Annotated in this window: 54 protein-coding genes, 1 tRNA gene and 1 pseudogene (2 of these 56 running past the window's edge); 27 read left to right on the forward strand and 29 right to left on the reverse strand. The window is 72.0% G+C overall.

The genetic code is table 11. From position 1 onward, the window contains the following. Positions 1-477: the start of a glycosyltransferase family 4 protein gene (locus ACZ6I1_RS05785; protein WP_469283500.1), read on the reverse strand. Its footprint begins 723 nt before the window's first position; 477 of the gene's 1200 nt are visible here — the first part of the coding sequence; it begins with the start codon at positions 475-477; its stop codon lies beyond the left edge, outside the window. Between the two features lie 19 nt (positions 478-496). Continuing rightward, positions 497-1678: a DUF3344 domain-containing protein gene (locus tag ACZ6I1_RS05790; RefSeq protein WP_469283502.1), complete on the reverse strand. Its 1182-nt coding sequence runs from the start codon at positions 1676-1678 to the stop codon at positions 497-499. A gap of 231 nt (positions 1679-1909) precedes the next feature. Between ACZ6I1_RS05790 and ACZ6I1_RS05795 the strand changes: the two genes are divergently transcribed. The 4 genes from ACZ6I1_RS05795 to ACZ6I1_RS05810 all read left to right on the forward strand — a co-directional run bounded on the left by ACZ6I1_RS05795 (position 1910) and on the right by ACZ6I1_RS05810 (position 4611). Further along, entirely contained in the window at positions 1910-2320 is a 411-nt protein-coding gene (locus ACZ6I1_RS05795; RefSeq protein ID WP_361752292.1) for a rodlin, read from the forward strand. A gap of 218 nt (positions 2321-2538) precedes the next feature. After that, complete coding sequence (locus tag ACZ6I1_RS05800; protein ID WP_469283505.1) at positions 2539-2772, forward strand: chaplin; 234 nt, start codon at positions 2539-2541, stop codon at positions 2770-2772. A gap of 120 nt (positions 2773-2892) precedes the next feature. Then, positions 2893-4083 carry a chaplin gene (locus ACZ6I1_RS05805; RefSeq protein WP_469283507.1) on the forward strand — a complete coding sequence of 397 codons (1191 nt, stop codon included), beginning with the start codon at positions 2893-2895 and terminating at the stop codon, positions 4081-4083. Between the two features lie 180 nt (positions 4084-4263). Continuing rightward, the gene (locus tag ACZ6I1_RS05810; RefSeq protein WP_469283509.1) at positions 4264-4611 is read left to right on the forward strand and encodes a hypothetical protein; all 348 of its coding nucleotides are present in this window, start codon (positions 4264-4266) and stop codon (positions 4609-4611) included. A gap of 70 nt (positions 4612-4681) precedes the next feature. On the opposite strand, the gene ACZ6I1_RS05815 is transcribed toward ACZ6I1_RS05810, so the two are convergent. Next, positions 4682-4921: a chaplin gene (locus ACZ6I1_RS05815; protein WP_469283510.1), complete on the reverse strand. Its 240-nt coding sequence runs from the start codon at positions 4919-4921 to the stop codon at positions 4682-4684. 142 nt (positions 4922-5063) lie between these two features. Beyond that, a complete protein-coding gene (locus ACZ6I1_RS05820) occupies positions 5064-5522 on the reverse strand; it encodes a hypothetical protein (RefSeq protein WP_469283512.1) in 459 nt (152 codons plus the stop codon). A 269-nt stretch (positions 5523-5791) separates the two neighbouring features. Here ACZ6I1_RS05820 and ACZ6I1_RS05825 point away from each other — a divergent pair, with 269 nt between their 5' ends. Next, positions 5792-6205, forward strand: coding sequence for a rodlin (locus ACZ6I1_RS05825; RefSeq protein WP_469283516.1), 414 nt, complete (start codon positions 5792-5794; stop codon positions 6203-6205). A 91-nt stretch (positions 6206-6296) separates the two neighbouring features. Here ACZ6I1_RS05825 and ACZ6I1_RS05830 read toward each other — a convergent pair whose 3' ends face one another. Next, the gene (locus ACZ6I1_RS05830; protein WP_469283518.1) at positions 6297-6938 is read right to left on the reverse strand and encodes a vitamin K epoxide reductase family protein; all 642 of its coding nucleotides are present in this window, start codon (positions 6936-6938) and stop codon (positions 6297-6299) included. A 192-nt stretch (positions 6939-7130) separates the two neighbouring features. Here ACZ6I1_RS05830 and ACZ6I1_RS05835 point away from each other — a divergent pair. Next, a pseudogene (locus tag ACZ6I1_RS05835) lies at positions 7131-7862 on the forward strand (DUF6227 family protein); the annotation flags it as partial. 89 nt (positions 7863-7951) lie between these two features. Here the strand turns inward: ACZ6I1_RS05835 and ACZ6I1_RS05840 are convergent. From ACZ6I1_RS05840 to ACZ6I1_RS05855, 4 genes are all read right to left on the reverse strand, one after another. After that, complete coding sequence (locus ACZ6I1_RS05840; protein WP_469283520.1) at positions 7952-9964, reverse strand: PTS fructose transporter subunit IIABC; 2013 nt, start codon at positions 9962-9964, stop codon at positions 7952-7954. 20 nt (positions 9965-9984) lie between these two features. Next, positions 9985-10935, reverse strand: coding sequence for a 1-phosphofructokinase (pfkB, locus tag ACZ6I1_RS05845; protein WP_469283523.1), 951 nt, complete (start codon positions 10933-10935; stop codon positions 9985-9987). Next, entirely contained in the window at positions 10932-11693 is a 762-nt protein-coding gene (locus ACZ6I1_RS05850; protein ID WP_469283524.1) for a DeoR/GlpR family DNA-binding transcription regulator, read from the reverse strand. The genes pfkB and ACZ6I1_RS05850 overlap by 4 nt, the downstream gene beginning before the upstream one ends. Before the next feature lie 134 nt (positions 11694-11827). Then, positions 11828-13414 carry an MFS transporter gene (locus ACZ6I1_RS05855; protein ID WP_469283525.1) on the reverse strand — a complete coding sequence of 529 codons (1587 nt, stop codon included), beginning with the start codon at positions 13412-13414 and terminating at the stop codon, positions 11828-11830. Positions 13415-13477: 63 nt separating this feature from the next. Here ACZ6I1_RS05855 and ACZ6I1_RS05860 point away from each other — a divergent pair, with 63 nt between their 5' ends. Next, positions 13478-14458 (forward strand): helix-turn-helix transcriptional regulator, encoded by a 981-nt coding sequence (locus ACZ6I1_RS05860; RefSeq protein ID WP_469283528.1) that lies wholly within the window; start codon positions 13478-13480, stop codon positions 14456-14458. A gap of 106 nt (positions 14459-14564) precedes the next feature. Here the strand turns inward: ACZ6I1_RS05860 and ACZ6I1_RS05865 are convergent, their stop codons facing one another. Beyond that, positions 14565-15542 (reverse strand): sigma-70 family RNA polymerase sigma factor, encoded by a 978-nt coding sequence (locus ACZ6I1_RS05865; protein ID WP_469283531.1) that lies wholly within the window; start codon positions 15540-15542, stop codon positions 14565-14567. 195 nt (positions 15543-15737) lie between these two features. On the opposite strand from ACZ6I1_RS05865, the gene ACZ6I1_RS05870 reads away from it, so the two are divergent. Continuing rightward, a complete protein-coding gene (locus tag ACZ6I1_RS05870; RefSeq protein WP_469283533.1) occupies positions 15738-16268 on the forward strand; it encodes a GNAT family N-acetyltransferase in 531 nt (176 codons plus the stop codon). A gap of 103 nt (positions 16269-16371) precedes the next feature. Beyond that, a complete protein-coding gene (locus ACZ6I1_RS05875) occupies positions 16372-17016 on the forward strand; it encodes a Uma2 family endonuclease (protein ID WP_469283825.1) in 645 nt (214 codons plus the stop codon). On the opposite strand, the gene ACZ6I1_RS05880 is transcribed toward ACZ6I1_RS05875, so the two are convergent. The 3 genes from ACZ6I1_RS05880 to ACZ6I1_RS05890 all read right to left on the reverse strand — a co-directional run bounded on the left by ACZ6I1_RS05880 (position 17013) and on the right by ACZ6I1_RS05890 (position 20257). After that, positions 17013-17780, reverse strand: coding sequence for a dioxygenase family protein (locus ACZ6I1_RS05880; protein ID WP_469283827.1), 768 nt, complete (start codon positions 17778-17780; stop codon positions 17013-17015). The genes ACZ6I1_RS05875 and ACZ6I1_RS05880 overlap by 4 nt on opposite strands. 155 nt (positions 17781-17935) lie before the next feature. Continuing rightward, on the reverse strand, positions 17936-19471 hold the full coding sequence (locus ACZ6I1_RS05885) for an MFS transporter (protein ID WP_469283535.1): 1536 nt from the start codon (positions 19469-19471) through the stop codon (positions 17936-17938). A gap of 72 nt (positions 19472-19543) precedes the next feature. Further along, the gene (locus ACZ6I1_RS05890; RefSeq protein WP_469283539.1) at positions 19544-20257 is read right to left on the reverse strand and encodes a TetR/AcrR family transcriptional regulator; all 714 of its coding nucleotides are present in this window, start codon (positions 20255-20257) and stop codon (positions 19544-19546) included. A gap of 245 nt (positions 20258-20502) precedes the next feature. Here ACZ6I1_RS05890 and ACZ6I1_RS05895 point away from each other — a divergent pair, with 245 nt between their 5' ends. Together ACZ6I1_RS05895 and ACZ6I1_RS05900 are read left to right on the forward strand one after the other, a co-directional pair. Further along, entirely contained in the window at positions 20503-21780 is a 1278-nt protein-coding gene (locus ACZ6I1_RS05895; RefSeq protein WP_469283540.1) for a M6 family metalloprotease domain-containing protein, read from the forward strand. A gap of 10 nt (positions 21781-21790) precedes the next feature. Beyond that, positions 21791-22195 (forward strand): TOBE domain-containing protein, encoded by a 405-nt coding sequence (locus tag ACZ6I1_RS05900; RefSeq protein WP_469283543.1) that lies wholly within the window; start codon positions 21791-21793, stop codon positions 22193-22195. Between the two features lie 7 nt (positions 22196-22202). Here ACZ6I1_RS05900 and ACZ6I1_RS05905 read toward each other — a convergent pair whose 3' ends face one another. Together ACZ6I1_RS05905 and ACZ6I1_RS05910 are read right to left on the reverse strand one after the other, a co-directional pair. Beyond that, complete coding sequence (locus ACZ6I1_RS05905; protein WP_469283545.1) at positions 22203-23564, reverse strand: acyltransferase family protein; 1362 nt, start codon at positions 23562-23564, stop codon at positions 22203-22205. 60 nt (positions 23565-23624) lie between these two features. Next, positions 23625-24047 carry an arsenate reductase ArsC gene (locus ACZ6I1_RS05910; RefSeq protein WP_469283546.1) on the reverse strand — a complete coding sequence of 141 codons (423 nt, stop codon included), beginning with the start codon at positions 24045-24047 and terminating at the stop codon, positions 23625-23627. A gap of 71 nt (positions 24048-24118) precedes the next feature. Between ACZ6I1_RS05910 and ACZ6I1_RS05915 the strand changes: the two genes are divergently transcribed. The 4 genes from ACZ6I1_RS05915 (at position 24119) to ACZ6I1_RS05930 (ending at position 26923) form a co-directional block, all read left to right on the forward strand. Beyond that, positions 24119-24433 (forward strand): ArsR/SmtB family transcription factor, encoded by a 315-nt coding sequence (locus ACZ6I1_RS05915; protein WP_469283547.1) that lies wholly within the window; start codon positions 24119-24121, stop codon positions 24431-24433. 86 nt (positions 24434-24519) lie between these two features. Then, complete coding sequence (locus ACZ6I1_RS05920; protein ID WP_469283549.1) at positions 24520-25305, forward strand: aquaporin; 786 nt, start codon at positions 24520-24522, stop codon at positions 25303-25305. Beyond that, positions 25302-26342, forward strand: a complete 1041-nt coding sequence (locus tag ACZ6I1_RS05925; protein ID WP_469283550.1) for an ArsO family NAD(P)H-dependent flavin-containing monooxygenase — start codon at positions 25302-25304, stop codon at positions 26340-26342. Before ACZ6I1_RS05920 ends, ACZ6I1_RS05925 begins: the two co-directional genes overlap by 4 nt. 41 nt (positions 26343-26383) lie before the next feature. Further along, the gene (locus ACZ6I1_RS05930) at positions 26384-26923 is read left to right on the forward strand and encodes a DinB family protein (RefSeq protein WP_469283551.1); all 540 of its coding nucleotides are present in this window, start codon (positions 26384-26386) and stop codon (positions 26921-26923) included. On the opposite strand, the gene ACZ6I1_RS05935 is transcribed toward ACZ6I1_RS05930, so the two are convergent. From ACZ6I1_RS05935 to ACZ6I1_RS05950, 4 genes are all read right to left on the reverse strand, one after another. Further along, positions 26916-27416: a GNAT family N-acetyltransferase gene (locus tag ACZ6I1_RS05935; protein ID WP_469283553.1), complete on the reverse strand. Its 501-nt coding sequence runs from the start codon at positions 27414-27416 to the stop codon at positions 26916-26918. The two genes, ACZ6I1_RS05930 and ACZ6I1_RS05935, sit on opposite strands and share 8 nt — an antisense overlap. Further along, the gene (locus tag ACZ6I1_RS05940) at positions 27406-27732 is read right to left on the reverse strand and encodes an ArsR/SmtB family transcription factor (RefSeq protein WP_469283555.1); all 327 of its coding nucleotides are present in this window, start codon (positions 27730-27732) and stop codon (positions 27406-27408) included. Before ACZ6I1_RS05940 ends, ACZ6I1_RS05935 begins: the two co-directional genes overlap by 11 nt. Positions 27733-27794: 62 nt before the next feature. Then, positions 27795-28166, reverse strand: a complete 372-nt coding sequence (locus ACZ6I1_RS05945) for an ArsR/SmtB family transcription factor (protein ID WP_469283557.1) — start codon at positions 28164-28166, stop codon at positions 27795-27797. A 278-nt stretch (positions 28167-28444) separates the two neighbouring features. Continuing rightward, on the reverse strand, positions 28445-28762 hold the full coding sequence (locus ACZ6I1_RS05950) for an NAD(P)-binding domain-containing protein (protein ID WP_469283560.1): 318 nt from the start codon (positions 28760-28762) through the stop codon (positions 28445-28447). A gap of 141 nt (positions 28763-28903) precedes the next feature. Between ACZ6I1_RS05950 and ACZ6I1_RS05955 the strand changes: the two genes are divergently transcribed. The 3 genes from ACZ6I1_RS05955 to ACZ6I1_RS05965 all read left to right on the forward strand — a co-directional run bounded on the left by ACZ6I1_RS05955 (position 28904) and on the right by ACZ6I1_RS05965 (position 31726). After that, positions 28904-30259: an NAD(P)-binding domain-containing protein gene (locus ACZ6I1_RS05955; RefSeq protein ID WP_469283562.1), complete on the forward strand. Its 1356-nt coding sequence runs from the start codon at positions 28904-28906 to the stop codon at positions 30257-30259. A 5-nt stretch (positions 30260-30264) separates the two neighbouring features. Continuing rightward, positions 30265-31494 (forward strand): MFS transporter, encoded by a 1230-nt coding sequence (locus ACZ6I1_RS05960; RefSeq protein WP_469283563.1) that lies wholly within the window; start codon positions 30265-30267, stop codon positions 31492-31494. 159 nt (positions 31495-31653) lie between these two features. Continuing rightward, positions 31654-31726, forward strand: a tRNA-Arg gene (locus ACZ6I1_RS05965). 122 nt (positions 31727-31848) lie between these two features. On the opposite strand, the gene ACZ6I1_RS05970 is transcribed toward ACZ6I1_RS05965, so the two are convergent. From ACZ6I1_RS05970 to ACZ6I1_RS05990, 5 genes are all read right to left on the reverse strand, one after another. Next, on the reverse strand, positions 31849-33162 hold the full coding sequence (locus ACZ6I1_RS05970) for an ATP-binding protein (RefSeq protein ID WP_469283565.1): 1314 nt from the start codon (positions 33160-33162) through the stop codon (positions 31849-31851). A gap of 32 nt (positions 33163-33194) precedes the next feature. Beyond that, complete coding sequence (locus tag ACZ6I1_RS05975) at positions 33195-33827, reverse strand: sortase domain-containing protein (protein WP_469283567.1); 633 nt, start codon at positions 33825-33827, stop codon at positions 33195-33197. A 189-nt stretch (positions 33828-34016) separates the two neighbouring features. Next, complete coding sequence (locus tag ACZ6I1_RS05980) at positions 34017-34217, reverse strand: hypothetical protein (protein ID WP_469283569.1); 201 nt, start codon at positions 34215-34217, stop codon at positions 34017-34019. A gap of 99 nt (positions 34218-34316) precedes the next feature. After that, complete coding sequence (locus tag ACZ6I1_RS05985; RefSeq protein WP_469283571.1) at positions 34317-36203, reverse strand: MFS transporter; 1887 nt, start codon at positions 36201-36203, stop codon at positions 34317-34319. A gap of 100 nt (positions 36204-36303) precedes the next feature. After that, the gene (locus ACZ6I1_RS05990) at positions 36304-38958 is read right to left on the reverse strand and encodes a D-alanyl-D-alanine carboxypeptidase family protein (protein WP_469283829.1); all 2655 of its coding nucleotides are present in this window, start codon (positions 38956-38958) and stop codon (positions 36304-36306) included. A gap of 172 nt (positions 38959-39130) precedes the next feature. Here ACZ6I1_RS05990 and ACZ6I1_RS05995 point away from each other — a divergent pair, with 172 nt between their 5' ends. From ACZ6I1_RS05995 to ACZ6I1_RS06005, 3 genes are all read left to right on the forward strand, one after another. Then, on the forward strand, positions 39131-39865 hold the full coding sequence (locus ACZ6I1_RS05995) for a GOLPH3/VPS74 family protein (RefSeq protein WP_362594380.1): 735 nt from the start codon (positions 39131-39133) through the stop codon (positions 39863-39865). Positions 39866-40083: 218 nt separating this feature from the next. After that, a complete protein-coding gene (locus ACZ6I1_RS06000) occupies positions 40084-40977 on the forward strand; it encodes a helix-turn-helix domain-containing protein (RefSeq protein ID WP_469283573.1) in 894 nt (297 codons plus the stop codon). Positions 40978-41186: 209 nt separating this feature from the next. After that, positions 41187-41396 carry a DUF397 domain-containing protein gene (locus tag ACZ6I1_RS06005; RefSeq protein ID WP_362304148.1) on the forward strand — a complete coding sequence of 70 codons (210 nt, stop codon included), beginning with the start codon at positions 41187-41189 and terminating at the stop codon, positions 41394-41396. Between the two features lie 161 nt (positions 41397-41557). Here ACZ6I1_RS06005 and ACZ6I1_RS06010 read toward each other — a convergent pair whose 3' ends face one another. Continuing rightward, positions 41558-42403, reverse strand: coding sequence for a hypothetical protein (locus ACZ6I1_RS06010; RefSeq protein ID WP_469283577.1), 846 nt, complete (start codon positions 42401-42403; stop codon positions 41558-41560). Between the two features lie 125 nt (positions 42404-42528). On the opposite strand from ACZ6I1_RS06010, the gene ACZ6I1_RS06015 reads away from it, so the two are divergent. After that, positions 42529-43749, forward strand: coding sequence for an aminotransferase-like domain-containing protein (locus ACZ6I1_RS06015; protein WP_469283579.1), 1221 nt, complete (start codon positions 42529-42531; stop codon positions 43747-43749). On the opposite strand, the gene ACZ6I1_RS06020 is transcribed toward ACZ6I1_RS06015, so the two are convergent. Further along, the gene (locus ACZ6I1_RS06020; RefSeq protein WP_469283582.1) at positions 43746-45125 is read right to left on the reverse strand and encodes a serine hydrolase domain-containing protein; all 1380 of its coding nucleotides are present in this window, start codon (positions 45123-45125) and stop codon (positions 43746-43748) included. The genes ACZ6I1_RS06015 and ACZ6I1_RS06020 overlap by 4 nt on opposite strands. 253 nt (positions 45126-45378) lie before the next feature. On the opposite strand from ACZ6I1_RS06020, the gene ACZ6I1_RS06025 reads away from it, so the two are divergent. The 5 genes from ACZ6I1_RS06025 to ACZ6I1_RS06045 all read left to right on the forward strand — a co-directional run bounded on the left by ACZ6I1_RS06025 (position 45379) and on the right by ACZ6I1_RS06045 (position 51919). After that, positions 45379-46161: an SDR family oxidoreductase gene (locus tag ACZ6I1_RS06025; RefSeq protein WP_469283583.1), complete on the forward strand. Its 783-nt coding sequence runs from the start codon at positions 45379-45381 to the stop codon at positions 46159-46161. A 52-nt stretch (positions 46162-46213) separates the two neighbouring features. Continuing rightward, entirely contained in the window at positions 46214-48805 is a 2592-nt protein-coding gene (locus ACZ6I1_RS06030) for a bifunctional FO biosynthesis protein CofGH (RefSeq protein ID WP_469283585.1), read from the forward strand. 398 nt (positions 48806-49203) lie between these two features. Then, the gene (locus ACZ6I1_RS06035; protein ID WP_469283831.1) at positions 49204-50334 is read left to right on the forward strand and encodes an ADP-ribosylglycohydrolase family protein; all 1131 of its coding nucleotides are present in this window, start codon (positions 49204-49206) and stop codon (positions 50332-50334) included. A gap of 69 nt (positions 50335-50403) precedes the next feature. Beyond that, positions 50404-51264, forward strand: coding sequence for a TIGR03619 family F420-dependent LLM class oxidoreductase (locus ACZ6I1_RS06040; RefSeq protein WP_469283588.1), 861 nt, complete (start codon positions 50404-50406; stop codon positions 51262-51264). Positions 51265-51397: 133 nt separating this feature from the next. Beyond that, entirely contained in the window at positions 51398-51919 is a 522-nt protein-coding gene (locus tag ACZ6I1_RS06045) for a septum formation family protein (protein ID WP_469283590.1), read from the forward strand. Between the two features lie 481 nt (positions 51920-52400). Here ACZ6I1_RS06045 and ACZ6I1_RS06050 read toward each other — a convergent pair whose 3' ends face one another. The 3 genes from ACZ6I1_RS06050 to ACZ6I1_RS06060 form a co-directional block, all read right to left on the reverse strand. Further along, positions 52401-52949: a DUF1062 domain-containing protein gene (locus ACZ6I1_RS06050; protein WP_469283592.1), complete on the reverse strand. Its 549-nt coding sequence runs from the start codon at positions 52947-52949 to the stop codon at positions 52401-52403. A gap of 759 nt (positions 52950-53708) precedes the next feature. Then, positions 53709-54521, reverse strand: coding sequence for a bestrophin-like domain (locus ACZ6I1_RS06055; protein WP_469283833.1), 813 nt, complete (start codon positions 54519-54521; stop codon positions 53709-53711). 7 nt (positions 54522-54528) lie between these two features. After that, positions 54529-54821, reverse strand: partial view of a winged helix-turn-helix transcriptional regulator gene (locus ACZ6I1_RS06060; RefSeq protein WP_469283594.1) — the 3' portion only. 97 nt of this gene lie beyond the right edge of the window; only the last 293 of its 390 coding nucleotides appear in the window; its start codon lies beyond the right edge, outside the window — the gene reads right to left on this strand; it ends in the stop codon at positions 54529-54531.

Genomic DNA, 54821 nt, shown 5'->3' on the forward strand with positions numbered 1-54821 from the left:
GCGGCGCTCGGCCTCGCTGACGCAGAGCACCCGGTCGGCCCACCGGGCCCCGTACCTCTCCCAGCGCAGCGCGAGGGCGCCGGTGGCCCCGCCGACGGCGTCGAAGGACCAGGCGTGCGGCTGGAAGACGGTGGGGACGGCGCCGCGCGCGGCGAGCCGCCCGGCCAGCCCGGCCTTGGCGCTGTGGGCGTGCAGGAGATCGGGCCGGACGCGGCGCAGCAGCCGCCGGACGCCGAGCACTTCGGCGGGCAGCCCGCGTCCGGGGGCCCGCCCGGCGCGCCAGGTGAGCACTTCGGCGCCGGCGTCCCGGGCGGCTCCGGCGAGCGTTCCGCCGCTCGGGCAGCCGACGACGGCGCGCAGGCCCGCGGCGGTCTGGGCGCGCACGAGGTCGGTGACGACCCGGGCGACGCCGCCGTCTACGGGCTGAGAGAGGTGGAGGACGGTCGTGGGCAGTTCCGCCCATGGCTGTGTGGGCACGTGGAGTGGTCTCCTGCGTTCAGCGGCGCGCGTCTGTCTGAACGAAGAGCACACCGAGGAAATGACCCTGACTTTCGCCCGTGAACCTGAAGCTCAGACTGCGGGCACCACCGGACAGGGCGGGACTCAGGTCGAACACGTCCGCGTCATAGCCGAGATTGTTCACATAATCGGGCTGTCGCACGAACGCTTGTTGTCCGAATTCCGTGATCGTGGAATTCATCACATCATTAAAAGGATTTTCTGGATCGCTGAGACTCACCCGGCGGCCGCTGTCGGCCGTCACGGTGAGTGAGTCCTCCAGGGTGCCCCGGTCCCCGTCGTACGCGACCACCCCGACCCGCCCGGAGGCCCCGGCCGGCACGTCCAGACCGTCCACCTCGATGAGCCCGTCGCCGGTGCCCGGGCGGGCGGCGAGCGACTCGAACCCGTCCCACAACGAGATCCGGCGCACCGGCTCCTGCGGGTGCTCGTACGCGACGACCAGGGTCCAGCCGCCCCAGGCCCCCGCCTCGGAGTGGCCCATGGCGATGTTGAGCTGCGCCACCGTCCACATCCCGGCGCCGCCCTTGCGCACGAGCGGGGTCACGTCGGCCGAAGCCTGGTAGGCGTCGCTGCCCGCGTCCGTGCGGTGGCCCATCACCGTGTCGGCCAGGACCTCCTTGTACGCGCCGCCCGGCTCGGCGACCAGCACCCGGCCGTTGTCCTCCGGCGGCTTCTGCTCGCCCACCCGCAGGTTCCCGCCCCAGTACAGACGGGCGTACGAGACCTTCGCGCCCTGCGGGACCTTGAGCTCGGCCCGGGTCGAGTTGTAGGTGTCCGGGTCCTTGTCGACCTCGCTGTAGAACATCTCGAAGTCGCCGTTGACCCCCGCCGCGCCCCTCTTGACCTCGGCACAGGGCTCGGCCCGCGGGGCCTCCTCCCGACGGCAGCTGATGCCGGAGTTGGAGGCCCGCACCAGACCGCCGTGCTGGACGGCCTGGTAACGCTGGGTGAACGGAACCCGGGGCATCTCCCGGGGAGCGGGGGCGTGTGGAGCGGGGGCCGCCTGCGCAGCGGGAACGTACGCGGAAAGTGTGAGGCCGGACAGCAGAGCGAGCGTGCCGAGGATTCTGCGGGAGGAACCCATGACCCCGTCTCCATTTTCGATCAAGGGGACAAAACAGGAGTGAACTTTGTCAGAAATCGGGCTGGAAATCACGTCGGACTCGCACGTACGGCCTTTTGGGCGATGACACACACCCTCGAAGCGGGCGGGTCGTTATCTCTTGCACCATTGTTCGAACCGAAAAGGCGGGAACCGGGAACGCCTGAACGTCAACCGCGCGGTCCGAAACGGCGGCATCCGGGTGAAGCCACGCAACCCCGGCGGGGGCCGGGCCGTTGTCCCAGGTGCTCCAGTACCGGGCAATCCTGCAAAAAAGGGACGACAATGATCAAGAAGATGATGGCCACGGCAGCGGTTGCGGCCTCGGTCGTGGGCATGGGCGCCGCCATGGCGCCGCAGGCGATGGCCATCGGGAACGACAACGGCATCAACACCGTGAACGGCAACGGCGCTTCGCAGATCTACGGCAACCAGGCCACCTACGGCAACATGAGCCCGCAGATGGCGCTGATCCAGGGCTCCTTCAACAAGCCCTGCATCGCCCTGCCCGCCAAGGCCAACGTGCAGTCCGTGCTGGCCCTGGTGAACGTCGGCGTCCAGGACATCCCGATCCTGTCCAACCCGATGAACCAGCAGTGCACCGAGAACTCCACCCAGGCCAAGGGCGACGAGCCGCTCTCGCACATCCTCGACAACATCCCGGTCCTCTCCGGCAACGTCTCCTCCGGCAGCTGACCGAGGAACGTCCAGCGAGGCCGTCGCACCTTCGGGTCGCGGCGGCCTCGCCGCGTGAATACGCGAATGAGGGCAGTTATTCGCCAGGCTTCCCGAATTCCCCGGAGCACCGGGGCTGATTTCCGGAACGCCGCCGAAAATCTGCGGTTTCTTTTGTCCGGACCACTCGTTGTTATTTCTGCAGGTGGATACGCCCCTGCGGGAAGGATCGAAATCAAATGAAGTACAAGAAGGCAGTGGTGCTGGCCGCCGGCGCTCTGATGGCCGCCGGTGCCGCCTCCCCCGCCATGGCCGACGCCGACGCCGTGGGCGTGGCCAAGGACTCCCCCGGCGTCGCCTCCGGGAACCTGGTCCAGGTCCCGGTGCACATCCCGGTCAACGTCTGCGGCAACACCGTGAACATCATCGCGCTGCTGAACCCCGCGTTCGGCAACGTCTGCGTCAACGCCTGACGAAGCGCTTGTGCCCACACGGGCAAACCTCCTCGGGGTGGCCTCGGAGTGCACGGCGGTGCACTCCGAGGCCACCTTCGATTCAGCACCGGCGCCAGCGCCGGAGACAGGGAAGGACCCATGCGACAGGTACTGAGCCGACAGGTACTGGGCAAGGGGATGCTCACGGCGGCGGCGGCGTCGAGTCTGCTGTCGATCGCGACCGGCGCGGCCTACGCGCATCCGGGAGCGACGGCCGAGGCCTCGCACTCTCCGGGTGTGCTGGCCGGCAACAGCGTCTCGGTACCGGTCACCTTCGCACCCAACGTGTGCGGCAACAGCGTGGACGGGGGTGCGGCGCTCAACCCCTCGATGGGGAACACCTGCGTCACCACGACCGGCTCGCACACGCACGACGGCTACGACTACGGGCGCTACCTCAGCCCCGAGAACGCCCAGGCCTTCGAGCGCTACCTCGAGGAGCGCGAGGAGCCCCGGGGACCGCGGCACGCGGTTCCGGAGCAGCGCCAGGAGTCGCCGCGCTACGAGCAGCCCCGGGACGACGAGCCCCGCCACGCGGGGCCCCGGCACGCGAAGCCGCGCCAGGAGGAGCCGCGCCACGAAGGCGGCTACGGCGGACCGGGCGAGCAGGAGGGCGAGGAGGAGTGCGACGACCACCCCGAATCCGCTCCGCCCCCGCCGGTGCACCAGGCACCTCCGGCGCCCGAGCGGCCCCACCCGATGCCCGAGCCCGTCGCGGAGCACCCGGTCCCGCTGCCCGCTCCGGCCCCGGTCGAGGAGGCGCCCGCCCCGAGCCCCGAGGCGCCCGCGCCGGTCGACGAGGCCCCGAAGCCCCTGCCCGCTCCCGCCCCCGGGCCCGAGCCCGTCCCGGAGGCTCCGGCGCCGCTCCCGGCCCCCGTCGAGGAGGCTCCGGCGCCGCTCCCCGCCCCGGTGGAGGAAGAGGCTCCCGCGCCGCTTCCCGCCCCGGTCGAGGAGGCGCCCGTACCGCTTCCCGCGCCCGCCCCCGTCGGCGAAGAGGCTCCCGCGCCCGGGCCGCCGCGCGGCAGCCGGCCCGTGGAGCAGCCCGCGCCGGAGGCGGTCCGGCCCGGCGATCAGCCCCCGGCCGCCCCCGCCGGTGACACTCCCGTCCACCTGCCCCCGGCAGCCGCTCCCGCCCCGGCTCCCGCACCCGCACCGGCCCCCGCTCCGGCGCAGGTGACCGCGCCCATGCTGGCCGAGACCGGCGCGGGCCAGCCCGCGGCCGCGGCGGTCCTCGCCTCGGCCCTGATCCTCGGCGGCGCCATTCTGTACCGGCGGTCCCGTATCGCCTGACGGCAATACCGGTAATCAGAAGAAATATCGGCCGGAGAATCCTTTGTCGGATTCTCCGGCCGCTGTCATGTACCCGCGATCCGCGTTTCCGGATCGGCGGGGAATCGTTACGCAGGGCGAATGCGGCGCGACGGTCGCCGCTGACCCGTCCGGCCCCACGAAAAGAAGAGGATTTCGATAATGAAGCTCACGAAGGTCGCCGCTGTCGTCGCCGGCTCCGTAGCCGCCCTCGGCGCCGCCGCCCCCGCCTTCGCGGCCGATGCCCCGTCCGCGGTGCCCATGAGCCTGACGAGCGGGGCCACGACGGTGACGGAGGCCGTGAACCCGGTCTCCGAGCAGCTCCCGCAGATCGTCGGCGCCGGCCTGGCCGAACAGGGCGAGCACGTGAACACCGTCCTGGGCACCGTCCAGCGGGTCAACGAGTTCCGCAACAACGTGCCCGGCACGGTGCTCGGCCTCGCGAACGGCCTGACCCAGGCGTCCCCCGAGCTGCTCGGCGGAGTACAGCTGAACGGCGGCGCCCACTGAGGCGGTCCGTACGTGACTGTGGGCGCCACCGGCGAGGCCGGGGGCGCCCACAGTCGTTCTGCGAACGGCGTCAGTCGTTGACGCAGACGTTGCCGAACGCGGGGTTCAGCAGCGCGATGATGTTCACGGTGTTGCCGCAGACGTTGACCGGGATGTGGACCGGGACCTGGACCAGGTTGCCCGAGAGGACACCGGGGGAACCCACGGCCGCGCCCTCGGCCGACGAGTCGGCGACGGCGGAGCCGGCGGCACCAGCCGCAGCGAGACCGGCGGTGGCCAGGACCAGGGCGGCCTTCTTGGCAGAGTTCATGGGAAGTGCACCTTCTGTTCGATGTTCTGCCCCGATCCGGGGCTCACATCGAGCGAAACGGTCCACCTTCCCCGACGACACGGTTCCATCCGCGATCAGACCTGTTCAGCTCAATAGTCGTAACCACGAACGGCTCCGGACGTTACGGAAGGTCCGGGATCTCCGGGATCTCCGGGATCTCCGGGATCTCGACCTCGGGGAGCTCCGGGACGAGCTCCACCGGAGCCGCCGGGTCCGGCAGCGTCGGCGGAGTGAGCGGCGGCAGCTGCGGGAGTTCCACACCCGGAATCTGCGGGAGCTCGATGCCCGGGATCTCCGGCAGCTTGATCTCGGGGAGCTTGATCTCCGGGATCTTGATGTCCGGCAGGGTGACGCCCGGCGGCAGGAGGCCCTTGATGGTCTCCAGGAGCCCGTTGACGAGGTCGTCGATCGGACCGGCAGCCGCACGCTGCCCAGTCGTTTCGAGTTGCTGCCGGACGGCTTCGCGGTCACCTTCCACGGCGCCCGCGGGGGCCGCCGCGCCGGTCAGTATGACGACGGCGAGGGCCGACGGGACGAGGAGACGGGCGCGGCGGGTACGGGACGGCTTCGTGGGGTGCATGGAAGTTCCTTCTGTGGTCGCGCGGATACGGACCTGAGCGATCCGCTTCCTCACCCACCGTGCGAACACCTTCCACGGACCGCAACCGGAGGCGCGCCGACTGCGCGCTTCGTACGGGCTTCGCGCAGGCGTCCGGGGGCCTCTCACCCGGCCCGGGGAAAACCTGCCGCCACACGGGCCGTTTGAGTGAAGCAGCGGAACCAAGCCCCGGGCAGGGCAGTTGACCAGGGCGCTCCATTAGCGGGCACTCGTGCGACAGAAGGATCAAGATGTTCAAGAAGATCATGACCGCCGCCGCCGTCACCGCCGCCGCGGTCGGCGCCGGCGCTGCTGCCGCGGCCCCGGCCATGGCCATCGGCAACGACAACGGCGTCAACACCGTCAACGGCAACGGCTCCGCGCAGGTCTACGGCAACCAGAAGACCCACGGCGACCAGAGCCCGCAGCTCGGCCTGGTCCAGGGCACCCTGAACAAGCCCTGCATCGGCCTGCCGGCCAAGGTCAACGCCCAGTCGCTGTTCGCGCTCATCGCCAACATCGGTGTCCAGGACATCAACGTCCTGTCCAACCCGATGAACCAGCAGTGCACCGAGAACTCCACCCAGGCCAAGGGCGACGAGTCCCTCTCGCACATCCTGGACAACATCCCGATCCTCTCGGGCAACGTCTCCTCCGGCAGCTGATCTCCGGGCCCGGTGCCCGTGGAGCGAAGCAACGAGGGCCCCGGCAGCCGCCAGCTGCCGGGGCCCTCTCGCGTGTGTCGTGACGCCGGCGTCAGCCGGTCCAGAAGTCCCACCACCGGGTGAGGACGAGCATGCCGATCACCCCGGTGTGCAGGGCGGGCGGGGCCCAGCCGAACTCGGCGAAGAAGCCGCGCACCGGGGCGGGCGAAGGAAGGATCCCCGTACGGAAGTTGTGCGCGGTGACGGCCCAGAACATGAGCAGGGTCGCCACCCAGGCCAGACAGCACCACAGGCACAGCGCGTTGATCTCGTACAGCGACTGGACCATCAGCCAGGAGCAGAAGCCGACACCGAAGAGGGTGCCGGCGTGCAGACCCAGCCAGAACCAGCCGCGGTGGCGCGCCCCGGCCAGCAGGCCCGCGCCCACGCACACCACGACGGCGTAGGCGACCAGCCCCAGCATCGGGTTGGGGAAGCCGAAGACCGCCGCCTGGTCGCTCTTCATCACGCTGCCGCAGGAGACCACGGGGTTGAGGCTGCAGGCGGGCTTGAAGCCGGGGTCCTCCAGCAGGAGGAACTTGTCCAGGGTGATGACCCAGGAGGCCAGCAACCCGGCCGCCCCCGTGAGGACCAGCAGCCAGGCCGGGCCTCTCGGCGCGGCGTCCTGTTCGCTCTCGGGTCGAGTGCGGGGCTGCCCCTGCTGGCGGGGGACGCCCACTGTATTCGTTGCCATGCGGCCCATAGTCCCGCGCTTCGCCACAGAGCGGGCCTAACCGGGCCCATCCGTACGCAAGTTGACCTGAAGGTGTGGCGGGAACCCCCGATGCTTCCCGGACGTTTTACCGAACCCCGGACGTGATGTCAGAGCCAGGGGTTACGTTGAGCTTCCGCGAAGTGACAAGCTGCGACGGCCTGGAGACCCACCGTGAGCGATCCGTACGAGACAACCGAGGCACACCTCGGCCGGCTCCTCGGCCGCGCCCTGAACTCCTTCGACCTGCCCGACCGGCTGGTCGAGCGCCTCGGCACGGCGCTCGCCCACAGCTCTTCGCTCTACACCACCCACCACAGCCCGGCGGCGGGCGTCTGGCGGGAGATCCACCAGCACACCTACCTGCTGCCCGACGGCGGTTCGGTGTCGCTGTGGGAGCTGGTGTACCGGCAGGAGGGCGACCGGACGATCCGGCACGAGCTGTTCGCGAGCAAGGCCGAGACCTGCCTGGCGGTGGCCCGGCTGTTCGGCGAAGCCCCCTCCGAGGCGGCCCTGGACCCGATGCTCCTGCCGGTTGACGAGGAGCCCGATGACGACGTGGCGGTCCTGACCGCGCTGTTCGCGGCCTCGGCGTCGACGCGGCCCCACCGGGAGTACACGGTGGGGCAGTCCGCCGACCACGCCCGGCGGGTGCTGCGCCGCGCGGAGAACGCGGACCGGCCCGGCGAGGGGGTGGCGGCGCGGCTGCGGTCGGCGTGCGCGCACCAGATCACGCAGTCCTTCGGCGGGCGCCACGGCACGGCCGGCCGGGAGGCCGGCTTCAGCCTGTACGAGCACGCCTTCGTCCTGCTGGACGGGGAGGAGGTGAGCCTGTGGGAGGTCGAGCACACGGCGACGCCGGACGGGCGGCACATGTGCGAGGTGTACGAGAGCGAGGCGGCCGCGGGGGGGGGGGGGGGGGGGGGGGGGGGGGGGGGGAGAGGAGGCCCCCCCCCCCCCCCCCCCCCCCCCCCCCCCCCCGGGTCCGTTGAGGCTCAGGCCGCGGCCGTGACCTCGTGCGCGCCGGCCGGCTCGGGTGCCTGGGGCTGCTCGGGCTCGGCCGGGCGTCGCATGCCCTTGAGGAGGACGACCAGGCCGGCGGTGGTTGCGGTGCCGGCGGCGATGGCGACCAGGTAGAGCAGCGGGTTGCCGATCAGCGGGATCACGAAGATGCCGCCGTGCGGGGCCCGCAGGGTGCACTCGAAGAGCATGGACAGGCCGCCGGTGACCGCGCCGCCCGCCATCGCGGCGGGGATGACGCGCAGCGGGTCGGCCGCGGCGAACGGGATGGCGCCCTCGCTGATGAAGGAGGCGCCGAGGAACCAGGCGGCCTTGCCGTTCTCCCGCTCGGTCTTGGAGAAGAGCCGGCCGCGGACGGTGGTGGCCAGCGCCATGGCGAGCGGCGGGACCATTCCGGCGGCCATCACGGCGGCCATGACCTTCAGGCTGCCCTCGTTGGGGGCGGCGATGCCGCCGATGGCGAAGGCGTACGCGACCTTGTTGAGCGGGCCGCCGAGGTCGAAGCACATCATCAGGCCGAGGATCACCCCGAGGATGATCGCGTTGGCGCCGGAGAGGCCGGACAGCCAGTCGGTGAGGGCCTGTTGGAGCGAGGCGACGGGCTTGCCGACGACCAGGAACATCAGGAACGCGGTGACGGCCGACCCGATCAGCGGCAGCACGACGACCGGCATGATGCCGCGGAGCGCGGCGGGGATCCGCAGGCGCTGTACGGCCAGGACGGTGCCGCCCGCGAGGAGGCCGGCGATCAGGCCGCCGAGGAATCCGGCGTCGATGGTGAGGGCGACCGCGCCGCCGACGAAGCCGGGGACGAGGCCGGGGCGGTCGGCCATGCCGTAGGCGATGTATCCGGCCAGGACGGGGACGAGGAAGCCGAAGGCGAGGCCGCCGGTCTGGAACAGGAGCGCGGCCCAGCTTGCCGCCTCGGTCCAGACGAAGTGCTCGGCCACGGAGGGGGCGTTGTTGATCTCGTACCCGCCGATGGCGAAGGCGAGGGCGATGAGCAGTCCGCCGGCAGCGACGAAGGGGACCATGTAGCTGACGCCGGACATGAGCCAGGTGCGGAGCTTGGCGCCGTAGCCGTCGGCCGGCTCCCCGGCGCGTTCGACGGGGGTCGGGGCGTGGGCGGTGACCTCGCCGCGGGCGGCCTTGTCGCGGGCTTCGGCGAGGAGTTCGGCGGGGCGGTTGATGCCGGCCTTCACGCCGGCGTCGACGGTGGGCTTCCCCGCGAAGCGCGCCCGGTCCCGTATCGGGACGTCGTGGGCGAGGACGACGGCGTCGGAGGCCGCGATGGCCTCGGGGGTGAGCCGGGTGAACCCCGCCGAGCCCTGCGTCTCGACGGTGATCTCGATGCCCGCCTCGGTGGCGGCCTTCTGGAGGGCCTCTGCGGCCATGTAGGTGTGCGCGATCCCGGTGGGGCAGGAGGTGACGGCAACGACGCGGAACGGTTGCGATCGCCCTGCGGGGGTTTCCCCCGCACCGCAGCTGCCCGGAGCCGCGGGCTCCGCCCCGGACCTCTGGGGGGCGGGGGTCGGGGCGGGGCCCGGCTCGTCGCCCGCGACCAGGGCCGCGGCTGCCTCCGGGGTCGCCGCCCCGCGGAGGGCCGCGACGAACTCCGGCCGCATCAGGCGGCGGGCCAGGGAGGACAGGATCGACAGGTGGGCGTCGTCCGCGCCGGCGGGGGCCGCGATCAGGAAGATCAGGTCCGCCGGGCCGTCCGGGGCGCCGAAATCGATACCGGCCGGGGAGCGGCCGAAGGCGAGGGTCGGGGCCGTGACGTGGGCGCTGCGGCAGTGCGGGATGCCTATGCCGCCCTCCAGGCCGGTCGGCATCTGGGCCTCGCGCGCCGCGACGTCCGCCAGGAACCCGTCCAGGTCCGTGACCCGGCCGCTGTCCACCATGCGTACGGCCAGCGCACGCGCCGCCGCTTCCTTCGATGCTGCGGACAGCTCGAGGTCGACCAGTTCGGGGGTGATCATCTCGCTCATCGCGGGCTCCTTCGCTCGCGTCAGGCCGTGGCGGGTTCGGACAGGGGGAGGTCCAGGGGAAGGTCCTGGGTGATGCGGACCGTGTCGGGGCGCAGGTCCGAGGGGGTCGGCATGGCGCTGCCGGGAAGCTGGACCGCGGCCGCGCCGTGGGCCAGGGCCGAGGCCAGAGCCCGTGGCCCGGTGCCTCCCGCGATCAGGAAGCCGGCCAGGGAGGCGTCGCCCGCGCCGACGTTGCTGCGGACCGCCGGGGCGGGCGCCGTGCCGTAGTGGGTGCCTTCCGCGCAGACGAGCAGCTGGCCGTCGGCGCCGAGGGAGGCCAGGACCGCGCCCGCGCCCAGCGAGCGCAGCTCCTCGGCCGCCTTGACGACGTCGCCGAGGGTGGCCAGCGGCCGGCCGACGGCTTCGGCGAGCTCCTGCGCGTTCGGTTTGATCACGTCGGGGCGGGCGGGCAGCGCCGCCAGCAGGGCCGGGCCCGAGGTGTCCAGGGCGATGCGGGCGCCCGCTTCGTGGGCGCGGGCCACGAGGTCGGCGTACCACTCGGGGCGCAGGCCCTGCGGGAGGCTGCCGCAGCAGGCGATCCAGGAGGCGGCGGCGGAGGAGGTGCGGACCGTGTCCAGGAGGAGGGCGGACTCCGCCGGCGTGAGCTCCGGGCCCGCCGCGTTGATCTTGGTGAGGGTGCCGTCCGGTTCGGCGAGCGAGATGTTGGCGCGGGTCTCGCCGGCGATCGTGACGGCGGTGACGTCCACGCCCTGCGCCACGAGGAGTTCGGCGAGCAGGGTGCCCGGGGCGCCGCCCAGTGGGAGGACCGCCGTCGTACGGACTCCCGCGGCGGCCGCCGCCCGCGAGACGTTGACGCCCTTGCCCCCGGGGTCGACCCGGTCGCCGGTGGCGCGCAGTACCTCGCCGCGCTCCAGCGAGGGGACCTCGTACGTCCGGTCCAGGGAGGGGTTGGGGGTGACGGTGAGGATCATACGAGCACGACTTCCGTACCGGCGGCCTCGATCGCCGCCTTGTGGGCGGGGTCGAGCCCCGCGTCCGTGATGAGCAGGTCGACGTCCGCGAAGGAGCCGAAGCACGCGAAGTGCTCCTGTCCGGCCTTCGCCGAGTCGGCCAGGAGGACCACGCGGCGGGCGGCGGCCATCGCGGCGCGCTTGACCGCGGCCTCGGCGAGGTCGGGGGTGGTGAGACCGCCGTCCGCGGTGAATCCGTTGGTCGCGAGGAAGAGGACGTCGGCGCGGATCTCGGCGTACGCGCGCAGGGCCCAGGCGTCGACGGCGGCGCGGGTGCGGTGGCGGACGCGGCCGCCGACGAGGTGGAGGTCGATGCCGGTGTGGTCGGCGAGCCGGGCGGCGACGGGCAGCGCGTGGGTGACCACGGTGAGCGCGATGTCGACGGGGACGGCTGCCGCGAGGCGGGCGATCGTACTGCCGGCGTCGAGGACGATGCTGCCGCCGTCGGGCAGTTCGGCGAGGGCGGCGGCCGCGATGCGGTCCTTCTCGTCGGCGGCGGTGGCCTCGCGCTCGGTGAGGTCCGGTTCGAAGTCGAGGCGGCCGGCCGGTATGGCACCGCCGTGCACGCGGCGGACCAGGCCGGCCCGGTCGAGGGCCTTCAGATCGCGGCGTACGGTCTCGGCGGTGACCTGGAACTGATCGGCGAGGGAGAGCACGTCGACCCGGCCGGCCTCGCGGGCGAGGCGGAGGATCTCCTGCTGGCGCTCCGGTGCGTACATGTGGATTTACGTCCGTTCGATGCCCGACTGTGTGGGTTGACCCCTACAGTACGCCCGAACGGAGAGCAAACAAAGAGAAACGGACATGCCCGCCGATAAAAGCGGGCATGTCCGTGACATGGGGCCGGAGGACCTCAGATGGCCGGGACCTTCTCCGGGGTGCCCTCGGAGGCCGTCGCCGGGGTGTCCCCCAGGGCCTTCTCCGCGACGGTGGCCGGGTGCTCGGAGCCGCCCTCGCGCTGCTCCATCGGGACCGGCTTGCGCGGCAGCATGAACATCACCGCGAAGATCAGGACCAGGACGGCCGCGACCCACCACAGCGCGCCGCGGAAGGCCTCGGTGTACGGCGTCCCGAGGACGAGGTCGTCGTCGATCAGCCCGAAGAAGACGACGGAGGTCAGGGCGAGGCCCAGCGCGTTGCCCATCTGGCCGGTGGTGTTGATCAGGCCGGAGGCGGAGCCCGCGTGCTCGCGCGGCACCTCGGACAGCGTCGTGTCGTTGAGCGGGGCCACGATCAGGCCCATGCCGATGCCCATGAGGACCAGCGGCGCGGCCATCTGCCAGGGGGCGATCCCCATGCCGTAGTGCTCGGACTCCCAGATGTAGAGGAGCAGGCCGGAGGCCATGATCAGCGCACCGGCCTGGAGCACCTTGCGACCGAAGCGCGGCACGAGCTTGCCGACCGAGATGCCGGCGGCGCCCGAGACGGCCAGGGAGAAGGGGATGCCGGTGAGGCCGGACTTCAGGGCCCCCCAGCCCAGGCCCATCTGCATGTACAGCGTCCAGACCAGGAAGAAGATGCCGGTCGCGATGCCGAAGGTGAGCTGGACGGCGATACCGCCGGAGAAGCTCTTGACCTTGAAGAGGGAGAGCTCGACGAGCGGCGAGCCGTCCTTCTTGACCTTGTACTTCTCGTAGGCGATGAACGCGGCGAAGACGAACGGCGACGCGATCATGCAGGCGAAGCCCCACAGCGGCCAGTCGTTCTCGCGGCCCTGGGTGAGCGGGAAGATCAGCAGGACCAGGGCGAGCGTCGCGAGGACCACGCCGACGAGGTCCAGGCGCAGGGCCTTGGGGGCCTTGGACTCGGTGATGAACATCCGGCCCAGGATCACGGCCGCGATGCCGACCGGCAGGTTGATCAGGAAGATCGGGCGCCATTCGAGTCCGAACAGGTTCCACTCGGTGAGCAGCGCGCCGAGCAGCGGGCCGGAGACGGCGCCGAGGCCCACGACGGCACCGAACATGCCGAAGACCTTGCCGCGCTCGTGCGGCGGGAAGCTGACGTGGATGATCGCCAGCACCTGCGGGACCATCATGGCCGCCATGCCGCCCTGCAGGAGGCGGGAGGCGACGAGCATCGAGGGATTCTCGGCGATGCCGCAGAGCAGCGAGGCGACCGTGAAACCGCTGATGCCGATGAGGAAGACGCGCTTGCGGCCGTAGATGTCACCGAGACGGCCTCCGGTGATCAGGCCGGCGGCGAAGGCGAGGGCGTAGCCGGCGGTGATCCACTGGATCGCACTCGTGGACGCGCCGAGGTGCTGGCGCATGCTGGGTATCGCGATGTTGACGATCGTGACGTCGACCAGGTCCATGAAGGTCGCGGTCATCACGATGGCGAGCGCCAGCCAGCGGCGGCGGTGGGCGGGCGAGCCGGCTTCTTCTCGTAGGGGCCCGTTCTCTCTTTCGGGCGATGTCTGGGACGTCTCGGTGCTCATGGAGAGAAACCTAGACGGGAAGTAGGTCAATCCGTGTCCTATTTCGCTGGCAACCTTGGGTGCATGACCGACACCCCGGCACGGCTGCTCTCCCTGCTGTCCCTCCTCCAGACCCCGCGCGAATGGCCCGGGAGCGAGCTCGCGGAGCGGCTGCGGGTGAGCCCCCGCACGATCCGGCGCGATATCGAGCGGCTGCGGGAGCTCGGCTATCCGGTCGAGGCCACGCTGGGGGCGGAGGGCGGATACCGGCTGGTGGCGGGGGCGGCGATGCCGCCGCTGCTCCTCGACGACGAGGAGGCGGTGGCGATCGCGGTGGGGCTGCGGGCGGGCGCCGGGCATGCGATCGAGGGGCTGGAGGAGGCCTCCGTACGGGCGCTGGCCAAGCTGGAGCAGGTCCTTCCGTCGCGGCTGCGGCACCGGGTGGGCGCGCTGCAGTCGGCCACGGTCGCGCTGACCCGGGGCGACGGGCCGAGCGTGGACCCGGGGACGCTGACGACGATCGCTTCGGCGGTGGCGGGGCCGGAGCGGCTGCGGTTCGCGTACCAGGCGAGGGACGGCGCCCGGTCGCGGCGGCTGGTGGAGCCGTACCGGCTGGTGAGTGCGGTGAGCCGCTGGTACCTGGTCGCCTACGACCTGGAGCGCGAGGACTGGCGGACCTTCCGGGTGGACCGGGTGGACGAGGCCTTCGCGACGGGGGCCCGGTTCGCGCCGCGGGCCCTGCCGATGGGGGCGCAGGAGTTCGTGCGCAGGGGGCTGCGCGGCGGAGAGACGTACGCGGTCGAGGTCACCTTCGCGGTGGGGGCGGAGGAGCTGCCGGGGTGGCTGCGGGAATCGGCGGTCGCGGGCGAGGGCGTGGACGAGGGCGCGGACGAGGGCGGCGGCGACACGACGCGGGTCCGCTTCGAGAGCGGGGACGCGCCGGAGTGGCTGGCGGCGCGGCTGGCCCTGACCGGGATGCCGTTCACCGTGCAGGCGCCGGGATTCCTGGCGGACAGCGCCCGTGCGGTGGCCGCGCGGCTGACCGCCGCGGCGGGACCGCGGTAGTCCGGGTCGGATGCCCCCGGGAAGGGGGGAGCCCCGGCACCTGGGGGGGATAGGTGCCGGGGCTCGTCTGGGGGCCTGCCTGGCCGGGGGTGGCCCGGCCGCCGGTCTAGGCCACGGCGTCGAAGCCGGTGTCGCGGGCCATCCGCTTCAGTTCGAGCAGCGCGTGCTTCTCGATCTGGCGGATCCGCTCGCGGGTCAGGCCGTGCTGCTTGCCGACCTCGGTCAGGGTGCGCTCACGGCCGTCGTCGATGCCGTACCGCATCTTGATGATCGACGCGGTGCGCTGGTCGAGCTTCCCGAGCAGGTCCTCCAGCTCCTCGCTGCGCAGCAGCGAGAGGACGGACTGCTCCGGCGAGATGGCGGAGGTGTCCTCGAGGAGGTCGCCGAACTGCGTGTCGCCCTCGTCGTCCACGGACATGTTGAGGCTGACCGGGTCGCGCGCCCAGTCCAGTACGTCGCCGACGCGCTTCTCCGTCGTGTCCAGCTCGGCGGCGATCTCGGCGTGCTCGGGCTCGCGGCCGTGCTCGCGGTTGAACTCGCGCTGGATGCGGCGGATCCGGCCGAGCTCCTCGACCAGGTGGACGGGGAGGCGGATGGTGCGGGACTGGTCGGCGATGGAGCGGGTGATGGCCTGGCGGATCCACCAGGTGGCGTACGTGGAGAACTTGAAGCCCTTGGCGTAGTCGAACTTCTCGACCGCGCGGACCAGGCCGGCGTTGCCCTCCTGGATCAGGTCGAGGAGCGGCAGGCCGCTGCGCGGGTAGCGGCGGGCGACGGCCACCACGAGGCGCAGGTTGGAGCGGATGAAGACTTCCTTGGCGCGCTCGCCCTCGGCGGCCAGCGCCTCGAGCTCCTCGCGGGACGGAGTGGCGCCCTCGCGCTCTATGGCTCCGTCGAGGATCTGCTGGGCGTACACGCCCGCCTCGATGATCTGGGAGAGCTCCACTTCCTTGGCGGCGTCGAGCAGCGGGGTGCGAGCGATCTCGTCCAGGTACATGCCGACCAGGTCGCGGTCTGCGATCTCCCCGCCCACAGCGCGGGCGCTGCTCGTGGACTGACGACGGGCGACGGCGCGGGTTGCCATGCGTGCTCCCTTGCGATGAGTTCGGTCGCGGTGCGGCTGCCGGACGGCCACCCTGGCGGGGTGGTGCATCCCCGGACACTCTCCCGAGTGCCCGCTTCCGAAGGAAACAACGACTGGAATCGGGACAGAATTCCCACGTCGCTCCCTCTTTTTCGAGATCTTGCAGTATCCTGCCCCGCCACGAGAGGGGGCAGGGTGCCGCAGGAACCCGAAGAGGTGCAGGTCAGACCCGGAACGGAGGCGGACCTGGCAGATCTCACGGAGCTCTACAACCACTACGTCCGCGAGACCGCCGTCACATTCGACACGGCCATCTTCACCCCGGAACAGCGCCGCCCATGGCTGCACTCCCACCCTGAAGACGGCCCGCACCGGCTTCTGGTTGCCTGGGCGGACGATCGAATCGCTGGATACGCCACAAGCAGCCCATTTCGCCCGAAGCCGGCCTACGACACCTCGGTGGAGGCCAGCGTCTACCTGGCCCCGCACGCGGTGGGCCGGGGCGTCGGGACCCTGCTCTACGAGGCCCTCTTCGCGGCCCTCGCCACGGAGCCCGTGCACCGCGTCTTCGCGGGCATCGCCCTGCCCAACGAGGCCTCGGTCCGCCTCCACGAACGCTTCGGCTTCCGCCGGATCGGGGACTTCACGGAGGCGGGCTGGAAGTTCGGCCGCTACTGGGACGTGCGGTGGTACGAGAAGACCCTGGGCCACCACCCTTCCGGGTGAGGCGTCGGCATATGCCTGCGGCATGAGACCCCGTCTCCGTAGCGTCGGGGAGTCGCTTGTGCCGCCCGGTCGGCGGCGCCCACACTCAGAGGACGTGCTGCACATGACCGCTCTCGCCCACGAGACGCTGGAGGCCGTGATGCCGAAGGTCGCGACTCCCCCGTCGGACCTGGACGACGTCCTGTGGCAGGCATGGAAAGCCATGGAACTCCCCGAGGGCTACCACGCCGAGATCGTCGAGGGGTTCATCGAGGTGTCACCCACGGGTCGCTACTCACATGGTCGGATCGCCAATCGCCTGCGGGACAAGCTGGTCGTCTTCCTGGCGGGGAGCAAGTTCGCCGCCTTCCAGGACATGAACGTCATCCACCGGCGCAAGGCCTGGATCCCGGACCTGTTCATCGCACCGGAGGACGCCGAGGAGCACATCACCGAAGACGGGATCGGCATCAAGGCTGCGGCCGTCCAGATGATCGTCGAAGTCGTCTCCCCCGGCAGCGACAACATCACGCGCGACCGGACCCGCAAGCGGCGGGCCTACGCCCGTGCCGCAATCCCCGTCTACGTCCTGATCGACGACTACGACGAGTGCGGCGTCGTGACCGTGCTGACCGGGCCGGACCCGGACAAGGGCATCTACGGCGACGAGGACCGGGTGGCCTGCGGCGCCACAGCCACCATCCCCGAGGGACCCGCCAAGGGATTCTCCATCGGCGAGGACATCACCGGCCCGGGCCGCACGGGCTAACCGAACTGGACGGAGCGCTTCGAGAGCCCCATCCAGAAGCCGTCCACCGCGTCGCGGCGGGCGGTGAGGTCTCCGGAGGCCTCCGCCGCGCCGAGGGTGACGAAGAGCGGGGCGAAGTGTTCCGTACGGGGGTGGGCGAGGCGGCCCGAGGGGGATCTGGCCTCGAAGTCGAGCAGGGAGTCCAGGTCGCCCGCGGCGAGGGCCTCGTGGCCCCACGCGTCGAACTCCGCCGACCAGGCGGGGACCCCGGGTCCCGTGTGGCGCAGTGCGGCCAGGTTGTGGGTGAAGAAGCCGCTGCCGATGATCAGGACCCCCTCGTCGCGCAGGGGCGCCAGCTTGCGGCCGAGGTCCATCAGGCGGCGCGGGTCCAGCGTCGGCATGGAGATCTGCAGGACCGGGATGCCGGCCTCCGGGAACATCTCCACCAGCGGCACGTACGCGCCGTGGTCCAGCCCGCGGTCCGGTATGTCCTGGACGGACGTGCCGGGGGCCCGGAGCAGCTTGCGGACCGACTCGGCGAGCCGCGGAGCGCCCGGAGCCTCGTAGCGGACCCGGTAGTAGTGCTCGGGGAAGCCCCAGAAGTCGTAGACGAGCGGGACCTGCCGGGTGGCGCCGAGGGCGAGCGGCGCCTCCTCCCAGTGGGCCGAGACCATCAGGATGGCGGTGGGGCGGGGCAGCGCCGCGGACCATGCGGCCAGCTCACCGGGCCAGACCGGGTCGTCGGCGAGCGGCGGCGCGCCGTGGCTGAGGTAGAGCGCCGGCATGCGGGTCGGGGCGGGGGTCACGGGGGGCTCCTCGTTCGTCGGTACGGGTTCCTCCGTGCGGGGGTCGCCCAAAAAGACTAACCCCGCTTGGTTCAAATTTGAACCAAGCGGGGTGGTCAGTCATTCCCGGACGGGTACTCCCGCCGTCGCCCCCGTCAGTGGGCGATCACCGGAACCTTGATCTCGTTGTCCTCGGCCGAGCCGGAACCGGAGGCCACCGGGCCGCCGGCGCCGGGACGGCCGGTGGTGACGAGGGTCAGCGCGATGACCGCGCTGGCGACCAGGATGCCGACGGCCCACCAGATCGCCGAGGCGTAGCCCTCGACCATGGCCTGCGCCTGGATCAGCTTGGCCGCCGCACCGCCCGCAGCGGCTCCGGCCGCGTGGTCGGCCAGGTACGCCGTGGTCGCCGAGGCGGCGATGGTGTTCAGCAGCGCGGTGCCGATGGCCCCGCCGACCTGCTGCGAGGTGTTGACCATGGCGGAGGCGACACCGGCGTCGGCCGGGTTCACCCCGTGCGTGGCCAGGGACATGGCCGGCATGAACGCCGTGCCCATGCCGAGGCCGAGCAGCAGCTGCGCCGGCAGGATCAGCGCCGGGTACGAGGACCCGACCTCGAGCTGGGTCAGCATCAGCATGCCGGTGGCGGCGAGCAGGAAGCCCGGACCCATCAGCAGGCGCGGCGCGACCCGGGTCATCAGCCGGGCGCCGATCTGCGTGGAGCCCGTGATCATGCCCGCGATCATCGGCAGGAAGGCGAAGCCGGTCATGACGGGCGAGTAGCCCTTCACGACCTGGAGGTAGTAGGTGAGGAAGAGGAACAGGCCGAACATCGAGATGACGGCCAGGCCGAGCGAGAGGTAGACACCGCCGCGGTTGCGCTCCAGCAGGACGCGCAGCGGCAGCAGCGGCGACTTCACCTGGGACTCGACGAAGACGAACGCCGCCAGCAGGGCCGCGGAGGCGATGAACATCCCCACGGTGACGCCGTCCGACCAGCCGGCCGACTCGGCGCGGGTGAAGCCGTACACCAGCGAGACGAGTCCGAGGGTGGACAGCACCACGCCCGGGATGTCGAGCGGCGCGCGGTTGCGGGAGCCGGCCGACTCGTGGATGACCAGCCAGGCACCCACGGCCGCGACGATCGCGAACGGGATGTTGACGAAGAAGGTCCAGCGCCAGTCGAGGTACTCGGTGAGGACGCCGCCGAGGATCAGGCCGACGGCGCCGCCGCCGCCCGCGATGGCGCCGTAGATGCCGAAGGCCTTGGCGCGCTCCTTGGCGTCGGTGAACATCACCGCGAGCAGGGAGAGGGCCGCCGGGGCGAGGAGTGCGCCGAAGGCTCCCTGGAGGGCGCGGGCGCCCAGCATCATGGCCTCGCCGTTCGCGGCGCCGCCCAGCGCGGAGGCCAGGGCGAAGCCGATGAGGCCGACGACGAAGGCGTTCTTACGGCCCCACTTGTCGGCGATGCGGCCGCCGAAGAGGAGCAGTCCGCCAAAGGCCAGCGCGTACGCGGTGATGACCCACTGGCGGTTGCCGTCGGAGATGCCGAGGTCGGTCTGGGCGGAGGGGAGGGCGATGTTCACGATCGTCGCGTCGAGGACGACCATCAGCTGCGCCAGGGCTATGAAGACGAGCGCCTTCCAGCGGCTGGGGTCGGCCAGCTGCGGTGTCGCGTCCGTTTTTGGCATGGGGGTACCCATTTCACTGTGCGGAATGACTGGAATGGACCGGTAAAACCTATTGGGGATGCTCTGGGTGTGTCACATGGTTTTCTGCCTCAGGTCTTCGAACGTGGCGGCTGAACCGGGCAGTTCGGAGCGGGCCGGGGCCCTCAGCCCGTCGAGGAAGAGCTGGAGATGGCGGTGGACGAAGCGGTCCGTGTCGAGGCAGGCGGTGCCGGGGAGGGGGCGGCTGAGCTGGGACAGGGCGACCATCAGGTCACCGACGCCGATGTCCGTGCGAACCAGCCCGGCGTCCTGGCCGGTCGCCAGCAGGGCCTCGACGCCGGCCTCCAAGGCATCGCGCACCGCGAGGAGTTCGGGGTGCTCGCGGTCGAAGTCGCCGTCGAGCATGGTGCACAGGGCGCCGATCCGCTCGTCGGCGGCGGCGTGCGTGAACCGGCACAGCGCGGCGAAGGCGTCGGGCTCTTCGGCGAGCGCGGCCTCGGCCTGGGCGCTGACCCGGCCCATCACGTAGAGCACGACGTGGTGCACGAGGGTGGGGCGGTCGGGGAAGTGCCGGTACAGGGTGGCGTTTCCGATGCCCGCCCGGCGGGCGACCTCGTCGAAGGCGGCCGCGGAGCCGAACTCGACGAACGCCTCGCGGGCCGCCGCCAGGATCCGCTCGCGGTTGCGGACGGCGTCGGCGCGCGGGCGCGGGACCGGGCCCGAGGCCGCGCCCTTGGGGGCCACCAGGTCCACGGCCGCTCCCGGGGCGGGCAGGGCCGCCGGGGCGGTGCTGCTGGGGCGCTTCATTCCGGCCTCCCTGGCGCGGTGACACGTACGGCGCCGCCCAAACGGGGAGCCGGTCCCCACTTCGTGGGACTCACGTACAAACGGGGATCCGCTCCCCGGTTATTTCACCCCTTCGCGTGAGCTGAGTCACACACCGCTTCACGTTCGGCCTCTCCCGGCGCGCGGGCGCGCCGCTGCCGTCGGAGGGTGACGAACAGAGCGCAGTACGGACAGGGCCGGCTGCCGCGGACCCGAGGGCGATCTCCATGCCGCAGACCCGCCGGCGGATACGCAGATGCCGCCGCACCAGCGTGTACATCGGCCTGACGGCGCTGGCCATCGGCGTCACCGCGACGGCCAGCACGGGGATATCCGGCCGCAGCCACTCGGCGGCCGGACCCGTTGCCACGACCGCCGAATCGGCTCTCGCGCCCTGCCGGATCGCCGGCACCATGGGCGTGCAGATGTCCGAGGGCCTGCCGACGCCTCCCGGGTACGCGCGCTCGACCGGCGAGGTCAGGGCGCTCAACCTGATGATCGACTTCCCGGACGCCAAGGGCGAGGGCACGGCCATGGACCGGCTGGCGGAGTTTTTCCCCCAGACCGCCAACTGGTTCCGGACCAGCTCCTACGGCCGGCTCAGCTACCGCGCCGAGGCCCCGATAAGGAGCTGGCTGCGGATGCCGATGCCCTTCGCGGCGTACGGGATCGAGCGCGGATCGGCGTACGAACCGGGCTACCGGCAGCTCGTCGAGCACATCGCGAAGGCCGCCGATTCCGAAGTGGACTTCAGCGCGTACGACCTGGTCAACATCCTGGTGACGCCGAACGCCGGGCCGTCCGCCCTGGACACCGTGCTGTCGGTGACCTTCTCGGGCAACGGCGAGGCTCCCGTCGCCGACGGGGTGCCGCTCGCCAACACGTCCTTCATCTACAGCCGGCAGGACGACGGCTCCGGCACCTACCGGGAGACCGGCTACCGGGTGCTCCCGCACGAGAACGGGCACGTCTTCGGGCTGCCCGACCTGTACACCTCCGACGGCGGGGGGAGCGTCGGGCATTGGGACATCATGAGCGAGGACTGGGGCTCCAACAACGACCTGCTGGGCTGGCACAAGTGGAAGCTCGGCTGGCTGGACAGCACGCAGATCAGCTGCGCGTCGAAGTCCGGCGCCAGCGACCACGTCCTGTCGCCACTGGCGGTCGCGGGCGGGACGAAGCTGGCCTTCGTCCCCCTGTCCGAGAGCGCCGGGTACGCGGTGGAGGTCCGGACGCAGGCCGGGAACGACGAGGCCGTGTGCAAACCCGGCGTCCTCATCTACAAGGTGGACTCCGACGTGGACACCGGGCACGGTCCGGTGACGGTGTCGGACAGCGCGAGCTCGAGCGGCGGCTGCACCCGGCGGCCCAACGTGCACGCGGAGCTGTCGGACGCGCCGTTCCGGCCGGGCGAGACCTTCGCGGACGAGAAGGCGGGCATCAGCGTCTCGGTGGTCGGCGAACTGCGCAACGGCAGCTATCAGGTGCGGATCATCCGGCCCTAGGGTGGGGCGCATGGAGTCCTACACGATCGGACAGGCCGCGCGACTGCTGGGCGTGAGCGTCGACACCGCCCGGCGGTGGGCGGACGCAGACCGCTTCCCCACCCGCCGCGACGGCAAGCGCCGCATCGTGGACGGTCCCGACCTGGCGGCGTTCTGCGTGGAGGCGGCGCAGGAGTCCGCCTCCGCCTCCGCCGAGGACTCGGACGGCCCGTACACCTCGGCGCGCAACGCCTTCCCCGGCATCGTGACGGGGATCAAGCTCGGCGACGTCGCGGCCCAGGTCGAGGTGCAGGCCGGACCGCACCGGGTGGTGTCCCTGCTCACCCGCGAGGCCGTCGAGGAACTGGGCCTGGAGGTCGGCATGCGGGCCACCGCCCGGGTGAAGTCGACCAGCGTGCACATCGACCGCGACTGATCGGGTACTAGGTACGGGCCGTACCCGACAGGGCCGCTTCTGCGGGGGCCGCAGGTGTGGCCGGTGCCGTGTCCGCGGCTGCCGCGGGTACGGTGCGCGGCCGCCGCCGGTCCGCCGCCTTCTGCACGCGTCGGCCCAGGCGCTGCATCGGGATCTCGACCAGGCGGTACATCAGGTAGCTGACGGCAAGCACGACGCCGAGGAAGATCGCTGTCCAGGCGATCCGGCCGAGCGCCGAGGACGGCTGCGGCGGAATGCCCAGGAGCGGTTCGACGGTGCGCAGCAGCGGGATGTGCAGCAGGTACACCGAGAAGCTGACCGCGCCGAGCCAGGTCAGCACCTTCGGGAAGCGGCGCGCCCGCAGGAGGAAGCCGATGCCGAAGAGCACCCACGCGGCGAGGTAGGCGACCGACCAGGCCTTCCAGCCCGAGGACCAGGTCCGGTCCAGGGCCTCGCCCCGGTTGTACAGCCAGCCGACCAGCACGCCCGCGACGAGGACGAAACCGCAGGAGAGCAGGGCCGGGACCCGGGCGAGCTGTCCGTGCTGCGCCCGGTACACCACGGTGCCGGCGAACATGGTCGCGAAGATCATCCAGGTCTCGAAGGCGGGGGCCCTGCTGTTGAGCGAGACCAGGACCAGGCCGACCCCGGCGAGGAGCAGGGCGCCCGTCCCGGTCAGGACGCGGTGGCCGCTGAGCACGCCGACGAGGCCCACGAGCACGAGCGGCGTGACGATCAGCAGGAGCTGCCGGGTCGAGCCGAGTTCCGCGCTGAGCAGTCCGGTGCCGACGGCCGTACCGGTCACCAGGGCGACGCCGGCCAGGCCCGCCGCGATCGGCCCGCTGTGCCGGTGCAGGCCACGGGTGAACAGGGCGGTGACGAAGAAGTAGAAGACCATCTCGTAGCACAGCGTCCAGGTGACGTTCATGCCGTTGATGACGCCGAGCAGGTCCTGGAGCATCAGGCCGTTCGCGATCAGCGAGGCCAGGTCGTCGCCGGTGCGCAGCAGCGCGACCGAGCCGTCCCCGGCCGGAAGCATCAGGATCGAGAGGACGAAGGCGGCGATCAGGGCCGGGTAGATCCGGAAGATCCGGCCGATCCAGAAGCCGCGGACGTCGCCCCGCCGCTCCAGCGAGGCGGGGATGATGTAGCCGCTGACGATGAAGAAGAGCATGACGCCGAACAGGCCCATGTCGAAGTTCCGCCAGACCATGCCCCCGAAGGGCAGCATCCTCAGCACGTCGAAGTGGTGCAGTGCCACGATCAGCGCGGCGATGCCCCGCAGCGCGTCCAGCCAGCCGAGCCGGGCACCGGGGGCGGCGGCCGGCGGGGCGGACGTCCGCCGGGCGAGAGTGGGTATGAGCTTCACCGCAGGGACGATAGCCGACGCCCCGGTGGCCGGATCTCGCCCGCCGAGCGGGCGGTGCGGTCAGCTCTCCTGCTTCTTCGCGTCGATCTCGGCGATGAGGCCCTCGATCAGGCCCTTGATCTCGTCCCGGATGGGGCGCACGGCCTCCACGCCCTGGCCGGCCGGGTCCTCGAGCTGCCAGTCGAGATAGGTCTTGCCGGGGAAGTACGGGCAGGCGTCCCCGCAGCCCATGGTGATGATGTAGTCGGAGGCCTGGGCGGCCTCGGGGGTGAGGACCTTCGGCTTCTGGTCGGAGATGTCGATGCCGAGTTCGGCCATCGCGGCGACGGCGGAGGGGTTGATCCGGTCTCCGGGGACGGAGCCGGCGGAGCGGACCTCGACCCGGTCGCCCGCGAGGTGGCGCAGGAATCCGGCGGCCATCTGGGAGCGGCCCGCGTTGTGGATGCAGACGAACAGCACGGATGCGAGCGGGGTGGAGGACATCGTCTCTTCCTTCAGTCCAATGACTCAGCCCAGACTGGTATCAGCACCGGGTGATGTGACAGTATCAGTACATGATGACGTCAGTCGACACTGATCTCCTACGGGTTCTGGCCGACCCGCTCAGGTTCCGGATCGTGACCCTCCTGGCCAAGGAGACGCTGTGCACCACCCACCTCGTGGAGGAGACGGGTGCCAAGCAGACGAACCTCTCGAACCACCTGAAGGTGCTGCGGGAGGCGGGGGTCGTGGAGACGGAGCCGTGCGGGAGGTTCACGTACTACCGCGTGCGCCCGGAGGTCATCGAAGCCCTCGCCGGTCAGTTCGCCGGCCTCGCCCAGACCGCGCGCGCCACCGCGGAAGCGAACCTCAAGCGTTCCTGCCCGTAGCCCGTAGCCCGTAGCCCGTAGCCCGTGGCCCGTAGCCCGCAGTCGCTCTCTTGCCGCCCGCCTCACCTGCCCGAGGAGAACCCGTCTTGACCGCCACCGAGCCCGTCGGCACCGCCCCCGCGGCGGAGTCCGCCATAGCCGCCGACGCGCCCCGGCCCGCACCCGGCGCGACCCCGCCCCGCACCCCTCTCGTCGCCCGCGCGGCTGCCGAACTGGTCGGAACGGCCGCTCTGGTGGCCGTCGTCGTCGGCTCCGGCATCCAGGCCACCCGGCTCACCCAGGACGTGGGCCTGCAGCTGCTGGCCAACTCCACGGCCACGGTCTTCGGCCTCGGCGTGCTCATCACCCTCCTCGGCCCGGTGTCCGGCGCCCACTTCAACCCGGCCGTCACCCTGGCCGAGTGGTGGACCGCCCGCCGCGGCGGCGCCGGCGTCACCGCCCGCGAGCTGGCCGTCTACGTGCCCTCGCAGGTCGCCGGCGCGATCGCGGGCGCGATCCTCGCGGACGCGATGTTCGGCGAACCGCTGGTGAAGTGGTCCACGCACGACCGCTCGGCGGGCAACCTCCTCCTGGGCGAGGTCGTCGCCACGGCGGGCCTGATCCTGTTGATCTTCGGCCTGGCCCGCACCGACCGCCTCCGCTTCGCCCCCGTGGCCGTCGCCTCGTACATCGGCGCCGCCTACTGGTTCACCTCGTCCACCTCCTTCGCCAACCCTGCCGTGACCATCGGCCGCGCCTTCACCGACACCTTCGCGGGCATCGCCCCCGCCTCGGTCGCCGGTTTCATCGGCATGCAGCTGGTCGGCCTCGTGGTGGGCCTGGCCCTGGTCGCGGTCATCTTCATGCGCGGCAAGCACGAGCCCGCGGCATGACCCGCCACACGGATGTGGTGGTGATCGGCGGCGGCCAGGCAGGACTCGCCGCCGGCTACTACCTGCGCCGGGCCGGCATCGACTTCACCATCCTCGACGCCCAGACCACCCCGGGCGGAGCCTGGCAGCACGCCTGGGACTCGCTGCACCTCTTCTCCCCGGCCGCGTACTCCTCCCTGCCCGGCCGCCTCATGCCGCAGCAGGAGGGCAAGCCCTTCCCGGACGTCGCGCACGTGCTGGAGTACCTCGCCGACTACGAGAAGCGCTACGAACTCCCCATCCAGCGTGGCGTCCGCGTCACCGGCGTCCACGACGCCTCACCACTCCTGCGCGTCGAGACGGACACGGGCGCCTGGACCGCCCGGGCCGTCATCAGCGCCACCGGTAACTGGTGGCGACCGTTCCTGCCTGCCGTTCCGGGCCGGTCGGACTTCCAGGGCCGCCAGCACCACACGGTGGAGTACCGCAGCCCCTGGGACTACGCCGGCCAGCGCGTGATCGTCGTGGGCGGCGGCAACTCCGGCGCCCAGATCGCCGCCGACCTCGCCCCGCACGCCACCGTCCGCTGGGTCACCCAGCGCCCGGCCCGCTACCTCCCGGACGAGATCGACGGCCGCGCCCTCTTCGAACTCGCCACCCGGCGCGTGCGGTCCGGCGGCCCCCGCATCTCGGACCTCGGCGACATCGTCGCCGTACCGCCCGTACGCGCAGCCCGCGACGCCGGACTCATCCCGGACCACCCCATGTTCACGGCCCTGACCGCCGAGGGCGCCCGCTGGCCCGACGGCAGCGTCTGGCCCTGCGACGCGATCATCTGGTGCACGGGCTTCCGCCCCGCGCTCTCGCACCTGACTCCGCTGGGCCTGCGCACCGAGGGCGGCCGCATCCCCACCGAGGGCACGCGCGCCATCGCGGACCCGCGGATCCACCTCCTCGGCTACGGCGACTGGACCGGCCCGGCCTCCGCCACCCTCATCGGCGTCGGCCGCACGGCCCGCGAATCCGTCCGCGAGATCGCCGAACTCCTCAGCGCCTGAAACCGCTCAGGAGCGGGAACCATCGCAGTGGGCAGGCCTTGATGAACGAGATCCCGCTGGACCGGCAGGCCGTGTACGCGGACTACGAGCGCGCACGGCAGACCTTCCACGACCTGCTCGACAGCGCCACGAAGACCGACCTCGCCCGCCCCACCCGCGGCACCCGGTGGACCAACGAACAGCTGCTGTGGCACATGATGTTCGGCTACGTGATCGCCCGGGTGCTGCTGGTCCTCGTACGCGTCTTCGGGCGGCTGCCCCGCCGCGCCGGCAGGGCCTTCGCCCGCGTGCTGAACGCTGGGACCGTACCGTTCGACTGGGTCAACTACGTCGGCCCGTGCGGGGCGGTGAAGGTCTTCGGGCCGCGCCGGACGGGCGCCACCTTCGACCGTGTCATCGACTCCCTGCACCGCCGCCTGGCAGCGGAGTCCGACGCCGACCTGGCCCGCGGCATGCACTACCCGGTCCGCTGGGATCCGTTCTTCCAGGACTGCATGACGCTCGCGGACCTCTACCGCTACCCGACCCAGCACTTCGACTTCCACCGCCGCCAGCTGACCCTGCACGGCGAGCTCAGTTGATCTGCGGGCTCCGACGCTCCAGAAGGACCACATCGCGCCAGACGCCGCGCTGGCGGCCGATGCGCTCGCGGGTTCCGATGACGCGGAAGCCGACCCGCTCGTGGACGGCGAGGCTGGCAGCGTTCTCGGGGAAGATGCCGGACTGGGTCGTCCAGATGCCCGCCGCTTCGGTCGAGGCGATCAGCGCCTGGAGCAGGGCGCGGGCGACGCCGCGGCCTCGCGCGGCCGGATCGACGTACACGGAATGCTCGACCACGCCCGCGTAGGCGCATCGATCCGATACTGCGGTCGCGGCGACCCAACCGAGGACCTTGCCGTCCTCGTCCACCGCGGCGAAGCGGTGGTCCGGCAGCTTGGCTGCGTCGAACGCCTCCCAGGTCGGGGCGGTGGTTTCGAAGGTGGCGTTGCCTTCGTCGATCCCGGATTGGTAGATCGCCAGTACTTGTGCCGCGTGCGCCGGCGCCATCGCCGCGATATTGACCTCAGCAGCCATCGGCGGGCGCCTCCTCGCCGAGGATCGCACGTACGGCGCGGGGGAAGACGGTCAGGCAGGTGTGGTTGACCGTGTAGAGGGTGGAGGTTCCCTGTTTTTCAGCGAGGACGAACCGCACGTCGGCGAGGATCTTGAGGTGGTGCGAGACCGTCGACTGGCCGACCTCGGCCCGCGCGACGATCTCGCCCACGCTCATCGCGCGGTCCTCGCCGGCCAGCAGGTGCAGCAGCCGCACGCGGGTGGGATCGGCCAGGGCCTTGAACCAGCCCGCGTACGTGTGGGCGTCTTTTTCACTGAGCGACAGGCTGCTGTTCATCGTTTATCGACGATAATCGATAGATGAGGCCTGCGCCAGCCTTACCCGCGCGGCCCGCAGAGTTACCCCTCGCGGGCGGCGTCGACCAGAAGCGCCCCCATCGCAGCGAGCACGGACGACTCAACCCGGTAGTACACCCAGGTCCCGCGGCGCTCGGAGGACAGCAGGCCCGCCTCCTTCAGCTTCTTCAGATGATGAGAGACGGTCGGCTGGGACACACCCACATCGGAGATGTCACACACGCACGCCTCCCCGCCCTCGTGGGAGGCGACAGCGGAGAACAGGCGCAGGCGGACAGGATCCCCGAGGGCCTTGAACATCTTCGCCGCAACCTCGGCCTCGCTCGCGGACATGGCGCGCTCGGTCAGCGGCGGGCAGCACGGCGCGACGGCCTGATCGTCTTCCAGCAGCGGCAGAGCCTTCGCATTCGACATACGTCTATGTTGACACACATCGAACTATGTCGCCGGGGGCGTCTCAGGTGCGGGCCAGGAAAGCCGCGAGGCGGCGGACCACCTGCGCGGCGTCGCGACCTACTCCGCGCAGGGAGTTCGAGGACAGGCTGCGCTGCCACTCCAGGCCCACGAAGGCCAGGCCCGGGTGGGCGAGGGAGACCCCGCCCTGATGGCGGGGCAGGCCGGATACATCCAGGGCACCGTCAATTCCGGCAAGGCAGGGCAGGGCAGGTCGGGGCGGTATCCGGTGGCCAGGATCAGCGCGTCCACTGTCTCGACCGGCCCGTCGGGGAACGGTAGTCGGCCGCGTATAGCACCCGGCCGGTGAACGATTCCAGGCCCGGCAGTGCCGGACGGAGGGGGCGGCCGAAGCTGCCGGTCGCCGCGACCACCGCGCGCGCCGCGAGGCGCCCGCCGCCCTCCAGCTCGGCGATGAAGCCGGCTCCGTTCGCCGCGACCGCGGCCACTCGCCGGCCGGTGCGGATGTCGACCTGTAGCCGGTCGGCGTAGGCGGCCAGGTAGGCGACGACCTCGTCGCGTTGCGGATAGCGGTCCGGATCACCACCGAAGGGCATGCCGGGCAGCGCACTGAAGCGGCATCCACGTGCTCCACAAGACCTCCGATTTGATGAGTGTCTATGTTGACGCTCATCGAAGCAAGTGTCATGCTGGAAACGCAAGCATCGATAGATGTCGAAGCAAACGAGGAGCCTGTCGTGAACGCGCCTGCCACCACCGAGCTGCCTGTCGTCGTCATCGGGGCCGGACCCGCCGGCCTCGCCGCCGCTGCCCACCTGGTCGACCGCGGCATCGTGCCCCTCGTCCTGGAGGCCGGCTCCACAGCCGGCGCCGCCGTACGCGACTGGGCGCACGTGCGGCTGTTCTCCACCTGGGGCGAGGTCGTCGACCCGGCCGCCGAGAAGCTCCTCGCCCCCACCGGCTGGGTCAAGCCTGACCCGGCCACCTACCCGTCCGGCGGGGACTGGGCCGAGCTCTACCTCCAGCCGCTCGCCGACGTCCTCGGCGAGCAGGTCCGCTACGACGCGCGGGTCACCGGCGTCTCCCGTACCGGCCGGGACCGCATCGTCGACGCCGACCGCGAGGCACAGCCCTTCGTCATCAACTACGAGAGCTCCGACGGAGCCGAGCAGCGGGTCTGGGCACGAGCCGTCATCGATGCCTCCGGTACCTGGACCACCCCGGGTCCGGCCGGCGCCAGCGGACTTGCAGCCCTCGGCGAGAAGGCGGCAGCCGACCGCATCACCTACCGCGTCCCGGACCTGAAGGACCCTGCCGTCCGCGCCCGGTACGCAGGCAAGCGCACGGCGGTCATCGGCTCCGGCGCCTCCGCCTTCACCGCGCTGGCCTACCTCGCCGACCTGGCCAAGGACGAGCCGGGCACCCACGCCGTGTGGATCCTGCGCCGCGGTATCAGCGGCTCCACCTTCGGCGGCGGCGCCGCCGATCAGCTGCCCGCCCGCGGCGCCCTCGGGCTCGCCGCCAAGGCCGCCGTCGACAACGGCTACGCCGATGCCGTCACCGGGTTCCGCACCGGCGCCATCGAACGCGACGGCGGCCGGGTGGTCCTGGTCTCGGAGGACGGCCGGCGCCTGGACCCGGTCGACGAAGTCATCGTCCTCACCGGCCTGCGCCCCGACCTCTCCTTCGTCTCCGAACTGCGCCTGGGCCTCGACGAGCGCCTCCAGGCGCCCCTGGAGCTGGCCCCGCTGATCGACCCCAACCAGCACTCCTGCGGCACCGTCTACCCGCATGGCGTGAAGGAGCTCTCCCACCCGGAGAAGGACGTCTACCTCGTCGGCATGAAGAGCTATGGCCGCTCCACCGCCTTCCTCGCCATGACCGGTTACGAGCAGGTCCGCTCCATCGCCGCCGCCCTCGCGGGCGACCGGGAAGCCGCCGAGCGCGTCGAGCTCACCCTGCCCGAGACCGGGGTCTGCGGCGGCGCCGGCCTCTTCGACCAGCCCGAGGCAGTCGAGGCGACCGGTGGCGGCTGCTGCGCGGCCCCCGCCACGCTCACGATCGGCGCACCGGCCTCTTCCGGCGGCTGCTGACCCCCGTGCAACACATCCAGGCCGACGCGGCCGCGACCGGAACGGGGGTCCGGGCGCGGCCGCGCGCCGTACTGCCCGCCCTCTGCGCCACGCAGATCACCAGCTGGGGAATCGTCTACTACGCCTTCCCCGTCCTCCTGCCACGCCTGACCGCCGGCACGGGATGGTCCGCCAACGCGGCCACGGGCGCGTTCTCCCTCGCGCTCCTCGTCTCGGCCGTCGCCGGAATCCCCATCGGTCGCATCCTGGACCGCCGAGGTCCGCGCGCCGTGATGACCGTCGGCTCCGCACTCGGCACACTCGCACTGCTCCTCATCGCGGCCGCCCCCAACCTGACCGCATTCACCCTCGGCTGGCTGCTCGCGGGCGTCGCCATGGCCGCCACCTTCTACCCGCCGGCCTTCGCCGCCCTCACCCGCTGGTGGGGGCCCGACCGCGTCCGCGCCCTGACCATCGTCGCCCTCGCCGGCGGACTGGCCTCCACCGTCTTCGCCCCCCTGACCGCGCTCCTCGCCGAGCACCTGACCTGGCGGCAGACGTACGCGGTCCTCGCCCTGATCCTCGCGGCCGTCACCATCCCCGCACACGCCCTGGCCCTGCGCGCCCCCTGGCCGGCCGCCCCACCCCCGCCACCCGCCGCGGACCGCACCCCGATCCCCCGCAGCCGCCCCTTCCTCCTCCTGGCCTCGGCCTTCACCCTCTCCGGCTTCGCCATGTACGCGGTGGTCATGGGCCTCATCCCGCTCCTCCTCGAACGCGGCGCCACGCCCACCCAAGCCGCCTGGGCCCTCGGCCTCGGCGGGGCGGGCCAGACCTTCGGCCGCGCCCTCTACGCGAGCCTGTCCCTCCGTACGTCCGTCACCACCCGCACGGCCGTCCTCATCGCCCTCGGCGGCGCCACCACGGCCGCACTCGCCCTCACTCCCGGCCCCGTGGCCCTCCTGGTGCTCCTCGCGGTCCTGGCCGGGGTCGTCCGCGGCAACCTCACCCTCCTCCAGGCCACCGCGGTCACCGACCGCTGGGGCACCACCCACTACGGCCGCCTCTCCGCGCTCCTCGGCGCCCCCGCCCACTTCGCCGCGGCCCTGGCCCCCTGGGCGGCTGCCGCCCTCGCCGGCCCCCTCGGCGGCTACCCGCACCTCTTCGCGGCCCTGGCCGCCCTCTCGCTCCTCGCGACGGCACTCGTGTCCCTGCCCGCCGCGAAAGCCCCTGCGGGGCCGGCGCTGCCCCGTTGATCCACATAGGCCGGCCCGGCCGGGCAGCACGGTCGGCAACCCCGTCACCCGAACCACGACCACCCACGCCCGCACCGGCCGGTATCTCCGCTTACGGATCATGCGCCACCCGCTACACTGACCGCGGCGGCCCGGCCTCACGGCCAGGTCTCCGCACCCGCCTTCGTAGCTCAGGGGATAGAGCACGGCTCTCCTAAAGCCGGTGTCGCAGGTTCGAATCCTGCCGAGGGCACTTCCCGAGGACCCCCCGCCGCAAGGGCTGGGGGTCCTCGTCGCGTTGGGGGCGTTCCGGACGAACGCCGGAGGAGCTCGTACGGGTTTTGGGCGGGCCGACCGGTGACGGCGGAGCCGGGTTCAGCGAGCGGGTGGAGCGGCTGAGCCGGGAGCCGGAGGCACATCTCGGCGGCGAGCAGGAGCAGTTGGTTCCGGTGCTGCGGGCCCGGGCTCCGGGAGCGTGATACGGGCCTCGGCGCCGCCCTCCGGTGGATTGCGGAAGGCGAGGACGGCGCCGAGGACGCGGGCCTGGCCCGCGGCGATGGTCAGACCCAGGCCGTGGCCCTTGTTCATGCCCTCCGTACGGAACCGCTGCGGGCCGGCGGTGAGCAGGTACTCCGGATAGCCGGGGCCCGCGTCCGTCACCGTCACGGTCCGGCCGTCCACCCGGACCGTGACCGGGGCCGCGCCGTGCTTGTGGGCGTTGGCGACGAGGTTGCCGAGGATCCGCTCCAGGCGCCGCCGGTCCGTCTCCACCCGGAGGGACGAGACCACCTCCAGCCGCGTGTCGGTGCCCGAGGCGCGGATCGTACGGGCCGCCAGGGCCGCCACGTCGTACGCGTCCAGGTCCACCCGCTCGCTGCCCGTGTCCAGCCGGGAGATCTCCAGGAGGTCCTCGGTCAGCGCGCGCATCGCCCGGACGCGGTCCCGTACGAGTTCGGCCGGGCGGCCCGGCGGCAGGAGCTCGGCGGCCGCGTTCAAGCCGGTCAGGGGGGTGCGGAGCTCGTGGGCCACGTCCGCCGTGAACCGCTGCTCCGCCTCCAGCTTGCGCTGGAGCGAGGAGGCCATCGTGTCGAGGGCCCGGGAGACCGCCGCGACCTCGTCCTTGCTGCGCCCGCTGTCGTCGACCCGCGCGTCCAGGTCGCCCGCGCTGATCCGGCGGGCCACCTGCGCCGTCAGGTGCAGCCGCCGGGTGATCCGGGTGACGCCGGCCGCGCCGATCAGCAGGGTGCCGCCGATGGCGAACACCGAGGAGCCGAGGATGGCCCGGTCCAGCTCGGCGATCGTCCGCTCGGCCGCGGTGAAGTCCACGGACACGGCTATCGCGGTGTCCTCGTCGGCCGGCGCCGCCGCCCACATCGCGGAGCGGCCGCGGTGTTCGCCGATGGCCGTGGCGCGCTTGCCGGTGAGCGCCCGTGCGCGCAGCTCCGGCGGCAGGCCGACGGGGTCGATGCCCTCGCCGCGTGCCATCCGCGCGCCGATCTCGTACGCCTCGATGGTCCGGTCCAGCTTGGCGAGGGCCTTCTCGCGCGCCGTGCTGACCGTCTGGTGGGTCATGGCGCTGTGGACGAGGCCGCCGAGCAGGGCCGCGAGCCCGCAGCACATGAGGGTGATGAAGACCGCGGCCTTCCAGGTCAGGGTCGAGGTCCAGGCGGGCAGCCGAAGGGTCGTCATCGTCAGGTCACGGTAATGGGCCCGTCCGGGCGCTACGCCACCAGGTCGGCGTAGAAGATGACGTTGTTGGTGCGGTGGCCGTCCTTCAGCTCTCCGCCGCAGGTGAGCAGGCGCAGCTCGGGGCGGCCGGTGTCGCCGTAGACCTTGTCGGTGGGGAAGTCCTTCTTGTTCACGTCCTCGATCTCGCGGATCGCGAACCTGGCGGTCTTCCCGTCCTCGCGCGGGACCTCCACGAGGTCGCCGAGCTTGATCTTCTCGACGTCCTTCATCAGTGCCGGGCCGTGCTGGGTGTCGAAGTGCGCGACGAGGACGGCGACGCCCTTCTCGCCCGGGGTGACGCCCTCGGTCCACCAGCCGGGACTGTTCGCGTCGGTGTCGGCGTCGGGGACCCCGAGCTCGCCGGTCGCGGTGTCCACCTTCAGTTCGACCATCTTCTTCGCGTCCACTCCCGCCGCGTCGATCTTCATGCCGGTCGGCTTGGACCGGGGCAGCGCCGGGGCGCCCCGGCCGGGGTCGGCCGCCGGGGCCGCCGTACTGACGACCTTCGGGTCCGGGGGCAGCGCGGGGCCGGAGCCGGCGCCGCAGGCGGCGAGGGCGCCGGTGAGGGTGACGGCGAGGGCGGTCACCGCCAATGTGCGACGGGCGGGGGCGAGGGTGCGGGGCATGGGAAGGACGCTACGAGGCGGACGTGTGGGTCATCCGTCGGGAAGGTAACGGTTGCCCGGATACTCGCCCGCGAAGTCGTGACGGACGGCCTGACGGCGGTCGTGACGGACGGCGTGACGGCGTTCGTGACGGTGCGAAAAAGCCCTCCCGGCCGCGGCCGGAAGGGCGTCTCGAAAGGGTCAGATCAGTCAGCTCAAGCCTCTGCTGCGCTCGCCGATGCGGTCGCCCTGCGGAGTGCCGGCCCGCTTCAGGGCCGCCTTCGTGTGCGCCCCGCCCTTGACCTTGCTGCGCAGCGGACCGTCGAAGCCGTGGCCCGGCGGGCGCGGCGGGCGGTCCGGCTCCGGCGCGCGGTAGGCCTGTCGGAAGTCCTGCTTCTGCTCTTTGCTCATCCCGTCGTCAACTCCTTCGGGAAGCACCCAATCGGACTACTGGGATGGTATGCAGATATACGCCCCAACGCACCCGGACCGGACGTAAAGGATGGTGGATCAAGGCCGGGGCTGCGCCGGGAGATCCGGCGGCCCCAGCGTGCCGTGGATCAGCTCGTCGGGGCAGGGCGTGCCCCGCGGCAGCTGGTACTTCGCCGCCACCCGGTACTCCCCCGGGGCCGGCGCCAGCAGCTCAGTCCACACGTCGCCCGCGCCGTCCGGCGCCGCCTTGAACAGGCATCCGGCCGTGTTGGCGTATTCCTTCGGAGAGGCCGCCTTCGCCTTCGACGCGAAGGTCTCCTCCGGCGGCGCCACCGGCTTGCCCGCCCCGTTCACGAGCCCCAGCCACGGCGAGTGCGGGATCCGTACGAGCACCCGTCCGGGCTGCTTCACGTCGATGACGAGCCGGTCGGCGCCCGCCCGGACCACCGTCGCCGGCCCGGACACCAGGTCGGTCGGCTGGTGGACCTTGAACAGCTGCCAGTTCGCGTCGCCCCACACCTGCTGGAGGTACGGGAGCCCCTCGCGCAGCAGCTTCGCCTCGTCCTCCCCGCCCGAGTCGGGTTTGTCGGCGGGCAGCACCACGTAGTGCACCGCCCAGCGCTCGAGCCAGGTCCGGTAGTTCTCGGCGGTCAGGGTGTCGTCGTAGAAGAGCGGGTTCCGCTCCAGGTCGGCCTGCCGGTTCCAGCCGCGCGCGAGGTTCACGTACGAGGGGAAGGCCGAGGACTCCCGGTGGCTGCTGGCCGGGACCACCTCGACCCGGCCGCGGTCGGCGCCCGCCTTCTTCAGCTGGTCGACGAGGGGGGCCAGCTCGCGGTTCCAGGCGGCCACCGGGGTGGTGCGGACGATGTCCGTGATGCTGTTGGTGGTGATCCAGATGTTCAGCCCGGCGAAGGCGAGCAGCAGCGCGTACCACCGCCGCGTGCGCGGGACCGCGTACGGGAGGGCCGCGAGCAGCACCGCCCCGCCGAAGAGCATGATCAGACGGGTGACGTTCGAGCCGATCTGGGAGTCGATCGCCCAGGTCAGGAACACCCCGAAGGCGTAGACGGCCGAGGAGATCCGGACCGTCTTCCACCGCTCGGGCACGAGGAACAGCACCGCCAGCGCGAAGACGAACGGCAGCCACGCCGAGCCGAACTTCATCGGCTGCGTCCCGGAGAACGGGAACAGCCAGGACGACAGCCCGACCACGGCCACCGGGGCCAGGCCCAGCGCGTACGCGCCCGGCCGCCGGCCGCTCAGGAACAGCGCGGCCGCGATCACCCCGAGGAAGAGCCCGGCGACCGGGCTGGAGGCGGTCGCGAGCCCCGCCAGCGGAGCCGCCACGGCCGCCTTGGCCCAGCGCCGCTCCGCCCACTTGCGCGGCCAGCAGAAGACGGCGGCGACGGCGCCGAGCGCGAACATCACGCCGAGGCCGAAGGTGACACGGCCCGACAGGGCGTTGCACAGCAGCCCGTACACCCCGGCCAGCGCGGGCCACAGGGGCTCGCGCACGACGCCGCGGCAGCGGGTCAGGACCAGGGCCAGCAGCCCGGCCGAGACGGTGCCCGCGATCATCATCGTGGTACGGACGCCGAGCATGTGCATGAGGTACGGCGAGACCACGCTGTACGAGACGGGGTGCATGCCGCCGTACCAGGCGAGGTTGTACGCCGAGTCGGGGTGGCGGCCCACGAACTCGGCCCAGGCGTCCTGCGCGGCGAGGTCGCCGCCGCTGTTGGCGAAGCTGAAGAACCAGACGACGTGCAGTACCCCTGCGAGCAGCGCCGACACGGCGATGGGGTGGCGGCGGACCCTTTCCAGAGCCCGCGTCCCGAGGCCGCCCGGGGCCGCGGCGGGGGCGGGAGCCGGGGCGGGTCCGGGGGGCGCGGGCACCGCCCCGCCGCCGCCGTGGCCCTCGCCGCGCCGGCCCTCCTGCTGCTGCCGCTGCTCAGCGGTGGTCACTGACGTACTCCCCATCGTCCACGTCCACGTCCCGGACCCAAGACGTGTTCCGGCGCCCCGGGGTTGCCCGGGGCGCCGGATCCGCGCTCTCACCCGGCGGTCAGCCGACGCGCGTCAGCTTGCTGCCGAGACCGGGCGCGGCGAGGTCGCTCTGGAGCGCCACCGGCACCTTCACCTGGCTGGCGCCCTCACCGACGGTGAGCACGCCGATCTCGGTGCCCGCCTTGGCGGTCTGCGGGATCTTGCTGCCGCCGTCGGCCAGCTTCACGTTCACGGTGAGCGAGGCCCAGCCGACCGCCTGCACGTCGGCGGTGGCGACGACCGGGGTCCGGCCGCCGAGCCCGTCGTCCACGTGGCCCACGACCGTGCCCTTCTTCACGACGGGCGCGCCTTCGAGGCTCTTCTGCGTGGCGATCAGCAGCTGCTTGCTGGCGGCGAGGACGCTGTCGATGATCGGCGGCTTGTGCTGGCCGAGGACCGCTCCGACGATCAGCTGGTTGGTGTTGCCGATCTTCTTCTGCGCGGCGAAGAGGAGGTTTCCGCCGGCCTTCGTCGTCGTACCGGTCTTGATGCCCAGCGAGTCGTTGTACGGGACCAGGCCGTTCCAGTTCCGCCACTCCTTGCCCGAGGGGTCGATCCACTTGGGCTTCTTGGTGATGTCGAGCAGCGTCTCGATCTCGACGAGCCGCAGGCCCAGCTTCACCTGGTCCTCGGCGGTGCTGACCGTGGTCGCGTCCAGACCCGAGGGGTCGGTGTACGTGGTGTTGGTCATGCCGAGTTCCTTGGCGGTGTCGTTCATCTTCTTGACGAACGCCTCCTGGGAACCGGCGTCCCAGCGCGCGAGCAGCCGCGCGATGTTGTTGGCCGACGGGATCATGAGGGCGGCGATCGCGTCGTACTCCGAGATCTTGTCGCCCTCCTTGACCGTGTCGAGGGTGGACTCGTTGTTGACCGAGTCGTTCTTCTTGCCCTCGGTCTCGGCCTGCTTGTCCACGTCGATCATCTGGCCCTGCTCACCCTTCTTGATGGGGTGGTCGCGCAGGATGATGTACGCCGTCATCGACTTGGTGACGCTGGCGATCGGCACGGGCTTCTGCTCGCCGGACTGGCCGAGCGTGCCGAGGCCGGCGGCGGCCATGTAGGCCTGGCCCTCGCTGGGCCACGGCAGCTCGGGCTTCGTGCCCTCGAAGGTGTACGAGGCCGGCGCGGTCATCACGAGCTTCGGCTCGGGCAGCGGGCGCACCAGCTGCACGACGGCGAGGATGATCGACAGGAGCACGACGAGCGGGAAGTAGATCTTGAACCGCCGGATCGCGGTGCGGAGCGGGCTCGGCGGCGGGGGCGGGTTGTTCGTGAGGTCCGCCAGCATGTCGAGCGGCGGCTTGGGCGGCAGCGGCTGCTGGGTGGTCCGCTCGCTGCGGTCCAGGGAGGCGGGGGCCGGGGCCGGCGCGGCCGGCGCCGGGGTCTTGGCCTTGGGCTCGGCCTTGGGTTCGGCCTTGGGCTGCTGCCCGGGCTCGTCGGTCCGCAGCGGCACGAAGGTGCTGGCCTTGGGCGGCGCCGAAGCGGAATCGGCGGGGGCCGCCGGCTTCACGGCACGGAACACGGCCGTGCGCTCGCTGTCGTCCGCCTCCGCACCGGCGTCCGCGGCCGGAATCCGAAACACCCCGGTCCGCTCCCGCGGGGCGGGCTCCTTGACGGCGCGGAACGCGGCAGTCCGCTCACTGTCGGCGGCCCGGTCGGCCGGGGCGGCCTTCGGCTGCGCCGAAGCGGAATCGGCGTCAGGCGCGGCGGCGGCCTTGCCGGCCGACGCGTCCTTCGGCGCCGGCGCCGGAGCGGCGTCGGCAGGAGCGGGCTTCGCGGCGCGGAACGCGGTGGTGCGGTCGTCGGCGACCGGCCGCTCCGGCGCCGAAGCGGAATCAGCGTCGGATGCCCGGCCAGGCTTCGCCGGCGCCGAAGCGGAATCGGTCGCGGGCGCGGCGGCGGCCTTCTCCGCCGTCGGCCGCACGGCGCGGAACACGGCCGTGCGCTCGCTGTCGGCGGGCTCGGCGGGCTCGGCGGCCGGGGCGGCCTCGGCCGCCGCCGGAGCGGCGTCGGCAGGAGCCGGCCTCACGGCGCGGAACGCGGTGGTGCGGTCGTCGGCGACCGGCGAAGCGGAATCAGCCTCAGGCGCGGCGGCGGGCTCACCCGTCGGCGCATCCTTCGGCGCCGGCGGCCGCACCGCACGGAACACGGCCGTGCGCTCGCTGTCGGCGGCGGGCTCCGCGGCGGGGGCAGCCTCCGCAGCCACCGGAGCGGAATCGGCAGGCGGTTCGGCGGCGGCCGGCTTCACGGCGCGGAACACGGCCGTGCGCTCACTGTCGGCAGGCTTCGCAGCCGGGGCAGCCTCCGACGCCGCCGAAGCGGAATCGGCCGGCCCGGCCTCGGCCGTATCGGACGGCTCGCCGGCCTCGCCGGACGGCTCCTCGGACGGCTCGTCGGCCGTGGCGACCCAGGCGGCGACCGCGTCGCGGAGCGCGTCCCGGCCGCCGGAACCATCCGCGTCCGGTTCGGCGTCTGCCTCTGCGTCAGCCTCCGCATCCGCATCCGCGTGGTCTGCGTCAGTGCCAGCGTCCGCGTCACCCGAGGGGCCCTCAGGATCCCTCTGCCGGAACACCGACAGCCTCGGATCACGCTCCGCGGAGGTCGACGCCGCCCCCGGCGCTCCTTCATCAACCGACTTGTCGGGGGACTCGCCCGCCACCAGTTCCTCCTCCATCGTCGCCACGTCCGGCTGTCCGAATGTCTAACAGTGTCCCGTCTAGGGGGCATCGCCCCCGTGCTAGACGAGAACGACATAGCTGCGGGTTCCCCCACAAAGCGGCCACGCGCTCTCGACAGATGAATGTGAGAGGCGTCACCCTGTCACTCATCCACGCGGGGAGGCATGGATGGGCAGGAGCCGCAGAACAATTCCGGAGGAGCTTCTGCTGCTCGCCTTGGACCCGGCCACGGGTACCACGGCGCAGCCGCAGTCGCTCGACCTCGGCCTGGCCGGGGCACAGCTAGTGGAGCTGGCTCTGGCAGGACGGATAGCCCCTGACGGGGATCGTATCGCCGTGGTGATGCCACGGCCGACAGGAGATCCGACTCTGGACTCCGCACTGGAACTGCTGCGCAGGCGCGGCAGTCCGGTACGGGCCGTCCACTGGATCGGCGGACCCCGGCTGGGGCTCCGCCAGATTTACCTCGCCCACCTGGAGCGCTGCGGCATGGTCCATGCCGTCGCGGGCCAGATGTGCGGGGTGCTGCCGACGACTCGCTACCAGGCGACGGACACGGCGATCAGCCGGGAGATCCGTGCCCGGCTGGACACGGCGATCCGCACCGGCGTCCCGCCGGACCCGCGGACCGCCGCGCTTGCCGCACTGGCCCACGCGGTCGGACTCGGCAAGCACCTGTACCCCGGCAACGAGGGGCGGTCGTCCAGATCCCGGCTGCGGGACCTGATACGGCACGACCCGATGGGCGGACTCGTGGCGCACGCCGTGATGGACGTCCAGAACGGTGTGGCCGCACAGCCGCGCCGTGACCGCGCCCCGGTACCGCCCGCCCGGGCCACGGCAGGCAGCGTTCCGCTGCAGCCGCGCCGGACGGGTGCGATGGCCCGCGCGGCCGCGCACTGATCCACCGCTCCACCCGCTGCACCCGCTCCACCGCAACGCCTTCACCACGCCGGCGCGCGGGGTGACGAGGCCGGTCCGCCGGTCCCGCCACCCCGCGCGTCTGCCTTTTCCCGGCCGTTCCCCAGCGCCGCGGCACCCTTCGGTGGCAGTCTGCTCAGCATCAGACACGCAGAGAGACAGACAGCTGCACGACAGAAGAAGGCGGAGGTGCCGTTCACGTGGCGTCCAATGTCAATCCCACCGTCCGACGCCGCCGACTGGGCATGGAGTTGCGCAAGCTCCGTGAGGACAAGGGCATGACGGCCGAGCAGGTCGCCGAGCGCCTCCTCGTCTCCCAGTCCAAGATCAGCCGGCTGGAGAACGGCCGCCGGTCCATCAGCCAGCGCGACGTACGCGACCTGTGCGAGGTGTACGAGGTGGAGGACCCCCGGCTCGTGGACTCACTGATGCAGATGGCGAAGGACTCCCGCCAGCAGGGCTGGTGGCACGCCTTCGGCGACATCCCGTACAGCGTCTACATCGGCCTGGAGACGGACGCCGCGAGCCTGCGCACGTACGAGCCCCTCGTGATCCCGGGCCTGCTCCAGACCACCGAGTACGCCCACTCCCTGGTCCGCGGCGCGTGGCCGGAGACCGCTCCGGCCGATGTGGAGAAGCGCGTCCAGGTCCGGATGCACCGCCAGAAGCGGCTCTCCGAGACGGAGAACAACAATCCGGAACTCGGGCCGCTGCGCCTGTGGGCGGTCATCGACGAGGCGGCGCTGCGCCGGCGCGTGGGCGACTCGGAGCTGATGGTGCGGCAGCTGGAGTTCCTGATAGAGCAGTCGGAACAGCCGCACATCACGGTGCAGGTGATGCCCTTCTCGCTCGGCGCGCACCCGGGCGTCAACGGCCAGTACGCGATTCTGGAATTCCCGGACGCGTCCGACTCGACGGTGGTCTACATCGAGGGCGTGACGAGCGACCTGTACCTGGAGAAGGCCAACGACGTGCAGAAGTACAGCGTGATGTACGAGCACCTGCGCGCCCAGGCCCTCAATGTCGACGAGACCCGGCGGTTCATTTCCGGGATCATCGACCACTACGCGGGCAAGGCCGACGAGTCACGATAAAGGCGCAGGAAAGGCCCTGGGGCGAGGGGGAGGGCCGGTACCGTACACCGTCACTCCCCAGCCACAGAAGGCTTGAATGGAATATGCCACTCGGTCGGGTGAATGGCTCCTTCACCCGTGAGGAGCTGCGGGTAGCGTCGATCACGTCGGCCGGAGAAACCAGCCGGCCGACGCGACAAACGGAACTACTCGCTGAACCGGAGAGAAACATGGCTATTCGCCAGGGCGCCACGCACCACTGGACCAAGTCCTCCTATTCCGCCAACGGCGCCTGCGTCGAGGTCAAGTCCCCCGTCATGGAGGCCATCGCGGTCCGCGACTCGAAGGTGCAGGACGGCCCGTCCCTCACCTTCGCGCCCGGCTCCTGGACCTCGTTCGTCGACGGCGTCAACGAGGGCCGGCTGGGGCGCCTCGCCTGAACGTCACGGCATGCACCCCGACGGACCCGAACGCGTTACCCGCAGCACAGGCGTTACCCGCAGCACAGGCAGTACACGCAACACAGGCAGTACAGGCAGTACAAGCCCTCTCGACCGGTCCGCCGTCTTGGCCGAGGGGGCTCGGCCATGTCCGCGTACGTCTACCTCAGCCGGTCGACGTACCGGTCGGTCCCCGGCACCGTCGGGATGAACGGAGCAACCAGCTCCACCCGCCCCAGCCCCGCCTCCGCGACCTCCTCGTCCAGCCCCTGGAAGCGGTCCCAGCAGCTCCGGGGGTCCTGCTCCAGGAACCACAGGAGCGTCAGGCGGGTGTCGACCCCCTCGACCTGCTTGACGTACGTCATCCGGTCGCCGGGCAGCGGCGTCGGCCGGAAGACCGTCACCATCCCGGCCGGGGAGCCGTGCAGCCGCTTCGGCAGGGCCCGGGCGCGCAGCCACTCCAGTAGTTCCGCCCGCTGCTCCGGGCCGTCGGCGTCGACGACGTGCAGCACGAGGCCGGCGTACGGATGGTCGAGGGCGTGGAAGTCCCGCGGACCGGCGGCTCCGTCGCGGTAGACGGTGGCCTCGTGGTCCTGGAAGGCCGTGAACACGTGCGTGCGGTCCTGGTAGACGCGGCCGTCGCGGTTCAGCCTCTTGTTGATGCCCACCGTCCACTTCATGTGCTCGTCGTAGCGGCCCTCGGTGACCCAGTACGTCGACAGGTAGCAGCCGGCCGTGACGGGCTGGGCGACGGCCGACTTCTCCGGGTAGCGCAGTTCCTGGAGGTCGCGGGTGGCGACCCAGCGGCGGCCCGCGTACATCCAGGGCATGGCCATGGCGCCGGCGTAGTAGTGGTCGTCCTCGTACCAGCGGTTGTACGCGTACTCGTGGCCCGGGTGCGGCTCCACCATGGTGATCAGCGCATGGCCGGGCCGGACGCCGTACGGGCCGACGGCCGCGAGCTCGGCGTAGTCCTCGGCGCGGGTGTCCCGCTCTTCTGTCGTCATGCGACCGGTCTAGCTGATGTCGCGTCAGATCGGGAGCCCTCGGCGGCCGTTCACCATGTGACACATAGGTGCCATCTGCATCTTTCTCTGGCTACGATGCCCGCACCCGTCCCGGAGGAGCCACCGTGCCCGCTGCCGCTGCCGCCATCGTCTCCGACTCCGCCGTCGCCCCGCCGCCGGCGTTCGCCTCGCGCGCCACCTCGGTCGGGGGTTCTCCCGTACGCGAGATCCTCGCGCTCACCGAACGCCCCGGGGTGATCTCCTTCGCCGGCGGCCTCCCCGCGCCCGAGCTCTTCGACACCGAGGGCCTGCGGGCCGCGTACGACACCGCCCTCACCGCGTCGGTGCGGCGGGCCCTGCAGTACTCGACCACCGAAGGCGCGCCGGAGCTGCGCGAGGCCGTGGCCCGGCGGGCGACGGCCCGCGGCCTGCCGTCCGGCGCGGACGACGTGCTCGTCACCACGGGCTCCCAGCAGGCCCTCACGCTGCTCACCGCCACGCTGGTCGAGCCCGGGGACGTGGTGCTGGTGGAGAACCCCACGTACCTGGCGGCGCTCCAGTGCTTCGGGATGGCCGGGGCCCGGGTGGTGGCGGTGCCCTGCGACGCGGAGGGCCTGATTCCGGAGGCCCTGGAGGAGATCGTCGCGCGGGAGCGCCCCAAGCTGCTCTACACCGTCCCCACCTTCCAGAACCCGACGGGGCGCACCCTGCCCGGGGCCCGCCGGGCGGCGGTGGCGGGGATCGCGGCGCGGCGGGGCCTGTGGCTGATCGAGGACGACCCGTACGGGGAGCTCCGCTACGAGGGCGCGGAGGTGCCCTGGCTGGCGGCGCACCCCGGAGCGCAGGACCGCACCGCCCTGCTCGGCAGCTTCTCGAAGATCATGGCGCCGGGGCTGCGGCTGGGCTGGCTGCGGGCGCCGGCGGCGCTGCGCCGGGCCGCGGTGGTCGCCAAGCAGGCGGCGGACCTGCACACGTCGACGGTGGACCAGCTGGCCGCCGCGCACTACCTGGCGGCGGTGGACCTGGACGCCCACGTCGCCACGGTCCGCGCGGCCTACCGGGCCCGCCGCGACGCCCTGCTGGCGGGCCTGGCCGGGGCCCTGCCGACGGGCTCGGCCTGGAACCGTCCGGAGGGCGGCATGTTCGTCTGGGCCCGCCTCCCGGAGGGCCACGACGCGACGGCCCTCCTCAGGACGGCCCTCACCCACGACGTGGCCTTCGTCCCGGGATCACCGTTCTTCACGGGCGCGCCGGACCCCCGCACGCTGCGCCTGTCCTTCACGACGCACACCCCGGAGGAGATCACGGAGGGCCTGACCCGCCTGGGACGGGCAGCCCGCGCCTAACCCGACGGGGTCGGCGCGGGGGTGGCCGGGCTGGCCGGGGTGGCCGGGGTCGGCGTGGCCGCGGTCGGCGTAGGCGTGGTCGGGGTAGGCGTGGTCGGCGTAGGGGTGGCCGCGGTCGGCGTGGGCGCGGTCGGCGTGGGGGCCTTCGACTCGGGGGCGACGGGCACGTGCCCCGGATACACGTGGCCGGGGGTCACGATGCTGGTGATCGCCTCACCGAAGAGCGTGCTGGGCTCCTGCCCGTCGTGCAGGACGTCGGTGTTGAGCAGGACGACCAGGGTCGCCTGGGCCTCCGGCAGGTAGACGGTCAGGGTCTCGTACCCGGGGAGCGAGCCGTTGTGGCCGATCCAGCCCTGGATGTCGAAGATGCCCAGCCCGTACCCGGCGCCGGGAATGCCGTTGATCGAGGTGGTCTTCAGCCGCTCGGCCTGGGTCTCCGGCTTCAGCAGGGTGCCGGTGGCCAGGGTGCGGGCCCAGCTGCGCAGGTCCATCAGGTCGGAGATCATCGCTCCCGCGGCCCAGGCCCACGAAGGGTTCCAGTCGGTCGCGTCCACGATCTTCCCGCCGGAGGTCGTGTCGTCGGTGTACCCGCGCGGGTGCGGATCGGGGAAGTGGGCGTCGGTGGGGAAGACCGTCTGCCGCAGCCCGGCCGGCTCCAGCACCTCCTGCCGGATGAACTCCTGGATGGGCTTGCCCCCGACCTTCTCGATCACCAGGCCGAGCAGGATCAGATTCGTGTTGCTGTATTGCCATTTGGCGTTCGGCTCGAACTGCACCGGGTGCCTGAAGGAGTAGTCGAGCAGCTGCTGCGGCGTGAAGGGGCGGGTCGGGCCCGCGGCGAGCGCCTTGCCGAAGTCCGCGTCCAGGCTGTAGTTGAAGAGCCCGCTGCGCATGCCCGCCAGTTGGCGCAGGGTGATGCGGTCCCCGTTGGGGACTCCGCTGATGTACTTGCCGATGGTGTCGTCGAGGGCCAGCTTGCCCTGGTCGACGAGTTGGAGGAGGGCGGTGACCGTGAACGTCTTGGTCTCACTGCCGATCCGTATGTTGAAGCCGGTCTCCATGGGGGAGCCCGTGGCCTTGTCGGCCACGCCGAAGGTCCGCACGTAGCTCCCCTTGCCGGGCGCCCACAGGCCCACGATCACGCCCGGCACCTGCGCCTCGCGCAGGACCCGCTGCACGGCGGCGTCCAGCTTCGCCGCGACGGCCGGAGTGAGCTCCGGGAACTCCGCTCCACCGTCCGGTGAAGGGGTGGCGGAGACGGACGGCTCCGGGGTGGGAGCCCCGTACACGGGGCCCGCGAGGGCCGGGGCGACGAGCAGACCTGCTGCGGCAGCGGCCACGCAGGCCCGGCGCAGCCGTGTGTGGGTCGGACTCACGGCATGCCTCCTGTCGTACGGGGGAGGTCCCCATGACATACGGGCGCACGTACGAGTACGCGGACCGCGCACGCGGACCACGGCAGCACGACCAGCGTAGGCCCGCCCCGACCCGGTCGCGAGGCGAGCCCGCCCCGGGGGCCGCCCGAGGGGCCCGCCCGCGGGAACCCGGCCCCCGCCCCACCCCTTCACATCGCGCGGCCGGAACCCTAGCCTGACGAGCCGTCAGATACGTAACTCCTGGAGGCCCGTCATGCTGCTGCAAGGGAAGACCGTCATCGTCTCCGGGGTCGGGGCCGGGCTCGGGCACCAGGTTGCCGCCGCCGTGGTGCGGGACGGCGGGAACGCCGTGCTCGGAGCGCGTACCGAGGCGAATCTGGCCAAGTCCGCCGCCGAGATCGACCCCGACGGGGCGCACACCGCCCACCTGTCCACCGACATCGGCGACGAGCGGCAGTGCGAGGCCCTCGCCGCGCTCGCGCAGGAGCGTTTCGGCCGGATCGACGCCGTCGTGCACGTCGCCGCCTGGGACTCGTACTTCGGCGGCCTGGAGGATGCCGACTTCGGGACCTGGCAGCAGATCCTCGACGTGAACCTGCTGGGGACGCTCCGGATGACCCGGGCCTGCCTGCCCGCGCTCAAGCAGAACGGCGGCTCCGTCGTCATCATCGGCACGCAGTCCGCCGTCGCCGCGCCGAGCGAGGTCCAACAGGCCGCGTACGCCGCCTCCAAAGGGGCGCTGACCTCCGCCATGTACTCCATGGCCCGCGAGCTCGGCCCGCACCGGATCCGGGTCAACACCGTGCTCCCGGGCTGGATGTGGGGCCCGCCCGTGCAGGCCTTCGTCACCTTCACCGCCCACAGCGAGAACGTCCCTGAGGCCGAGGTCCATGCCCGTCTCACCCGGCGCATGGCGCTGCCCGACCTCGCCACCGACGGGGACGTCGCCGACGCCGCCGTCTTCCTCGCCTCCGACCGGGCGCGGGCGATAACCGGCCAGTCGCTGCTGGTCAACGCTGGTGAGCTGATGCGATGAGCATCCCGGCGACCGCCCCGTGCCCGTACCACCGGATCGTATGCTCGGGCCCATGACCACTCCGAGTGATGCTCCGACCGACAACGCGATGCGCCGCGCGCTCCGGCGGGCACGCGACGGCGTCGCGCTCGACGCGACCGAGGCGGCCGTACTCCTCCAGGCGCGCGGCGAGGCGCTCGAGGACCTCGCCGCCTCCGCCGCACGCGTCAGGGACGCCGGGCTCGCCGCCGCCGGGCGGACCGGTGTCATCACCTACTCGAAGAGCGTGTTCATCCCCCTGACCCGGCTGTGCCGCGACAAGTGCCACTACTGCACGTTCGCCACCGTCCCCGGCAAGCTCCGCCGCTCCGGCCACGGGATGTACATGTCCCCGGACGAGGTCCTCGACATCGCCCGCCGCGGCGCCGCACTCGGCTGCAAGGAAGCCCTCATCACCCTCGGCGACAAGCCCGAGGACCGCTGGCCCGAGGCGCGCGAGTGGCTCGAAGCGGAGGGCTACAACGACACCATCTCCTACGTACGGGCCATCTCCATCCGGATCCTGGAGGAGACCGGCCTGCTCCCCCACCTCAACCCGGGGGTGATGTCCTGGGCCGACTTCCAGCGGCTCAAGCCCGTCGCCCCGTCCATGGGCATGATGCTGGAGACCACGGCCACCCGCCTGTGGTCCGAGCCGGGAGGCCCGCACCACGGCTCCCCGGACAAGGAACCGGCGGTCCGGCTGCGCGTGCTGGAGGACGCCGGGCGTTCCTCCGTGCCGTTCACGAGCGGCCTGCTCATCGGCATCGGCGAGACCTACCAGGAGCGCGCGGAGTCCCTCTTCGCGCTGCGCCGGGTCTCCCGCGCCTACCACGGCATCCAGGAGCTGATCATCCAGAACTTCCGCGCCAAGCCGGACACGGCGATGCGCGGGATGCCGGACGCCGAACTGGACGACCTCGTCGCCACGATCGCCGTCGCCCGGCACATCATGGGCCCGTCCGCCTGCCTGCAGGCGCCGCCCAACCTGGTCGACGGGGAGTACGCACGCCTGATCGGAGCCGGGATCGACGACTGGGGCGGCGTCTCGCCGCTGACTCCCGACCACGTCAACCCCGAGCGCCCGTGGCCCCAGATCGACGTGCTGGCCGAGCAGTCCGCGGCGGCCGGCTTCGAGCTGCGCGAACGGCTCTGCGTGTATCCCGAGTTCGTACAGCGCGGCGAGCCGTGGCTCGACCCGCGGCTGCTGCCGCACGTCCGCGCGCTGGCCGACCCGCGGACCGGACTGGCGAACGAGTCCGCCGAGGTCACGGGCCTGCCGTGGCAGGAGCCGGACGAGGGCTTCACCGCGTACGGGCGCACCGACCTGCACACCGCGATCGACACCGAGGGCCGCACCGGCGACCGCCGCGAGGACTTCGACCACGTCTACGGCGACTGGGACGCCCTGCGCGAGGCGGCCGCGCCCGGGATGCTGCCCGAGCGCATCGACACCGACGTACGGGCCGCACTCGCACAGGCCGCCGACGATCCGACCGGACTCACCGACGCGCAGGCCCTCGCCCTGCTGCACGCCGACGGGCCGGCCCTGGACGCGCTCTGCCGGATCGCCGACGACCTGCGGAAGTCGGTGGTCGGGGACGAGGTCACCTACATCGTCACGCGCAACATCAACTTCACCAACGTCTGCTACACCGGCTGCCGCTTCTGCGCCTTCGCGCAGCGCCGCACGGACGCCGACGCGTACACGCTGTCCCTGGACCAGGTCGCCGACCGGGCCGCCCAGGCCTGGGAGGTGGGGGCGGTCGAGGTGTGCATGCAGGGCGGCATCCACCCGGACCTGCCCGGGACGGCGTACTTCGACATCGCGCGGGCGGTGAAGCAGCGCGTCCCCGGCATGCACGTGCACGCCTTCTCGCCGATGGAGGTCGTCAACGGGGCCACGCGCACCGGCATGTCCGTACGGGACTGGCTGACGGCCGCCAAGGAGGCCGGTCTGGACTCCATCCCGGGCACGGCGGCGGAGATCCTGGACGACGAGGTGCGGTGGGTCCTGACCAAGGGCAAGCTGCCGACGGCGGACTGGATCGACGTCGTCACCACCGCGCACGAACTCGGCATCCGGTCCTCGTCCACGATGATGTACGGGCACGTGGACCAGCCGCGGCACTGGCTCGGGCACTTCCGCACCCTGGTCCGGATCCAGCAGGAGGCCCTGGCCAAGAACGTCGCCGGGTTCACGGAGTTCGTGACGCTGCCGTTCATCCACACCAACGCGCCCGTGTACCTGGCGGGCATCGCCCGGCCCGGGCCGACGGTCCGCGACAACCGGGCGGTGACGGCGATGGCGCGCATCCTGCTCCACCCGTACATCCCGAACATCCAGACCAGCTGGGTGAAGCTGGGAGCCGAGGGCGCCGCGGAGATGCTCCGGTCCGGGGCGAACGACCTGGGCGGGACCCTGATGGAGGAGACGATCTCGCGGATGGCGGGATCAAGTTACGGCTCGTACAAGTCGGTCCGGGACCTGATCGCCGTCGCCGAGGCGGCCGGGCGGCCCGCGAAGGCCCGTACGACGGTGTACGGGGAGGTGCCGCAGGAGCGGCAGGACGCGGCCCGCGCCTCGGACGGTCACCTGCCGGAGCTGCTGCCCGTACTGGACTAGGACTGGCCACCAGCCGGGCGGCGGCCGAAAATATTCGCTTTCCGGCCGTTCTCCGCATGCTTACGGACCGCTTGACGGGCCGCTTCCGGATCCGACCGAAGCTGTCCACTACAGTGCGCGCCAGTGCTGCCGCGGCGACGGCCGCAGGCACGGGCAGGGGGACGGTGAGGACGATGGACGCGACAACCGGCGCGGGCGCGGCGGTCATTCAGGGCACCCCGACGGGCCCGGGCGGCCACCCCGCCCCGGCCCCGCCACCGACCCCCGGCACCCCGCCCACGGCCGCCCCGCCCACGGCGGAGGCGCACGCCCACGGCCCGGCCTCGACCGACGGCCGGGGCACGGCGCACGCCCACGCCCACGGCCCGGCGCAGCCGACCGACGGCCGGGGCACGGCCGTGGGACCCGGCGGCCGCGCCGCAGCCGGCCGTGCCGCGGGCCCGGCCACCGGCCTGTGGGGCCGCTTCGAGCAGCAGGACTTCCGCAGCCGGGTCCGCGGCACCCTCCTCGGCTCCGCCATCGGCGACGCCTTCGGCGCACCCGTCGGCCCGCTCACCCTCGACGCCATCCGCGAGGAACACGGCCCGCACGGCCTGACCACGCCCACCGCCACCCCCGTCACCGCCGCCACCCAGCTCACCCTCTTCACCGTGGACGGCCTCATACGGGCCCACGTACGCCGGGACACCGGCGCCTGGCACCCGCCCACCGACGTCCACCGCGCCTACCTCCGCTGGGCCGCCACCCAGCACGACTGGGGCCCCGACGAGCGCCGCAAGGACAACGGCTGGCTCGCCCGGCAGGAGTGGCTCTACGCCCGCCGCAACCCGGACCGCGCCTGCCTGACCGGCTTCGCCGACGAGGTCCTGGGCACCCTCGCCCACCCCAAGAACCCCACCGCCCGCAACGCCGCGGCCACCACCCGCTCCGCGCCCTTCGGGCTGCTCGTCGGCTGGGAGCCGGCCCTGGTCCTCCAGCTCGCCGTCGAATGCGCCGCGCAGAGCCACGGCCACCCCACCGCCCACCTCTCGGCCGGCGCCTTCGCCCTCGTCGTCCACGGCCTGACCCGCGGCGAATCCCCGGACTCCGCCGTCCAGCGCGCCCTCGGCCTCCTCGGCAGCCGCCCCGGCCACCAGCCCGTCACCGACGCCCTCCAGCGGGCCCTGGCCGCCGTCACCCAGGGCGCACCCGCCCCCGCGACCGTCGAAGCCCTCGCCACCGGCGACGCCGAAGCCGCCCTGGCCGTCGCCGTCTACTGCGCCCTGGTCGCGGAGGACGTCCCGCACGGCCTGCGCCTCGCCGTGAACCACAGCGGGGACTCCGCCGCCACCGGCGCCCTGTGCGGGGCGCTCCTCGGTGCCCTGCACGGCGAGACCGCCCTCCCGGCCGCCTGGCTCGCCGAACTCGAAGGACGTGCCACGCTGCTGGAGCTCGCCGACGACTTCGCGCTGGAGATGACCCAGGGCCCGGCCCTGCACGGCCCCGCGGCCGCCTCCCCCGGCTGGCTGGCCCGCTATCCGCGCGGCTGACGCCCCCTCAACATTCGCGCTCCCAGCCCGTACCGTTGCGTGTCCCACGTCTCGGAGGTGCCAGAAGCCATGCGGATCGCCACGACCATCTTCCTCACCGACCGCACCGTCTCGCCCGTCCGCCTCGCACGCAGCCTGGAGGAGCGGGGCTTCGCCGGCCTCTACCTGCCGGAGCACACCCACATCCCGGTCACCCGCGACACCGCCGCCCCCATGGGCGGCGACCTCCCCGAGATGTACGGGCGCACCCTCGACCCCTTCGTGGCCCTCGGCCAGGCCGCCGCCGTGACCGAGCGCCTCCACCTCGGCACCGGCATCACGCTGGTGGCGCAGCACGACCCGATCGACCTCGCCAAGCAGATCGCCACGCTCGACCACCTCTCGGGCGGCCGTTTCACCCTGGGGATCGGCTACGGCTGGAACGTCGAGGAGGCCGCCGACCACGGCGTCGACTGGCGCACCCGCCGCGAGCTGGTCCGCGACCGGATGGCCCTGATGCGGGCCCTGTGGGCCCCCGAACCGACCGCGTATGTCGGCGAATTCTCCTCCGTCCAGGCCAGCCACGCCCACCCGAAGCCGGTCCAGGCCCCGCGCGAACTCGGCCCCGGCGTCCCCCTGTACGGCCCCCGCACCCTCCTCGGCGGCCAGGCCGGCCCGAAGCTCTTCACCGCCATCGCCGACCACGCCGACGGCTGGCTCCCGATCGGCGGCCGCGGCCTCACCGAGTCCCTGCCGGTGCTGCGCCGCTTCTGGGAGACCGCCGGCCGCGACCCGAAGTCCCTCCAGGTGGTCCCGTACGCCGTCCAGCCCACCCCCGGCAAGATGGGCCACTACGCCGACCTCGGCATCGAGGAGGTCGTCCTCCAGCTCCCCTCCGCCCCGGAACCGGAGGTCCTGCGCACCCTGGACGAGTTCGCGCGGTACCTCTGAACCGGGATTTCGACGGGAGCCTCCCGCAGGCGCTGCCCCGGGAGGGCGGAGTAGCGTGGGTAGTGGTGCACCGCCCGGCTGTCGGCCGTCCGCTGTCGGTTGCGTCTCATCCTCTGCACAAGGAGGACCACGCATGTCCAGACCACCGCAACCACCGCAACCACCGCCGCCGCGGAACAATCCCGTGCTCGCCGTCGCCTCACTCGTGTGCGTGCTGCTCCTCGGACTCACCGGAGCAAACGCCCCCCTCCCGTCCGTCGACGACACGGAGGACCTCCGCGTGGGCCAGTGCTTCGACACGGACGACGACCTGAAGGACTACGAGGCCGAGGAGGGTACGGAAGCCGCCACGACCGTGACCGTCGTGCCGTGCAGCGAGCCGCACGAGGCGGAGGTGTTCGCCGTCTTCCCGCAGCCGGACGGCCCGTACCCGGGCGAGGAGAAGATCGTCGCGATCGCCGACGACAAGTGCACCGGCAAGGCGCTCACCGACTACGTGGGCGAGTCCGCGAAACTCCCGAAGACGCTGCAGGTCTTCCACTACACGCCGAAGGCCACCAGCTGGACCTTCGGAGACCGCGACATCACCTGCTTCCTGGGCGACAGCAGCGGCTCCAGCACCGGCTCGGTCCGCGCCACCACTTCCACTGGCTGAAGGTGACAGCCGGTCCGGGGGCGGGTGGTGGCGTTGGCGGAGGTGTCGGCCGTGGCGTTGGCGTATGCGTTGGCGCCCGCGAGCCGGAGCGCGTTGCGGGGCGGGACCACAAGGGCCTGATGCCCCCGGGGCTCATCAGGGAGGGTTTGGGGGTTTCCCGCCAGTCCCACTGTCTCTCCGGGGCGGGCCGCCCTGTCAAGGGCGCTCCTTCGTCGCGTCGCTGCGCGATGGCCTCCGGCCACCCTTGACAGACCGACCCGCCCCGGAAAGACAAGGACCGGCGGGAACCCCCCAAAAGAACGGTCACGGGGGACGGACGGACACACGGGTCCCTCAGTGAGGCCGGGCGGGTCGGGGGTGGCCCAACCCGCCCCGGGCAGCGGCCGGAAGCCTCTCGGAAGCCCCCGGCCGCACCAGATCGCTACGCGCTGCCCCCGTCTCGGCGTCCGTCGACCGTCCGTGGCCGGGCAGTGCGCGTGCGTCAGCGCTTGAGCGTGAAGGTGAAGTCGCCGGAGAGCTTGCCGCTCAACCGGACCGCCGAAACGATTCTTCCCTCCGCGATCAACCTCTCGACCTCGGCCCGCGAAAGACCGCACCCTTCAGCGATCAGTCGCACGGGGCGGACAGGGATCCGCGCCGCGAAGCGGACCGACACGTCGATCACCTCGCGGTCCAGGTGATCCGATCCGCCGGTGTCGAGGCGCCAGGCGTCGTCCCAGTCGAGGGCGACGCGATTGCGGCGCCGCATGACCGGGTCCTGGAGCAGTTCGGCTGCCAGGCCGGGGTCGTTGTCGTGCATCCGATCCAGCAGCTCAGGAGGTACGGAGCGTACGTTCGTCCGTTCCAGCACCGTGAGCTTTGCCGTGTCCCCGCACCCCGCACAGAGCACGAGGAGCCAGGCGTCCAGGAGTTTGTGGTGGGCGTTGACGCGAAACTTGCCGTTCGCCCGGAAGCGCTCGGACGCGCACGCGTGGCAACGGCGGAGAACGGTCGGCAGACAGGTGGGCATGACCACCCAGTTATTGAGCACAGAAGTACACCGGTTCCAGTGAGAAGTCCGCAGCAAAAAGCAGCGCGGCGCACCTGCGCGACGCGCGACACATCAGCTCTCGGGAGGTCTCACAGGGTGTACAACGGACGTCCTTGCCTAGACGACTTGGTGCGGCAGCACGGTAACGGCGCCCAGCAGCCCGCTTCCACTGGTTTTCCCAAAGCCTGCACGCCGAGCCCCTCCCCCCCCACCACCCGGCATCACCATCCGGCATCACCATCCGGTGCGTGCAGGACCCCAGACGGCCGCCGGACGCCAAGACAAGAGGAGCGCGTAGCGATCCGACGCGCCCACCCCCTCCCCCGGTGCTTCTCATCACCATCCGGTGCGGGTATCAGCCCCAGACGGCCGCCGGACGCCGAGACAAGAGGAGCGCGTAGCGATCTGACGCGCATGTCGGCCCCTGCCCCGCCCCGGCTTCGCTTTCCGGTCGGCCCGGGCGGGGGTGTACCGGCCAGAGGCCAGGCCCTGCGTCCCTGATGCCCCCTGCCCGTGATCGTGAACCAGTGGACCGTTCTTTTGGGGGCTTCCCGACAGTCCTTGTCTTTCCGGGGCGGGACGGCCTGTCAAGGGTGGCCGAAGGCCATCGCGCAGCGACGCGACGAAGGAGCGCCCTTGACAGGGCGGCCCGACCCGGAGAGACAGTGGGACTGACGGGAAACCCCCAAACCCTCCCTGATGAGCCCCGAGGGCATCAGGCCCCCCGAAGCCGGAGCCGGAACCGGATCAGGAGCCGGATCAGGAGCCGGAACCCGAGCCAGAGGCGGCCCAGAACCGCGCCAGGGCCGCCTCCTTGTAGGGCTGCGGGCTCACGCTCAGGTCGCCCGCGAAGGGGCGGTCCAGGGCGACGACCAGCAGCAGGCTGAACCCGATGAGTCCGGCGACCGCCGATACGAACAGCAGCTGCATCTTCAGACTCCGCAACCCGAACAGGAACGTGAGCGGAAGGATCACCAACGCGCCGCCGTACACGAGCACTTGCAGCAGCACCGGCAGCGAGGTCTCGGCCATCGACACGCGCGCGCGGCGCTGTGCGGCGACGTCGTTGAGGTGGCTGACGGCTTCCGCGTAGAAGGTCTCGGCACGGGTGCCGGTCGGTTCGTACGCCTGGAGGGCCTGGTACAGGGCATGGGTCTGCTGCGCGGTCGCGTCGTAACTGGGCCTCCCCTGACGCATCAGCGGCCACTGCACCTCGACGACGGCGTGCGCGTACGCGCCCACGGCCTCCTGCACGCGCGCGCGGTCGGCCGGCGGGAAGGTGTCGGCGCTGCGCACGACCAGGGCCAGGTCGGTGGCCTCGGTCGCGACGATGGTCTGGGTGTTCTCGAGCTGCGTCCAGAGCGTGACGACGACGAAGGCCAGGATGATGCCGTAGATGGCACCGAACATGCCGAGCGCGACCCCGACCATCTCGTTGTGCTCGCCCCGCGCGAGGTGCGGGAAGCGCCGGCGGGCGGCCAGGCTGCCGACCACGGAAAGGCCGATGAGGCCGCCGACGAGCAGGACGGCGATGACGAACGTGCTGAGGTGATTGAGCAACCAGAGGATCATGCGCTGCTCAACGAGCGCGCTCACCCGAAAGCCCCGCCTCCTGGGCGTCGATGAGCTCGTCCCAGTGTTCGCGCGTCCACGCGCAGGCCGCGTCCAGCGGCCCCAGGAGGCCGCGGCCGAGGGGGGTGAGCGCGTACTCGACCCGGCGCTCGGGGCCCTCGTACTCCTCCCGCACGACGAAACCATCGCGCTGCAGCCCGCGCAGCGACTGCGTCAGGGACTTGGAGGTGATGCCGCGCAGCGGCACCTTGAGCTCCGAGAACCGGCGCGGGCCGCCCTCCAGGCAGCGCAGGATCAGCG

This window comes from Streptomyces sp. NPDC046303, assembly GCF_055588085.1.

Bases quoted from the DNA above. Each gene is read 5' to 3' on its own strand.
- ACZ6I1_RS05795 (WP_361752292.1), top strand. From the start codon at position 1,910: ATGATCAAGAAGATGATGGCCACGGCAGCGGTTGCGGCCTCGGTCGTG.
- ACZ6I1_RS05800 (WP_469283505.1), top strand. From the start codon at position 2,539: ATGAAGTACAAGAAGGCAGTGGTGCTGGCCGCCGGCGCTCTGATGGCC.
- ACZ6I1_RS05805 (WP_469283507.1), top strand. From the start codon at position 2,893: ATGCGACAGGTACTGAGCCGACAGGTACTGGGCAAGGGGATGCTCACG.
- ACZ6I1_RS05810 (WP_469283509.1), top strand. From the start codon at position 4,264: ATGAAGCTCACGAAGGTCGCCGCTGTCGTCGCCGGCTCCGTAGCCGCC.
- ACZ6I1_RS05815 (WP_469283510.1), bottom strand. From the start codon at position 4,921: ATGAACTCTGCCAAGAAGGCCGCCCTGGTCCTGGCCACCGCCGGTCTC.
- ACZ6I1_RS05820 (WP_469283512.1), bottom strand. From the start codon at position 5,522: ATGCACCCCACGAAGCCGTCCCGTACCCGCCGCGCCCGTCTCCTCGTC.
- ACZ6I1_RS05825 (WP_469283516.1), top strand. From the start codon at position 5,792: ATGTTCAAGAAGATCATGACCGCCGCCGCCGTCACCGCCGCCGCGGTC.
- ACZ6I1_RS05830 (WP_469283518.1), bottom strand. From the start codon at position 6,938: ATGGCAACGAATACAGTGGGCGTCCCCCGCCAGCAGGGGCAGCCCCGC.
- ACZ6I1_RS05840 (WP_469283520.1), bottom strand. From the start codon at position 9,964: ATGAGCGAGATGATCACCCCCGAACTGGTCGACCTCGAGCTGTCCGCA.
- pfkB (WP_469283523.1), bottom strand. From the start codon at position 10,935: ATGATCCTCACCGTCACCCCCAACCCCTCCCTGGACCGGACGTACGAG.
- ACZ6I1_RS05850 (WP_469283524.1), bottom strand. From the start codon at position 11,693: ATGTACGCACCGGAGCGCCAGCAGGAGATCCTCCGCCTCGCCCGCGAG.
- ACZ6I1_RS05855 (WP_469283525.1), bottom strand. From the start codon at position 13,414: ATGAGCACCGAGACGTCCCAGACATCGCCCGAAAGAGAGAACGGGCCC.
- ACZ6I1_RS05860 (WP_469283528.1), top strand. From the start codon at position 13,478: ATGACCGACACCCCGGCACGGCTGCTCTCCCTGCTGTCCCTCCTCCAG.
- ACZ6I1_RS05865 (WP_469283531.1), bottom strand. From the start codon at position 15,542: ATGGCAACCCGCGCCGTCGCCCGTCGTCAGTCCACGAGCAGCGCCCGC.
- ACZ6I1_RS05875 (WP_469283825.1), top strand. From the start codon at position 16,372: ATGACCGCTCTCGCCCACGAGACGCTGGAGGCCGTGATGCCGAAGGTC.
- ACZ6I1_RS05880 (WP_469283827.1), bottom strand. From the start codon at position 17,780: ATGCCGGCGCTCTACCTCAGCCACGGCGCGCCGCCGCTCGCCGACGAC.
- ACZ6I1_RS05885 (WP_469283535.1), bottom strand. From the start codon at position 19,471: ATGCCAAAAACGGACGCGACACCGCAGCTGGCCGACCCCAGCCGCTGG.
- ACZ6I1_RS05890 (WP_469283539.1), bottom strand. From the start codon at position 20,257: ATGAAGCGCCCCAGCAGCACCGCCCCGGCGGCCCTGCCCGCCCCGGGA.
- ACZ6I1_RS05895 (WP_469283540.1), top strand. From the start codon at position 20,503: ATGCCGCAGACCCGCCGGCGGATACGCAGATGCCGCCGCACCAGCGTG.
- ACZ6I1_RS05900 (WP_469283543.1), top strand. From the start codon at position 21,791: ATGGAGTCCTACACGATCGGACAGGCCGCGCGACTGCTGGGCGTGAGC.
- ACZ6I1_RS05910 (WP_469283546.1), bottom strand. From the start codon at position 24,047: ATGTCCTCCACCCCGCTCGCATCCGTGCTGTTCGTCTGCATCCACAAC.
- ACZ6I1_RS05915 (WP_469283547.1), top strand. From the start codon at position 24,119: ATGATGACGTCAGTCGACACTGATCTCCTACGGGTTCTGGCCGACCCG.
- ACZ6I1_RS05925 (WP_469283550.1), top strand. From the start codon at position 25,302: ATGACCCGCCACACGGATGTGGTGGTGATCGGCGGCGGCCAGGCAGGA.
- ACZ6I1_RS05930 (WP_469283551.1), top strand. From the start codon at position 26,384: ATGAACGAGATCCCGCTGGACCGGCAGGCCGTGTACGCGGACTACGAG.
- ACZ6I1_RS05935 (WP_469283553.1), bottom strand. From the start codon at position 27,416: ATGGCTGCTGAGGTCAATATCGCGGCGATGGCGCCGGCGCACGCGGCA.
- ACZ6I1_RS05940 (WP_469283555.1), bottom strand. From the start codon at position 27,732: ATGAACAGCAGCCTGTCGCTCAGTGAAAAAGACGCCCACACGTACGCG.
- ACZ6I1_RS05945 (WP_469283557.1), bottom strand. From the start codon at position 28,166: ATGTCGAATGCGAAGGCTCTGCCGCTGCTGGAAGACGATCAGGCCGTC.
- ACZ6I1_RS05950 (WP_469283560.1), bottom strand. From the start codon at position 28,762: ATGCCCTTCGGTGGTGATCCGGACCGCTATCCGCAACGCGACGAGGTC.
- ACZ6I1_RS05970 (WP_469283565.1), bottom strand. From the start codon at position 33,162: ATGACGACCCTTCGGCTGCCCGCCTGGACCTCGACCCTGACCTGGAAG.
- ACZ6I1_RS05975 (WP_469283567.1), bottom strand. From the start codon at position 33,827: ATGCCCCGCACCCTCGCCCCCGCCCGTCGCACATTGGCGGTGACCGCC.
- ACZ6I1_RS05980 (WP_469283569.1), bottom strand. From the start codon at position 34,217: ATGAGCAAAGAGCAGAAGCAGGACTTCCGACAGGCCTACCGCGCGCCG.
- ACZ6I1_RS05990 (WP_469283829.1), bottom strand. From the start codon at position 38,958: ATGGAGGAGGAACTGGTGGCGGGCGAGTCCCCCGACAAGTCGGTTGAT.
- ACZ6I1_RS05995 (WP_362594380.1), top strand. From the start codon at position 39,131: ATGGGCAGGAGCCGCAGAACAATTCCGGAGGAGCTTCTGCTGCTCGCC.
- ACZ6I1_RS06005 (WP_362304148.1), top strand. From the start codon at position 41,187: ATGGCTATTCGCCAGGGCGCCACGCACCACTGGACCAAGTCCTCCTAT.
- ACZ6I1_RS06010 (WP_469283577.1), bottom strand. From the start codon at position 42,403: ATGACGACAGAAGAGCGGGACACCCGCGCCGAGGACTACGCCGAGCTC.
- ACZ6I1_RS06025 (WP_469283583.1), top strand. From the start codon at position 45,379: ATGCTGCTGCAAGGGAAGACCGTCATCGTCTCCGGGGTCGGGGCCGGG.
- ACZ6I1_RS06030 (WP_469283585.1), top strand. From the start codon at position 46,214: ATGACCACTCCGAGTGATGCTCCGACCGACAACGCGATGCGCCGCGCG.
- ACZ6I1_RS06040 (WP_469283588.1), top strand. From the start codon at position 50,404: ATGCGGATCGCCACGACCATCTTCCTCACCGACCGCACCGTCTCGCCC.
- ACZ6I1_RS06045 (WP_469283590.1), top strand. From the start codon at position 51,398: ATGTCCAGACCACCGCAACCACCGCAACCACCGCCGCCGCGGAACAAT.
- ACZ6I1_RS06055 (WP_469283833.1), bottom strand. From the start codon at position 54,521: ATGATCCTCTGGTTGCTCAATCACCTCAGCACGTTCGTCATCGCCGTC.